This window comes from Leisingera sp. XS_AS12 (genome assembly GCF_041224635.1).
Lineage (GTDB): Bacteria > Pseudomonadota > Alphaproteobacteria > Rhodobacterales > Rhodobacteraceae > Leisingera.
On the sequence record NZ_JBGFGM010000104.1, the window covers coordinates 111,098 to 164,685 of the forward strand.

Consider the following 53,588-nt stretch of genomic DNA (forward strand, 5'->3'; position numbering starts at 1 on the left):
GAGCGCTAAGCGCACCGTCTCCGGCGGGCAGTCGTGATAGAACAGTTCGGGCGCATGCTCGGCCACGAAGCTATAGGCGCTGCCCTCCGCGTTCTTCTCGGTGGCCCCGCCGAGCGTCTGGCGCGGCCCGGCCTGGCGCATGCCGATCAGCGACAGCCCGCTGACGGGGATATAGCTGCACAGGTAGATCAGCCCGCGCATCCGCTCCGGCGCTGCCTCGGCAGCGGCAGAGATCGGAACACCGGCCCAGGAATGGCCCAGCACGATGCGGTCGGGGGCGCAGGCGGCCAGCACGGCATCGGTGGTTTCCGCCAGCGTGACCGTGGCCGGGTCGCGCCCGTCGCCGTGGCCGGGCAGGGTGATGGTATGGGCAGTATGGCCGCGGGCCTCCAGCGCCGGGATCAGGTCGCGCCAGCACCACGCGCCGTGGCAGGAGCCGTGAACAAGCAGAAAATCAGCCAATGTGTCCGGTCTCCTTCAGAAAGGCGCTCAGCCGGTCGGCGTATTCGTCCGGCTGTTCAACGCAAGGGATATGGCCCGCGCGGCGGATCAGGTGGAATTGGCTGCCGGGGATCAGATCCACGGTCTCGCGCACCAGATCGGCGGGGGTCGAGCCGTCCTCGGAGCCCGCGATGCCCAGGCAGGGCAGGCGCAAGCCGCTGGTGGGCGTGTAGAAATCGGTGCCCGCAATGGCGGCGCAGCAGCCGGCGTAGCCCTCACGCGATTGCTGCACCAGCATGTTGCGCCACAGCTGCAGGTCGGGCTTGGCGCGGAAATCGCGCGCGAACCAGCGTTCCATCACGCTGTCGGCCAGGGCCTCGATGCCCTGTTCCCGCACTGCCGCGATGCGCTGCTGCCACATTTCGGGCGTGCCGATCTTGGCGGCGGTATTGGACAGCACCAGCGCGCGCACCATGTCCAGTCGCTTGACCGCCAGCCCCTGGCCGATCATGCCGCCGACGGACAGGCCGACGAACAGCGCATCGCGCACCTCCAGCTGGTCGAGCAGGCGCTCGGCATCGCGCACCAGCGCGCCCATGGAATAGGGGCCGGACGGGCAGGAGGACAGGCCATGGCCGCGCTTGTCGTAGCGGATGATGCGCAGCCCCCGCGGCAGGCGGGCAACGACGGCGTCCCAGACGCGCAGGTCGGTGCCGAGGGAGTTTGCAAATACGATGGGCGCGCCGTCCGGGTCGCCGTCAATGCGGTAGTGAAGCTGGACATCGCCCAGGTCTGCAATCTGCATGCTGTGCCTCATGTTCGAGTTTGCCGCACTCTATCCGCGGCGGCAGGGCAAGGTAAAGCAACCGGGCCCGGTGTCTGCCATAACGACGGTTCAGCCGTGCAGCGCCATATGGGCCATGATCTGCCCGTGGTCCGAGGCCAGCTTGTTATAGGGCGCCTCGGGGTGGCTGCCATCGGTCAGGTGGTCGTTCAGCACGCTGTAATACTGCATCTCCCCGATCGCGCCGGGCCAGCTGGGGTCGAAATGGCGCGACATGTAGATCTGGTCGATGCTCTCATGCACGCCGCCAAAGGCGGTGGTGTAGACCACGTCGCGCAGGGATTTGCGCAGGAACATTTTCTCGGCCGAGCGCAGCCGCACCCGGTCGATGTCCTCGCGGATCTGGGCGTCCTCCGCTTCGCTGTAGCGGTCGCCGCCGTGGCGGGCGTCATGGCGCAGCATCCAGGCATAGTTGCGGAACGGCACCTCCCCCGAGATGATCTCGCTGCTGACCGCATGTTCGCCATCGTTGAAATCGCCCAGCACCATCACCGGGCGGCCCTGCTCCAGCTCGTCCAGCACGGCGCGGCGCAGCACCCAGGCCTCGCCCATGCGGCGCAGCGCGGCGCGCAGCGACCCCAGCGCGCGCCCGGCCGCGTCATAGGCTGTCAGCACGGTTTCGGGCGGATAGGCCGCGCCCTGCGGGGTGATGTATTCGCCCAGCTTCGATTTCAGGTGGCAGTTGAACACGCTGATGACCTGCCCGCCGACCGGCACCCGCACCTTCAGGATCGGGCGCGACAGGCGGCGCAGGGTGTAATAGCCAGCCTCTTCGTCGTCGCCGCCGAGGCTGGCCATGGGGATGTCGAGCGGCTGCTCCAGTTCCTGGATCACCTCCGGCGCGCCGTCAAAGCCGAACCGTGACAGGATCGCCAGGCCGGGGCGGCGGTGGCCCGGCTCGCCGTTGCCGTTGATGTTGGGCGCAAAGGCCAGCGCGGCGCTGCCATAGCTCTCATAGGCCAGCTTGCGGAAAATCGCCTTGCGGTGATAGCGCTTGGAGGGGGCGGGGATGCTGGCGGCATTGGCCTCGGCGCCGCGGCGGTCGGTCTCGGCGATCACCTCGCGCAGCGGCTCTTCCTCGAAGATCTCCTGAAAGCCGACGATGTCGGCATTCAGCGTCAGCAGCTGGTCCGCCAGCCAGTCGGCTTTCCACGCGTATTCCTCCGGCGTGTAGCTTTGGAAGCGGTAATACTCGCGCTCCGGCCCGATCAGGTTCTTCACGTTGAACGAGGCAATGGTGAAACGCGTCATGTCAGCCCCCCCTTGGTCCCTTGGCCGCTGTCGCCGGGTGTCGCGGCGGTCAGATGTCAACCATAGCGCGTCAGCGCCTCGCGAAACAGCTCGGGATCGACATTGCCGCCGGTGACCACCGCGACTACCGAATCGCCGTCGATCGCATCGCCATGGAACAGCGCCGCCGCAAGGGAGGCCGCGCCGCCCGGCTCCAGCACGATCTTCAACCGCAGGAAGGCCAGCGCCATGGCCTGCATCGCCTGATCCTCGCTGATGACCAGGCCCGCGCCGCAATGCGCCTGCATGATCGGAAAGGTGATCTCGCCGGGTGCGGGCGTCAGGATCGCGTCGCAGATCGACCCCGACGGCGCCGGGTTGCTGCGGATCTCTCCCGCCGCCAGAGAGCGGGCGACGTCGTCGAACCCCTCCGGCTCCACCGGCCGCACCCGAAGCCCCGGCGCACGTGCCGCCAGCGCCAGCGCCACGCCGGACGACAGCCCGCCACCCCCGCAGTTTATCAGCACGTCGCCCTCGGTCACGCCTTCGGCGGTGGCCTGTGCGGCGATTTCCAGCCCGCAGGTGCCCTGGCCGGCGATCACCTCCGGCTCGTCGTAGGGTTTGATCAGCGTCAGCCCGCGGGCCTCGGCATGGCTCGCGCCGACCGCCTCGCGGCTTTCGCCGCCCGTCCGGTCATACAAAACCACCTCAGCCCCCAGCGCGCGGGTGTTGTCGATCTTCAGCTTGGGCGCATCGGCGGGCATCACGATCACCGCGGGTGCGCCATGGGCGCGGGCCGCCGCGGCCACGCCCTGCGCATGATTGCCGCTGGAATAGGCGATCACCCCGCGCGCCAGTGCTTCGCGGGGCAGGGCCGAAACCGCCGCCCAGCCGCCGCGGAACTTGAAGGAGCCGGTGTGCTGCAGGCACTCCGCCTTGACCAGCACGCGGCGACCGGCGATCTCGTCCAGAAAGGGCGAGGACAGCAGCGGTGTCACCCGCGCATGGCCCTGCAGCCGTTCGGCGGCGGCTTCGATCATGGCGATTGAGGTCATTGGGCTTGCTCCAGCACGGAATGGATCAGGGCGAGCGCCTCTGGCTCGTCGAGGAAGGGCACATGGCCGCGGTTGGCGAGCTCCACCGCCTGCAGGTCGGGCAGGCGGCGCTGCATCTCCAAGTATGTCGCATGGCTGAGGATGTCGGAATGCGCGCCGCGGATCACGCCGCAGGGCAGGCCCTCCAGCGCCAGGAACAGCGGCCACAGATCCGGGGCGGGCCCGGCCTCGGCCTGCGCCAGAAGCGCGTCGCGCAGGCGCGGATCGTACCGCAGCTGCAGCCCGTTGGGACCTGCGTCATAGAAGGTCTCGACCTCTTCGCGCCAGCGCGCCTGCGACACATCGGGAAAGGCCGGGGCCATCACCGCTTCCAGTGCAGCGGCCGCCTGTGCGTGGGTCTTGGCCGCGGGGCGGAAACCGACGTAGTCCATGATCCGCCCGATGCCGTCCGCCGGGATCTCCGGTCCGATGTCGTTCAGCACCACCGCCAGCAGCCGCGCGTGCGCGGTGGCGGCCAGGGTCATCGCCACCAGCCCCCCGCGCGAGGTGCCAAGGACCGCAGCCTGCGCCAGGCCCAGGTGGTCCAGAAGCTCCACCGCGTCCTGGGATTCGCGCAGGACATTGTAGGTCATGAAATCCGCAGCATGGTCTGAGCGGCCGCGCCCGCGCGCATCCAGCGTGATCATCCGGTAGCGCCCGGCATCGGGGGAGAAATAGCGGAAATCGCGGCTGTCGCGGGTCAGCCCGGCTAGGCACAGCAAGGGCAGCCCGCTGCCGCCCGTGTCGGTGTAATAGAGCGTCAGCCCGTCCGAGGTCTCGAAAAACGGCATCGCGCTCAGCCCCGCGCCAGATCGGGGATCGTGGTCAGGTCGCTCAGCTCATGCGCCGGTTTCCACGGCATCCGGTCGACCGGCTCACCGGCACGGTTCACCCAGGCGGTGACAAAGCCATAACCGGAGGCTCCTGCCGCATCCCAGCCGTTGGAGGAGACGAACAGCACCTCCTCCCGCGCGCAGCCGAAGCGTTTCCCGACCAGGTCATAGACGCGGGCGTCGGGTTTGAAGATGCCGACGCTTTCGACCGACAGCACGTCATCCAGCACCTCTGCCAGCCCCGCCGACTGCACCGCCCCGTCCAGCATCGCGGGCGAGCCGTTGGACAGGATCGCGGTGTTCAGCCCGGCGTCCTTCAGCGCGCGCAGCATGGCGGGCACCTCGGGGTAGGCCTGCAACTGCCAGTAAAGATCCAGCAGCCGCAGGCGCAGGGCGGCGTCGCCGTCCAGGCCGGTGGCCTCCAGCGCCCAGTCGAGCCCGTCCTGCGTCACCTCCCAGAAATCGGTATGGGCATCGGTGATCGCCCGCAGCCAGGTGTATTGCAGCTGCTTCAGCCGCCAGTGCTGCGCCAGTTCGGCCCAGCGGTCCTGCAGCCGGGAAAACTCCGGTTCTGCCGCGGCCTGACGGGCGGCGGCGCTGACGTCGAACAGGGTTCCGTAGGCGTCAAAGATGCAGGTTGTGATCGGCATGAAATCCTCCGCTATGGTTGCCAGCCGGTGGCTCGCGGCGACAGTGGCACGAAGCGTGCAACAGGGCAAAGCGGATAATTGTACCGGATACGGGTTTACATCAGGGCCTCAGCCTTTAGGCTGCGCGGCTTTGACACCCTATACCTGGACAGGAGATCCCATGACCGAGGTCAAGAACGGCGACACAGTGCGCATCCATTACACCGGCAAGCTGACGGACGGCACCGTCTTTGACAGCTCCGAAGGGCGCGACCCGCTGGAGTTCACCGTTGGCAGCGGTCAGGTGATCGCGGGCATGGACGCCGGTCTGACCGGCATGTCCGTGGGCGAAAAGAAGACGCTGGAAATCGCCTGCGCCGACGGCTACGGGCCGGTCAACCCCGACGCGCGCCAGGAAATCCCGCGTGAAGGCATCCCGGCGGATATCCCGCTGGACCTGGGCACCCAGCTGCAGATGCAAAGCCCCGAGGGCCACGTGCTGCCGGTGACCGTGGTCGATGTGACCGAAGAGACGGTGACGCTGGACGCGAACCATTTCCTGGCCGGCAAGGACCTGGTGTTCGAAGTCGAACTGGTCTCGGTGAACTGAACCCTGACGCACGGCGGAGGGCGGGGCGCTCCCGCCCATTGCGGTGCAATCCCGGGGGATTGCCTCCTCATCGGTTGGGCCCGGCGCCGCCTGCGGCGGCGGGTCTTTTTCTGCCCCCGCATTGACCGAAACCCCAGGGGGGGGGCGGATTGCCGATATCAGGTGTGCGCGGCCGTCGCCCGGGGCTGTGCCACCAGGGCAGCGATGCCCTCAGCCGCCGTTGCGGCAAAGCGCATCAGGCTTTCCCGCTCGTTCCCGGCGCGTGCCCGGATGCCCAGCGAGTGCAGGGTTGCCGCTGCCAGAGCGGATGCGGCCTCCAGCGACGGCGGATCAGCCTGCGGTGCGCATCGGGCCAGCAGGCGGTGGAAGAAGCCGTCATTCGAAGCAATCTGTTGAAACAGGCGGGCGCGGATTTCGGGATGCGTCGGGGCCTCTGCCGTGGCGGTGGTGAAGACCAGGCAGCCGCGGCCTCCGTCCCTATCCAGATAGATGTCCAGCGCCGTCTCGAACAGCTGTGTGAGTGCCGTATGCGCAGATGATGCGCCGCCGGTCACCACCTCCAGCTGCTGCCGTATGCCCGCGGCAAAGTCCTCCATCGCGCCCAGGAACATCTGTTCCTTGCTGCCGAAGGCGGCGTAGAGGCTGGGCCGCACCAACCCGGTCGCCCGCGCCAGATCATCCAGCGAGGTCGCTGCATAGCCCTTGGTGCGGAAGCAGTCGACGATCGCCGAGCGCACCTCCGCCTCGACGAACTTGCGCGGACGACCGCGGCTCATTCCGGGAAATCCGCTTCGTGCAGCATGTCGCAGAAGTGCGGCACCGCGAAACCCGGCACGTTGCGCTGGGCAATATCAGCGCCAAAATTGTGCAGCGCGGTCATCGGCTTGCGGGTATAGACCCGGCTCAGTGCATCTTCCATGGCCCGTTTGAACCCCAGCCGCGGATAGGCGTCAAGCACCTGCTCCATCACCTCGGGCGTGACCTGGCTGTGCGGCAGCACGCCCACGTCCATGGCGGCGCCGATCTGCACCAGGGCGGCCTCGGGCGATTTTTTCTGCGGGATCGAGAAGGTGGTATGCAGGGCTATCGCGTCCCAGACACGGTCGATGCGGGACTGTTCGACGTTCTGGCGCGCAAGGAAGGCCGCCGCGGCCTCGGCACCGTCGATCTCGAAGCGGTCGTCGCCCTGGTAGGTCTCTGTCAGTCCGAGGTCATGCAGCATGGCGGCCACATAAAACAGCTCCGGGTCGTATTGCATCTGCGATTGCCGCGCTGCCAGCGCGCCAAAGGCATAGGTGCGGCAGACGTGGTTGTAGAGAAACGTCCGACTTGCCATGCGCGCCATCTCGGCGGCGGCGGTGCAAAGCGCGGTATCGGGAATGCAAATGTGGTCGCTGAGGCCCATGTCAAAATCCTGCTGAGGTGGCTTGCGGTCACTTATATGCGATTCGGTATATAAATAAAAGCAACCCTGGGCCGGGGCAGTGGCGGGCAAAAGAAAAGGCGCCCCGAAGGGCGCCTTGTCAGAATTGGCTCTGGAAAACCGTGCTTTACAGGTGGTCCTGTTGCGGCATCCCCAGCACGTGGAAACCGCCGTCCACGCGGATGATCTCACCGGTGGTGTAGGCGCCCGCATCCGAGGCCAGGTAGACCGCGGTGCCGCCCACCGCCTCCAGCGTCGCGTTGGAGCGCAGCGGTGCGTTCTGCTCGGTGTGCTTGTAGGTCTTGCGCGCGCCGCCGATGGCCGCACCCGCCAGCGTTTTCATCGGGCCGGGGGAGATCGCGTTCACCCGGATGCCGTCGGGGCCGAGGTCGTTGGCCAGATAGCGGGTGGCGCTTTCCAGCGCGGCCTTGGCAACGCCCATGACGTTGTAGTTCGGGGTGACCCGGTTGGAGCCGCCATAGGTTAGCGTCAGCAGGGTGCCGCCGTTTTCCTGCATCATCGGATAGGCGCGCCGCGCCACTTCGATGAAGGAATAGGCGGAGATATCCATCGAGTTCTTGAAGTTGGCCCGGCTGGTGTTGATGAACCGGCCGGTCAGCTCGGTCTTGTCGGAATAGGCGATGGCGTGGACCAGAAAGTCGATCGTCGGCCAGCGGGCGCTCAGCTGGTCGAACGCCACATCAAGAGAGGCATCGTCGGTCACGTCCACATCGACCATGAAATCGGACCCGACGCTGGCGGCCAGTGGCTCCAGACGCTTGCCAAAGGCCTCGCCCTGGTAGGTAAACGCCAGTTCGGCGCCGGCATCGGCCATCGCCTTGGCAATGCCCCAGGCGATGGAACGCTCGTTGGCCACACCCATGATCAGGCCGCGTTTGCCGCTCAGCTGTCCAGCCATTTTCTGTTATCCTTTGTACTTGCTCAGGACCATGGAGCCATTGGTGCCGCCAAAGCCGAAGCTGTTGGTCATCACCGAATCCAGACCGGCGTTTTCCACCAGATCGGTGGCGATCTCGCCCGGCAGGATGCCATCGGCGAGGGTGTCGACATTGATCGACGGGGTGATGAAATCCTTGTCCAGCATCAGCAGGCAGAAGATCGCCTCCAGCGCGCCGGCCGCCCCCTGCGCGTGGCCGGTCATCGACTTGGTCGAGGAGATCGGCGGCACCTTGCCTTCGCCAAAGACGCGGCGGGCGGCTTCGACCTCACCCACGTCGCCCACCGGCGTCGAGGTGCCATGCGCGTTGATGTAATCCACCTTGCGGCCTTCGGGCAGGGTTTGCAGCGCCAGGCGCATCGCGCGCTCGCCGCCTTCGCCCGAGGGGGCCACCATGTCATGCCCGTCGGAAGTCGCGGCAAAGCCGGTCACCTCGGCGTAGATCTTGGCGCCGCGCGCCAGCGCGTGGTCCAGATCTTCCAGCACCACGATGCCGCCGCCGCCGGAGATCACGAAACCGTCGCGGTCCTGGTCGAAGGCGCGGGAGGCCTTCTCCGGCGTGTCGTTGTATTTCGAGGACATCGCGCCCATGGCGTCGAACAGGCAGGACAGGGTCCAGTCCAGCTCCTCGCCGCCGCCGGCGAACATCACGTCCTGCTTGCCCATCATGATCTGCTCGGCGGCGTTGCCGATGCAGTGCAGCGAGGTCGAGCAGGCCGAAGTGATCGAGTAGTTGATGCCCTTGATCTTGAAGGCGGTCGCAAGGTTCGCCGAGATCGTGGAGGACATGCACTTGGGCACCGCGAAGGGGCCGATGCGCTTGGTGGCGCCGGATTTCAGCACTGTCTGATGTGCCGTGAACATGGCCGAGGTCGACGGCCCGCCGGAGCCTGCAACCAGGCCGGTGCGCTCGTTCACGACCTGGGATTCGTCCAGGCCGGCATCGGCAATCGCCTGTTGCATGGCGATATGGGCATAGGCGGCCCCTGCGCCCATGAAGCGCAGGGTGCGCTTGTCCACATGCTCGGCCACGTCGATCTTCAGCGTGCCCGCCACCTGGCTGCGAAAGCCATGCTCCGCCATTTCGGGGCTGGCAACGATGCCGGATTTGCCCGCTTTCAGCGAGGCGGTGACTTCTTCGGCATTGTTCCCGATGGAGGAGACGATCCCCAATCCGGTGACGACGACGCGGCGCATTAGCGTACTCCTGTTTCTGTGCGGTTGGTCTCGTGCGAAAGCGGCTCAGCTTTCGGACAGGGCCACCTTCATGTCCTTGACCTGATAGATCACTTCACCATCCGCTTCGACGATGCCATCGGCAACGCCCATGGTCAGGCGGCGGGTCTGCACGGCCTTGGTGAAGTTGATGCGATAGGTCAGCATCTTGCGGTCCGGGCGTACCATTCCGGTCAGCTTGACCTCACCCACACCCAGCGCATAGCCGCGGCCCTTCCAGCCGCGCCAGCCCAGGTTGAAACCGGTCAGCTGCCACAGCCCGTCAAGGCCCAGGCAGCCCGGCATGATCGGATTGCCGGGGAAGTGGCAGTCAAAGAACCACAGGTCCGGGGTGATGTCGAATTCGGCGACCACGTGGCCCTTGCCGTGCTCGCCGCCGTCACCGGAAATCTCGGTGATACGGTCCATCATCAGCATCGGCGGGGCCGGCAGCTGGGCGTTGCCCGGCCCGAACAGCTCTCCCCGTGCGCATTTCAGCAAATCTTCCTTGTCAAAACTGCTGGGGTAATCGGCCATTCGGATCTGTCTCCCGCCATTTGGGTCTGGTATTTATATCTGGCCCCCTGTAGCACCCGGCCTCAGGGTCCTGCAAGAGGACGCTGGGTCACTTCCTGCGCTCAATCTGCCACAGACGGGCGGGAAAACGACGCGGAACTGCAAATGAATTTCATTTGAAATACCCCCGAAGGTGCACCTATATATACGGTCAGCAACGCGATGCAGGAACTGCTCATGACGCCAAACAGCGAAGAAGTGGCCACACGCTGGCTGACCAATGCCGGTCTGCGCCCGACCCGGCAGCGGGTGGCGCTGGCCGAATTGCTGGTGGGGGACGGCAAGCACCGCCACATCACCGCCGAGAGCCTGTTTGAAAGCGCCCGCAAGAAGGGCGCGGCAGTGTCTCTGGCCACCGTCTACAATACCCTGCGCGCCTTCTGCGATGCCGGGGTGCTGCAGGAAATCCCGCTGGACGGTTCCAAAAGCTACTTTGACACCAATACCCACGACCACCCGCATTTCTTCTGGGAGGACGAAGGTCGCGTCAGCGACGCGCCCGCCCAGGACCTCGTGATCAAGAAACTGCCGGAAGCGCCCGAGGGGATGGAGATCGCCTCAGTCGACGTGGTGATCCGGCTGCGCAAGGTCTGAGCGGTCGCGGCGCAGAACGCGCAGAAGCACCGCATGCGCCCGGGCGGAGGCCGAGGTTTCGGGCTGTGACGCATGGCTGGCCAGAATCACCGGCTCCTGTGCCTGCTGATCGCGGATCGGCACCGCATGAAGCGGTTTTCCGTCATAGCTGATGTTGCCCGGCGGCAGGCTGTAGCTGATGCCGACCCCTTCGCCATTCGCGGTCAGGCTGCGCAGCAGCTCCAGTGAGCCCGCCCGATGCGCGATGCGCGGCACCAGCCCCTGCGCCCGGAACAGCCCCAGCATATGCTGCACCGACAGCCCCTCCTGTGACAGCACCAGCGGCTGATCTGCCAGCTCCGCCAGCGTCAGGCTCTGGCGCTGTGCCAGCGGATGCTGCGGCGGCACCAGCACATGCGGCGCCAGCCGGTCCAGCTCGCTGCGGCTGAAACTGGCGTCCAGCCCCAGGTCATAGGTGATCGCCAGATCCGCCTCGCCTGCACTCAGCGCCGCGATCAGCGGCTGGAAGGCGCAGCTGTGGTGGCGGATCTCCACTTCCGGCAGCGCCTGGCGCAGCGCCTTCAGCGCCGGGGCCAGCAGAAACGGCGCCAAATCCGCAAAACACAGCAGCGTCAGCCGCTGCGGGGCCGAGGTGGCGGCGCCGGGATCCTCCAGCTGCGCGGCCTGCTCCAGCAGCTGCTCGGCGCGATCGGCAAACTGCCGCCCCTGCGGCGTCAGCGCCAGCGCCGCGCCGCGGCGGCGGAGGAACAGCTGATGGCCCAGGTGCGCCTCGATCCGGGCCAGCGCCGCCGACAGCGCGGGCTGGCTCACGTGCAGCGCCTCGGCGGCCGCGGACAGGCTGCCATGCCGGGCGACCGCGCAGACATATTCGTAGTGGCGCAGGGTAAGGTATAACATGGACCGAAAGGTACCTTAGGAAGATATGATTTGAAACTATGCCAGTCCGCGCGGCAGATAAAGGCATCACGAACAGCGATACCAACAGCGGAGACAGCCATGGTCCACCCCCTCATCACCCCGGAACACGTCCAACGCTACCAGCGCGACGGTGTCGTGCTGATCCGCGGGTTGTTCGCCGAACAGGTTGAGCTTCTGCGCGCCGGCGTGGCTGCCAACATGGACGATCCCGGCCCCTATGCCTCGAACAACGAAAAGGCGGGGCAGACCGGCCGTTTCTTTGACGACTACTGCAACTGGACCCGGATCCCGCAGTTCCAGCAGGCGATCGAGCAGTCCCCGGTGGCCGAGGTCGCAGCCGACCTGATGCAATCGTCAACGGTGCAGATGTTCCACGACCACGTGCTGGTCAAGGAACCGGGCACCTCGATGGCAACCCCCTGGCATCAGGACGGGCCCTATTACTTCGTCGAGGGCCAGCAGACGGTCAGTTTCTGGTCCCCGCTGGACCCGGTCAAAGAGGCCACCCTGCGCTGCGTCGCGGGCTCCCACAAATGGGAAAAAGAGGTGCTGCCGACCCGCTGGGTGTCCGAGGCGGACTTCTTCCCGGACGAGGGCCAGTACATGGCGGTGCCGGACCCGGATGCCGAGGGCATGACGGTGCTGGAATACGAAATGCAGCCGGGCGATGCGGTGGCCTTCAACTACCGCACCCTGCACGGCTCGCGCGGCAACACCAGCACCAGCCGCCGCCGGGCGTTCTCACTGCGGCTGGTGGGCGATGATGCGCGCTACGTCGAGCGCCCGGGCCCGACCTCGCCGCCGTTTCCCGGCCACGACATGCAGCCCGGCCAGCGCCTGCGCGAGGATTGGTTCCCGGTTCTCTTGCAGCGGTAATTACCCTGACCGCGAAGGGGAGGGGGCGTCGCCGCCCCCTCTCGGCCCCTTCGGTGTGGATGGCAGCGACGCGCCGGGCCTCACCTGACAAACTGGATCGGCAGGGTAAAGCTCATCTGTGTCAGGCGCAGCTTCTTTGGGGCCGCAGGGAAGCGTCCGGCACTTCGCACGGCCGCCAGTGCCGCCTGGTCCAGCGTCGCATTGCCCGAGGAGCGGACGATGCGGCTGTTCAGCAGCTGGCCGTTGCGGGCCACGGTGAGGTCCACCAGCACCGTGCCGGCCCCCTTGCCGCGCGGCGTGCGACGCGCCACGCGGGCACGGATCTTGGCACCCCAGACATGTTGCAGCTTGGTCTGGCGTCCCGCGTCCGCCGTGGCCGCCTGCGCCCCGCCCGCCTGTCCGGCATGGGCCCCGCCGCCTGAGCCGGCAGACTTTTGCTCGGCCCGCCCGGCGGAGGTCTGCGCGGCCGGTTGGCCCTTTGGCTGCGGCCTGGGCACAGGTTTGGGGCGCGGTTGCGGCTTTGGTTCGGGTTTGGGCTCGGGCTTGGGTGGCGGCGGAGGCGGGGGCGGCGCGGTGTCCGCCTGCGGTGCCTCCGCCCGTTGCGGCTCGCTCAGGGCGATGAGCGCTGCGGCGCGCGGCGTCCGGGCCAGGTCGAATTGCGGCAGTGCGGGCGATTGCGGCTGCTGCAGCGGCTCGGCCATCTCGGTTTCGAGCGTCGCTTGGGTCTCGGGCGGGCGTTCCCAGGCGTCCACCATTTTGGCAATCGTTTCCGGCGCCGCCTGGATCGAGACCATGGCCTCGCCACCTGAGCCGCTGGAGGCGGCACCGCTGTCGGGGGCGCTGCTGAACAGCGTGATGTGAATCACCCCCGCGATGGCGGCAAAGATGATGGGTTCGACAATTCGTTTCATGGCTGACGCACCACCAGTTCCGCGTGGCTCAGGCCCGCTTCCGCCAGCTGTCGCAGGATTCGGGCAAGGGCGCTGGCTTCCAGCTGCGCATCGGCGCGCAGTTGCACCTTCGGGGCGTCGGCGCTGGCGGCGGCCAGCGCGGCCAGCGCCGCGTCGCCCTCGTGCCCGCCATAGTGCAGCCTGCCGTCGGCGCGGATGAACAGCACCGGCTCGGCCTCAGGCTCGCTTTCCAGTGCCGCATCGGGCGGGGTGACCTCGAATGGTTCCGGCTCGGCCAGTCGCGAGGTCATCAGGAAGAAGATCAGCAGCAGGAAGACCACGTTGATCATCGGCACGATGCTTTCGCCGCGCGGTCGGCGGGGTGGGTCGCTCAGGTCCATCGGCGCCTCCTCATTCCACCAGGACGAAATTGGTCAACCCTGCCTGCCGCAGCAGGGTGGTGACATCGGTGATCCGCTGCAGGTTGGCCCCGTCGCGGCCGCGCAGGATCAGCATGTCGGCAGGCGATGTCATCAGCGGTGCCAGCGCCTGGGTCAGGTTCTTGTCCGCAACCGGCACGCCGTTCACATCCAGGTTGTTCGCGCCAATGCCGATCAGCCGGGGCGGCCCGTCGTAGGAGCCGCCCTGGCCCGCCAGCGGCAACTGTAGCACCGCGTCCGAGCCGAAGCGTGAAGCCAGCATGAAGAACACGAGGAGCAGAAAGACCACGTCGATCATCGGCGTCAGGCTGGGCTTGCGCCGCCGCCGCGGGGCTTGGGTGAACTGCATGGGATCACTCGGCCGCCAGCTGCAGGTGCTGCGGTTCCCGGGCGACGAAGATGCGTGTGGCACTGTCCTCGATGTCCTGGCGGATGCGGGCGATCACCGCCTCGAACCAGGTCAGCGCAGCGGAGGCGGGAATCGCCACCGCCATGCCCGCAGCGGTGGTCAGCAGCGCTTCCCAGATGCCGCCGGCCAGCAGCGCCGGGTCCGCCTTGGAACCCGCCGCCTGCAGCGCCTGAAAGGCGGCGATCATGCCCAGAACCGTGCCGAGAAGACCCAGCAGCGGCGCGATGGTGGCGATCAGCTCCAGCGCGCCAAGGCCGGTGCTGGCGCTGGCCAGATGCAGCTTGGCAACCCGCGCGGTTTCCTCGCGGGCGCGGTCTTCGGGCAGGGTCGCGCTGGCCGTCAGCGCGGCGGCGACAACGCGCGAGCGGATGCCGATGCGGCCCTTGACGATGGCCAGCGCAGCCTCGGCGTCGCCGCGTTCAAAGGCGGCCACGGCCTTGCCCGCCTTGCCGCGCGACCAGGCACCGATCAGCGCCAGCCGCCAGATCTTCCACAGGATCAGTGCCAGCGTGATCACCGACAAAGCCGCGATCGCCCAGATCGAGGGGCCGCCGTCTCGCAGGAACTTCAGCGCTTTGGCGGTGGCATCGCTGGCCATTTCCGTCAGCTCGTCCTGCCGCGTCACCGGCGCGGGCGCCTCGGCGCTGGCTGGCGAAGCCTGCTGCGGGGGCGCTTCCCTGACCGGTGCGGCCTCTTCCGCCTCTGTGGGCGCGGCGGCCTCTGCCACGTCCTGCGCCGGTTGGGTCGGGATCAGCGGCGTCGTAGCCGCGTCTTCGCCGGGAAGCAGCGGTTCGGCCCCCGGTGCTTCGAGTGCGATGAAAGGGACCGGCGGTGCAGCCGGTGCGCCCTGAGGATCCTGTGCCTCCTGCGCCAGTACCGCCGGGACGCTCATCACAAGGGCGGCGAGGGCTGCGGAAATACGAAGGGTCATGGCTTGCTCCAATAAGCTGCGATGTAGTGGGTGGCGGGGTCGGCCTGGGCGTCTTTGACCGCCGTCCGCACCGGTTGTGTTTGGGATTTTTCGGCGGCGAACCACAGGAAGTGGTCGCGGTGTTCCGGCCATGCCGCCAGCGCCAGCTCGGTCAATGCATTGCCCTGGCGCCGGTCCAGCCAGCGCAGGGTGATGCCTGCGGGTGGGGTGAGCGGATAGCCGCAGTCCGCGCCGCCATCGGCCAGCAGCACCGCCGCGCCGCTGGCGTCCGCAGGCAGGCTGTCCAGAATGCGCGCGATGGCGGGCAGGGCGGTTTCATCCCCGTACAGCAGTATCTTGCGCGCATCAGGGATGCCGCCGCCGCCGGGTCCGGCAATGGCCAGCCGGTCACCCGGCCGGGCGCGGTTGGCCCATTCCGTCGCGCGGCCCCCCTCATGCACGAAGATGTCGAACGCCATCTCGCCGCTCTGGTGGCAGATTTTGCGGGTGGTATAGACCGGCCGGTGCAGCGCCATCTCTCCCTTGGGCCAGATGGTGGCGCCGTTCTCACCCAGCCGCGGCCACTCCGGCGTTTCGCAGTCAGAAGGCGGCAGCAGCAGGCGAAAGTGGATGGCATCGTCCCGAAATCCGGAGAGGTCGTCGCCCTTGATTGTCACCCGCAGAAAGCTGCGCCCCAGCGGCGTGACCGACTGCACGGTGGTGAAATGCACGTTCGGCGGCACCGCGCCCGCGGCCTCGCCGCCCTGCCAACGCAGGGTCTCGGCCGCCTGCGGCTGCAGCCCGCGCAGCTGTTCGACAAAACTGTCCTGCAGCATCTGCAGCCGGTCGGGCAGGGCCGCGTGCAGCCGCACCTCGCAGCCCTCCGCGCGCGCTTCGGCCTGTAGGCGGCCGAAATCGCGCACCTCGACAAGGATCCGCTGCGCGCTGTCTTCCAGTATCTCCAGCTCGTACACCTGCGCCTGCTGCCGCATCGTCCCGGCCAGGGCGGCAAAATCCAGCCCTGCCAGCGTTGTGCGGGTCTCCAGTGTGAACGTCGGGCTGATTGTCATTCCGGGCCTTCCCTGCTGCCAGCAAAGCCGCAGGAGCCAAGCGGCGCGGCGCAGCCGGGGCCGGGTCATCCTGTCAGCTGTTCGATTGTGCGTGGCTGGGCGCGGCGGCGGGACATGCGGGCCGGGGCCGTAGCTGGAAACGCGCCATGCGGCGCATCGCTGCGCCTAAAATAACCGAGTTCTTTTGTCAAGAAACTTGTCGCCAGAGGCCACCGCGCTGTTGCCCCCCTGCATGGCTGCCATGCCACCGCGGCAGCAATTCTTTCGTTCCCAAAGCCCGCGTCGCGCGCTATATGCGCGCGCATGACCAGTGACGCGCCCAGCAACCCGCCCAGCCTCCGCCCCGACCTTGCGCCGCAGCCGCAGTTCCGCGAGGCGCCCCGTGACGGCCAGCCGACCCTCGGCATGGTCTCGCTTGGCTGCCCCAAGGCACTGGTGGACAGCGAGCGCATCCTGACCCGCCTGCGCGCCGAGGGCTATGGCATCTCGCCCGATTACGCGGGCGCCGACGCGGTGATCGTCAACACCTGCGGTTTCCTGGATTCGGCCAAGGCCGAAAGCCTCGAGGCGATCGGCGAGGCGCTGAAGGAAAACGGCAAGGTGATCGTCACCGGCTGTCTCGGCGCCGAGCCGGATTATATCCGTGAACATCACCCGCGCATCCACGCCGTCACCGGCCCGCACCAGTATGAGCAGGTGCTGGACGCGGTGCATTCCGCGGTGCCGCCCAGCCCGAACCCCTATGTGGATCTGTTGCCTGCGGCGGGGGTGAAGCTGACCCCGCGCCACTTCAGCTATCTGAAGATTTCCGAGGGCTGCAATCACAAGTGCAAGTTCTGCATCATCCCCGACATGCGCGGCAAGCTGGCCTCGCGCCCGGTGCACGCCGTGCTGCGCGAAGCGGAGAAGCTGGTCGAGGCCGGCGTGCGCGAGCTCCTGGTGATTTCGCAGGATACCTCCGCCTACGGTCTGGACCGCAAGTATTCATCCCACCCGTGGAAGGGTGAGGAGGTGCGCAGCCATATCCAGGACCTCAGCCGCGAGCTGGGCAAGCTGGCCCCTGCCGAGGACCTCTGGGTGCGGCTGCACTATGTCTACCCGTATCCGCATGTGCGTGAGCTGATCCCGCTGATGGCGGATCCGGACAATGCGCTGCTGCCCTATCTGGATATCCCCTTCCAGCACGCCCACCCGGACGTTTTGCGCCGCATGGCACGGCCCGCGGCGGCGGCCAAAACGCTGGACGAGATCCGCAACTGGCGCGAGACCTGCCCGGACATCACCCTGCGCTCGACCTTCATCGTCGGCTACCCCGGCGAGACCGAGGCGGAGTTCCAGCATCTCTTGGACTGGATGGACGAGGCGCAGCTGGACCGGGTCGGCTGCTTCAAATACGAAAACGTCGACGGCGCGCGCTCCAATGACCTGCCGGACCACGTCCCGGAAGAGGTGAAGCAGGAGCGCTGGGAACGCTTCATGGAGAAGGCGCAGGCCATCTCCGAGGCCAAGCTGGCGGCCAAGGTCGGCCAGACGTGCCAGGTGATCGTCGATGATATCGACGAGGATGGCATCGCCACCTGCCGCACCAAGGCCGACGCGCCGGAGATCGATGGGAACCTGTTCATCGATGAGAACACCGAGGGGCTGCAGGTCGGCGATCTGGTCACCGTCACCGTGGACGAGGCTGGCGAATACGACCTCTGGGGTGCCCGCGCCGAGTGAGGCGCAGACCTAACCGACTGATTTTATTGAACCGGCCCGCTCAGTGCGGGCCGGTTTTTTCGTCGGACGGTGCCCTTGCAGAAACCACTGGCTTTTCGCGGCGATATAGTTGACACTGTCAATTACTATGACAGATGACCGTTTTCAGCTTCACAACTCCCTGGGCTATCAGATCACCATGCTGGCGCGGGTGATCGAACGCCGGTTCGAACAGGGCATTGCCGACTACGGGCTGACCCGCCCGATGTGGTGCGTGCTGCTGGCGGCCGGGCAGGAGGGGCTGCACAGCCCGTCCGAGATCGCCGATTTCATCGGGATCGACCGCACCGCCACCTCGCGCACCCTGCGCAAGATGGAGGAGCGCGGCTTCATCACCCGCGGCAGCGGCGATGGGGACGGGCGCTCGATCCATGTCACCCTGCGCGAGCGTGGCCAGCAGGCATTGGAGGCGGTGCTGCCGATGGCGCAGGAGAACGCCGCGCATTTCGAGGCCAAGCTGACCGAACAGGAGCTGGCGCAGCTGCGCGCCGCCGCCGCCAAGCTGCTGCGGGACGAGCCGCGCATCGTACCGAAACTCTGACCCGCTCCCCGCCAGCGAACGAACCGCAAGGAAGAACCATGGGCAAACTGTTTTCCTACCGCAACCGGCCGGTGCATCTGGGCGCCTATCCGATGGAAACTCTGGCGCGGCAGGCCGCCGCTGAGGGGCTGGACGCGATCCCGGTGCGGCCCCAGACCGCCTTCCGCCGCCCCGAGGCGCCGCTGTCGATCGTCAACGCGATGCGCGACTACCAGGCGATGCTGGATGCCACTCGCGAGGGGCTGGTCAAACGCGAGCGTGCCGAAATCCCAAGCGATCCGCAGGAGCGCAGCGATCACCTGAAGGCCTTTGGCTATTTCTGCGATGCGTCCATCGTCGGCGCCTGCGCGGTGCCGCCGTCGGCCTGGCTGGACACGCCGCTGGCCAACCCGGACGTGGACGCGCTGGCCGAGGCGCTGCGCAGTAAACAGACCAAAACCTTTGCCTCGGGCATCGACGCGGTGATGGCCACCTTGCGCGAAACCATGGATGCGCCGCCCGCCAGCTGCCGTCATCACGGCCATGCGCTGGTGTTCCTCTATGAATTTCCCCGTGACCCCGAACCGGGCGAAGACGGCACCGACTGGCTGGCGGACGCACAGGACCAGCGCGCCTGCCTGCGCGCGGCGGAAACCGTGGTGACGCTGGCCAGCTACATCCGTCTGCTCGGCTGGGAGGCCCGCGCCCATACCGGCGCGGCAACCGATGTCCACCTGGCGCAGCTCGCGGTGCAGGCGGGGCTGGCCACGTTTGAGGATGGCGAACTGGTGAACCCCTTCCTCGGTCGCCGCTTCGGCATCGCCGCCGTGACCACCACGCTGGAGCTGGCCCACGACCTGCCGCTGGTGCCGGGGCAAACGCCGGGGCTGGGCTACCGCTATGGTCTTGGCCGTCACGCCAAAAGCGCCGCCACCCGCGACCCTTATGCCAAGCGCCGCTTCAAGGATGGCCCGCGCCCGTTCGAGACCCTGAAGCGTGTTGACGATCCCACCACCTATATCGACGAGGTGAACGTCGCCCGCGTCCCAAAACGCGCCGACATGTTCGCCCGCACCCTGTTCGGCGACCTCGGCAAAGGCCCGCAAGAGGCCGCTAAGAACGGCAACTACGTGCGCAAGTCGTCCTCCGCCTTTGCCTTCCGCTTCTCGCTTGCAGCCTTCGTGCTGCTGCAGGACGGAGAGGTCGCGCCCGAGGTGCATCCCTCCGCCGCCGACGCCGCCCGCAACGCCGCCAATATCAAGGCCACCGCCTATTTCCTCGGCTGCGACGCGGTGGGCATCTCGCGCTGTCCGGACTGGGCCTATTATTCCCATGACGCGGCGGGCGAAAGGCTGGACCCCTACCACAAGAACGCCATCAGCATCATCATCGACCAGGGGCACGAGACGATGGATGGTGCGTCGGGCGACGACTGGATCGCCTGCGCGCAATCGATGCGCGCCTATCTGCGGTTCTCGCTGCTGGGTGGGGTGATCGGCCAGCAGATCCGCAACCTCGGCTATTCCGCCCGCGTGCATTCGGTGATGGACGGCGAGGTGCTGCAGCCGCCCTTGCTGCTGCTCTCTGGTCTGGGCGAGGTCTCCCGCATCGGCGAGGTGATCCTGAACCCCTTCCTCGGCCCGCGCCTGAAATCCGGGGCGATCACCACGAACCTGCCGATGGACCACGATAAGCCGGTGGATTTCGGCCTGCAAAAGTTCTGCGAGGCCTGCAATAAATGCGCCCGCGAGTGTCCGTCGGGCGCCATCACCGCCGGTCCGAAGCTGATGTTCAACGGCTACGAGATCTGGAAGTCCGACAGCCAGAAATGCACCACCTACCGGGTCACGGTCCCCGGCGGCGCCATGTGCGGGCGCTGCATGAAGACCTGCCCGTGGAACCTCGAAGGCCTGTTCGCCGAGGCCCCGTTCCGCTGGGCGGCAATGAACGTCCCGGGCAGCGCGCCGCTATTGGCGAAACTCGACGATGCGCTGGGCAACGGTGAAGTGAACCCCGTCAAGAAATGGTGGTGGGATCTGGAGATGGAGGACGACGGCGCCTACCTGCCGTCGAAACACCCGGTCAATGCGCGCAAGCTCTCCAAGGATCTGGACCTGAAGTACGAGGATCAGACCCTTGCGGTCTACCCCGCGCCGCTGGCGCCGCCGCCCTACGCCTGGCCGGCGCCGATGGACCGCGAGGCGGGGATCGCCGCCTATGAGAACATGATAACGGCGGAAGAACACAAACGCCGTCGTGCCGCGGGCCAGCCGCCCGAGCATGTCTATACCGCCGATCAGGGCGACGCGCCGGTGATGCGGGTCAGGCTGTCCAAGGTCGAGCACATGACCGATACGGTGACCAAGTATGAATTCTCCATGCCCGATGGGTCACCGCTGCCTGCCGCAACGGCCGGCGCCCACATCGACGTGGTCGTCGCGCCGGAATACTTCCGCCAGTACTCGCTGTCGGGCGACCCTGCCGACACCTCGAAATACCAGATCGCGGTGCTGCGCGAGGACGAAGGGCGTGGCGGCTCGCGCCTGCTGCACCGCATCTTCGAGGAAGGCCGCATGGTGTTTGTCTCCAAGCCCATCAACCACTTCCCGCTGCACGAGGATGCGGAGAAATCCTACCTGATGGGCGGTGGTATCGGGGTCACCCCGATGATCGCCATGGCCCACCGCCTGCACGCGCTGGGGCGCAATTTCGAATTCCGCTACTCCTGTTCCAAACGGGCCAATGCGGGCTTCCTCGCGGACCTCAGGCAAGTGCCCTGGGCCGACAAGGTGCATCTGCATTTCTCCGACGAGGGCAGCCGCGTGGATCTGGCAGAGGTGCTGCAATGGGCACCCGGCCGCCATGTCTACACCTGCGGGCCGGACGCCTACATGCAGGCGGTTCTGGACACCGCCCGCGCCAACGGTTTCCCCGAGGAAAACCGCCACATGGAGTATTTCTCGGTGCCGGAACAGCCCGAGTATGAAAACCACGACTTCACCCTGAAGCTTGCGAAAACGGGCCGCGAAATCGTGATCCCCGCCGACAAATCCGCAACCGACGTGCTGGCCGAGGCGGGCATCCATGTCGATGTGAAATGCTCGGACGGGATTTGCGGGGTGTGCAAATGCGGGCTGCTCTCGGGCGAGGCCGAGCACCGCGATTTCGTCCTCTCCAACAAGCAGCGCGAGCGTGCCATCATCCTCTGCCAGTCCCGCGCGGCGGAGCCGGGCGGCGTGCTGGAGGTGGACCTCTAGGAGCCTCCCCCGGCAGCCAGCGGCGCAGTTTCCCGCACGAGGGAAAAAATCAGAATTTGTGCCCGCGCCCGGCTCGCCTCCGGCGCGGTGCGCGCTCGGGCTTGCCCGGCGCGGGCAGGGATGCTATGCGCTCCGTCAGTTTTGTTATGATATAACATAAAGGGTCTGGCATGACGGACAACAGGCTGCCGGTGACGGTGCTTTCCGGCTTTCTTGGGGCGGGCAAGACAACGCTGCTCAACCACGTTCTGAACAACCGCGCGGGCCGCCGGGTGGCGGTGATCGTCAACGACATGAGCGAGGTGAACATTGACGCGGACCTGGTGCGCGGTGATACCGAACTGTCGCGCCAGGACGAGAAACTGGTGGAAATGACCAACGGCTGCATCTGCTGCACCCTGCGCGATGACCTGCTGCAAGAGGTCCGCCGCCTCGCCGCCGAGGGGCGCTTTGACTACCTCCTGATCGAAAGCACCGGCATCGCCGAGCCGCTGCCGGTGGCCGCGACCTTCGATTTCCGCGACGCCGAGGGCAACAGCCTGTCCGACGTGGCGCGGCTCGACACGATGGTGACTGTGGTGGACGCGGTCAACCTGCTCAGGGATTTCTCCAGCCATGACTTCCTCAGCGACCGTGGCGAAAGCCTGGGGGCAGAGGATGACCGCACCCTGGTCAACCTGCTGACCGACCAGATCGAATTTGCCAATGTCATCATCCTCAACAAGGTCACCGATGCGGGGCCGCACCAGACCCAGGCCGCGATCACGGTGATCAAGGCGCTGAACCCCGATGCCGAGATCATCCAGACCGACCATTCGCAGGTCGACGCCAGCCGCATCTTCAATACCGGGCTGTTCGATTTCGACCGCGCCCATGAACACCCGCTCTGGGCCAAGGAGCTGTATGGCTTCGAACATCACGTGCCGGAGACCGAGGAATACGGCATCTCGTCCTTTGTCTACCGGGCCCGGCGCCCCTTTGACCCGGCGCGGATCCACGCGACCCTGAATGGCGACCTGCATGGGGTGATCCGCGCCAAGGGGCATTTCTGGATCGCCAGTCAACCCGACTGGGCGGCGGAATTTTCGCTGGCGGGGGCGATGTCCTCGGTGCGGCCGATGGGGTTGTGGTGGGCCGCGGTGCCGACCGAGCGCTGGCCGAGCCATCCCGAGGCGCGCAGCGAATTCCTGCGCAACTGGGATGAAACCTGGGGTGACCGCCGTCAGGAACTGGTGTTCATCGGCGCGGGCCTGAACCCGGAGGCGTTGCGCGCGCAGCTGGATGCCTGCCTGATGCCGGAAGCCGCGCAGGGTCTGGACCCGGCCTGGGCCACACTGGAAGACCCGTTCCCGGCCTGGCGGCGCAATGGCTGACCGTCGTCCGCGCCGCAACCTCAACTCGACCCTGCGCCGCCGCCGCAGGGTCGGGGACCCGATGCAGGCCTATGATGCCCTGCCAGCGCCCTTGCGCCGCTGGCTGGCCTCGGCCTGCCTGCCCTGGAGCCCGGCCTCGGCGCTGCGGCTGTGGCGCAAGGCCGGCGGCGCGCGCGACCCGGCGGCGGCGCTGGCCCGACTGGACGCCGCGGAACAGGCCATGCTGCGCCGCGACGCGCAGGTGTGGCAGGGCAGGGGATAACCCTCTGCCCCCTTGCGCTGGACCGGGAATCCGCCTATACGCGCGCTGTCGAGACAGGACGGCCAACGTCCGGGTGACATGTCTGAGCAGGGCTGGGGACTACCTCGGCCCTTTGTGTTTGTTTGATCGGACATGTTCCGGGCCACGTTCTTGACTGGCTAACCAAGACCGGCGGAGACAACCGCCCGGCCAGAAAACCGTTAGTAAAGGAAACCTGAGACCTCATGGCTCAAAACGCATCGATGGAGGAATTCGAAGCCCTCCTGAACGAAAGCTTCGAAATGGACACTCCGGACGAAGGTTCGGTTGTCAAAGGCAAAGTGCTGGCGATCGAAGCCGGCCAGGCCATCATCGACGTCGGCTACAAGATGGAAGGCCGCGTTGATCTGAAAGAATTCGCAAACCCCGGCGAAGCGCCCGAAATCTCTGTCGGCGACGAAGTCGAGGTGTACCTGCGCGCGGCTGAGAACGCCCGTGGCGAAGCCGTCATCTCCCGCGAGATGGCCCGCCGCGAGGAAGCCTGGGACCGCCTGGAAAAAGCCTACGCAGACGATCAGCGCGTCGAAGGCGCGATCTTCGGCCGCGTCAAGGGCGGCTTCACCGTCGACCTGGGCGGCGCTGTTGCCTTCCTGCCCGGCTCGCAGGTTGACGTCCGCCCCGTGCGCGACGCAGGCCCGCTGATGGGTCTGAAGCAGCCGTTCCAGATCCTGAAGATGGACCGTCGTCGTGGCAACATCGTTGTCTCCCGCCGCGCGATCCTCGAAGAGTCCCGCGCCGAACAGCGCGCCGAAGTCATCGGCAACCTGTCCGAAGGCCAGGCAGTGGACGGTGTCGTCAAGAACATCACCGAATACGGTGCGTTTGTTGACCTCGGCGGCGTTGACGGCCTGCTGCACGTCACCGACATGGCATGGCGCCGTGTGAACCACCCCTCCGAGATCCTGTCGATCGGCGAAACCGTCAAGGTTCAGGTCATCAAGATCAACAAGGAAACCCACCGTATCTCCCTGGGCATGAAGCAGCTGCAGGAAGACCCGTGGGATCTGGTTGGCGCCAAGTATCCGCTGAACTCGGTGCACAAGGGCCGCGTCACCAACATCACCGACTACGGTGCATTTGTTGAGCTGGAGCCCGGTGTCGAAGGTCTGGTCCACGTCTCCGAGATGTCCTGGACCAAGAAGAACGTGCACCCCGGCAAGATCGTCTCCACTTCGCAGGAAGTCGACGTCATGGTTCTGGAAATCGACGGTGCCAAGCGCCGCGTGTCCCTGGGCCTGAAGCAGACCATGCGCAACCCGTGGGAAGTCTTTGCTGAGACCCACCCGGAAGGCACCCAGGTCGAAGGCGAAGTCAAGAACATCACCGAATTCGGTCTGTTCATCGGCCTCGAAGGCGACATCGACGGCATGGTTCACCTGTCCGACCTGTCCTGGGACGAGCGTGGCGAAGACGCCATCCAGAACTACCGCAAAGGCGACGTGGTTCAGGCCGTTGTCTCCGAAGTGGACGTCGAGAAAGAGCGTATCTCGCTGTCGATCAAAGCCTTGGGCGGTGACAAGTTCGCCGAAGCCGTGGGCGGCGTGAAGCGTGGCTCCATCGTGACCGTTGAAGTGACCGCGATCGAAGACGGTGGCATCGAAGTGGAATACGAAGGCATGAAGTCCTTCATCCGCCGCTCCGACCTGGCCCGCGACCGTGCCGACCAGCGCCCCGAGCGTTTCTCGGTTGGCGACAAGGTCGACGTCCGCGTCACCAACGTCGACTCCAAGACCCGCCGCCTGGGCCTGTCCATCAAGGCGCGCGAGATCGCGGAAGAAAAAGAAGCAGTCGAGCAGTATGGCTCCTCGGATTCCGGCGCATCGCTGGGCGACATCTTGGGCGCCGCTCTGAAGTCGGGCGACTAATCGCCCGGCCTCACGGCTGACAAAACTGAGCCCCGCAGGAAACTGCGGGGCTTTTTCATTGGCGCGCAGCGCTGGCTGATCGCGCGGCTCGGGCCGCCGTGTCAGGCGTCCTGCAGCTCGGCCAGCATCGGGCAGGATACATTGCCGCTGGCGCAGTTCCGGGTCAGCTCCTGCAGCGCTGCCTCCAGGCGTTCCAGCTCGGCGATCTTGCGGTGGACTTCCGCAATATGCTCCTCGGCCAGAACCTTGACCGCCGGGCAGTCGTCGCTGCCTTGCTCGGCCAGATCCAGCATCGTCTTGACATCCGCCAGGGAGAACCCCAGCGCCCGGCACCGTTTCAGCAGCCGGAGCCGCCCCACGTCCCGGGCGGAGTAGAGCCGCCGGTTGTTCGCCGCCCGTGCGGGCTTGGGCACGATGCCTTCGCGCTCATAATAGCGGATCGTCTCGATGCCGACGCCGCTTTGGCGGGAGGCTTCTCCAATGGCGATCATCTCTCTTTCCCGCTTGCTCCTGTAGTGACTACAGGAAGTATACCTGCCGTCACGGCTTGCAGCAAATCCACGCGGAAAGGGCGGCAGATGCAGACATTCCTGAAGCTCAGCTACCTTGGTTCGTCCTCGGCGCTGCTGGCGGCGACCTGCTGCGTTCTGCCGATGCTGTTGATGTTGCTGGGGATCGGCGGCAGCGGGCTGGCTGTCTTTGGCCTGCTGGCCGCGGCCAGCTATCCCGTGCTGGTCCTGTCGACCGCGCTGCTGCTGGTCGCCGGATGGCTGGCGCATCGCCGCGCAACTGCGGCGCGGCTGCGCTGGTGGCTCGGCGGCAGCGCCGCGCTGACCGCCATCGCCTGGCTGATCGCGCTGAACGAAAGCCGGATAAACGACTACCTGATTATGCAGATGTGAGCCGATGACCGAGCAACCGATCGAATTGCAAAGCACCCTGACCTGCCCCGAGTGCGGCCATGCGCAGACGGAAACCATGCCGACCGAGTCGTGCCAGTGGTTCTATGAATGCACGGCCTGCCAGGCCATCCTGAAGCCGCGGCCGGGCGATTGCTGCGTGTTCTGCTCCTATGCCACCGTCCCGTGCCCGCCGGTGCAACGGGGCGGCGGCTGCTGTGGCTGACCACGGGAACCGGCCCGGATCAGCCCTGCGGCGTCAGTGCGCCAGCATCTCGTGCAGGATCTCCTCGCCGCTCATCGAGGCGGGGTAGTAGGTCGGCCAATTGGTCAGCTCCTTCAGCACCTCGGCACGGTCATCGCCCCAGTAGAGGTGGTAGTGATCCACCTTCTCCGGCGCGATGCGGTGGTCGCTGAACTGGATGTAGCCGGGGGCCGCCGCATCACCGCTTTCCTTCCGGAAGACATAGCGCACCCCACGGTTGCCCTTCTTGTAGGTCAGCACTTCGTAGCCGTCCGAGACATAGGTGCCGCTGACACTGCCCGCGTCGCTGGTGAACGTGACGGTCTGCCCGTCGATGCGGATGGCATGCGTGTCGGTGCCATAGCCGGTGGTGTAGTAGGCGCGGTACTCCTCGACAGTTTTGTCGCCATGGGCGGCGCGGTCTTCCAGCACCGGGTCAAGCGTGCCGTCCTGCAGGTAGGGGAACACCGACTGCCAGTCGCCCTCCCAGTCGGACAGCGGACGCGGCTGGATCTGGCTGTCCTCGAAATAGCCCTCGTAGATGCGCTTTTCGGCCTCGGTTTGTTCATGGCTGTGGCCGTGGTCGTGGGCATGGGTCTTGGCGGCCATGGCGGGCAGGGCGGTGGTCAGGAACAGGGCCGCGGCGGCCAGCGCGGGCAGAGAGGTCAGTCTGGTCTTGGTCATTGGATCACCCTATCGATTCGGAATGTAATAACATAACAATCGCTGGTTAGGCCCATTCCCGCAGCTCTGCAAGGGGGGCAGAGCGGGCAGATTGGCCCGAATCATGCAGCGCGGCGTTGTATCCAGCTTTGTCCAATGCCGCATTGCGGCGGCGAAATGCCGCCCGAAAATTGGCGGTGCGGCGTTGAAAACCTGCGCATTGGTGGTGGAATACCCGGCCTCCGGTGCGGCATTTTGTTCCCCCGCCACTGGATTTTTCCTATACTCTCAGAATAATAGCCGAAACAACACGGTGATCTGGGAGGAAACAGACCATGATCCGCTCTGAACTCATTCAGAAGATTGCAGACGAAAACCCGCACCTGTATCAGCGGGACGTAGAGAGGATCGTGAACACGGTGTTCGAAGAGGTGACCAACGCCATGGCCCGCGGTGACCGGGTCGAATTGCGCGGCTTTGGGGCCTTTTCGGTCAAGAAGCGGGATGCCCGCGTCGGTCGCAACCCGCGCACCGGTGAAACGGTCAATGTTGAAGAAAAACATGTGCCGTTCTTCAAGACGGGTAAACTCTTGAGGGACCGCCTGAACGGGAAAGCCTGATGCGTTACATTCGCTACGCGGTTCTTGCGGCCCTGGCCATCGTGCTGGTGTCGGTGTCTCTGGCCAACAGCGCGGTGGTGCAGCTTCGGCTGATGCCGGACGCGCTGGCCGATCTCTTCGGATTCAACCACGGCATCGCGCTGCCGCTGTTCGTGGTGGTTCTGGGCGGCGTCGGGGTCGGCCTGATCATCGGCTTCCTCTGGGAATGGATCCGCGAGCACAAGCACCGCAGCGAAGCGGCGCAAAAAGCGCGGGAGGCCCGCAGGCTCGACCGCGAGGTGAAGCGGCTGAAAAAGCAGAAACACGAAGGCAAGGACGAGGTTCTCGCGATGCTCGACGACGCGGGCTGACCGGTCATGTCTGATATCCGGGTCAAGATCTGCGGTCTGAAGACGCCGCAGGATGTGGCGGCTGTCGCCGCTGCGGGGGCAGCCTATGCGGGCTTTGTGTTCTTTGCGAAATCGCCGCGCCACGTCACGATTGCCGAGGCGGCGGCGCTGGCGATCGATGCGCCGGTCGGCCTGTGCAAGGTGGCCCTGACGGTCAATGCCACCGACGCCGAGCTGGATGCCATCACGGATGCGGTGCCCCTGGACATGCTGCAGCTTCACGGCAAGGAGCCTCCGCAGCGTGTCGCGGAGGTGCGCGCGCGTTATGGTCTGCCGGTTATGAAGGCGGTGGGCATCGCCGATGCCTCCGACCTGCCGCAGATTGCGGAATACGAACAGGTCGCTGACCAGCTGCTGATCGATGCCAAGCCCCCCAGGGACGCGGTGCTGCCGGGCGGCAACGGTCTTGCCTTTGACTGGCGGCTGTTGGCGGGGCGCAAGTACTGGCAGAAACCCTGGATGCTGGCGGGTGGCCTGACCCCCGACAACGTGGCCGAGGCCATTCGCATGACCGGCACGCGCCAGGTCGATGTCTCCTCCGGTGTCGAAAGCGCACCGGGGCAGAAGGACGCCGCCCTGATCGACGCCTTCACCAAGACGGCCATCGCCGCCCGCGGCTGACCGGGCGGGCAGTCTGTCGGCGGCAGCGCGCGGGCACGCCGTGGATTTGAGTATTTGGGGAAAGATGAAAACACAGGCCCCGCGTCTTCATCTTTCTGAAAATACTCATTGCTCACCCTGGCGCCAATCCGGCTCCTCGGGTGTTGCGCACAGGGCGTGCGCCCCTCTCATGCGATCTTAAGCCCGGTCCGCCACACTGCCTCCCGATCGCGATCATCGCCGGGTCTGACACCCCCGGCACCCAGGAACAGGGCCCCCGCGGCAGGGGGCACGCAGAGACAACGTTTAGCGTGCGGGCGGATACGCCCGTCCCGCCTCCGCCCCCGTGGCGGCGCCGCCATCCTTGACTGCTCCCCATAGAACGGACGGCAACCGGCAGGATCAAAAACCTCGGCGACACTGGCAGGGCAGCGCCCCGTGCCAGGTGGTCGCGCTTGCGCAATCCCCTTTACCAAGCCCCCGCCGCGCTATAGTCAAGGCTGGCACGGCGAAAGCGAGAGGGAACACCCATGGCCGACGATCTTTTCAACAGCTTCATGAACGGGCCGGACGAACAGGGCCGTTTCGGCATCTTTGGCGGGCGCTTCGTGTCCGAAACCCTGATGCCGCTGATCCTGAGCCTGGAAGAAGAATACAACCGCGCCAAGGATGACCCCTCCTTCTGGGCCGAAATGCGCGACCTGTGGACGCATTACGTCGGCCGTCCCAGCCCGCTCTATCACGCCGAACGGCTGTCGGCGGAACTCGGCGGTGCCAAGATCTACATGAAGCGCGACGAGCTGAACCACACCGGCGCGCACAAGGTGAACAACGTGCTGGGCCAGATTCTGCTGGCACGGCGCATGGGCAAGACCCGCATCATCGCCGAGACCGGTGCGGGCCAGCACGGCGTGGCCACCGCCACCGTCTGCGCCAAGTTCGGCCTGAAATGCGTGGTCTACATGGGCGCGCATGACGTCAAGCGCCAGGCACCCAACGTCTTCCGCATGCGCCTGCTGGGCGCCGAGGTGATCCCGGTGACCTCCGGCCGCGGCACCCTGAAGGACGCCATGAACGACGCGCTGCGCGACTGGGTGACCAATGTGCGCGACACCTTCTACTGCATCGGCACCGCCGCCGGCCCGCACCCCTATCCGGCGATGGTGCGTGATTTCCAGTCCGTGATCGGCAAGGAAGTCCGCTGGCAGCTGGCCGAGCAGGAGGGCGAAGGCCGCCTGCCGGACACCGTGATTGCCGCCATCGGCGGCGGTTCCAATGCCATCGGCCTGTTCCATCCGTTCCTGGATGATCCGTCGGTGAAGATCATCGGCGTGGAGGCCGGCGGCAAGGGCGTTGACGACCGCATCCAGCATTGTGCCTCGCTCACCGGCGGTCGGCCCGGCGTCTTGCATGGCAACCGGACCTATCTGCTGCAGGACGAGGATGGCCAGATCCAGGAAGGCTATTCGATCTCGGCTGGGCTGGATTATCCGGGCATCGGCCCGGAGCATTCCTGGCTGCATGACACCGGGCGCGCCGAATATGTCTCGATCACCGACAAGGAAGCGCTGGAAGCCTTCCAGGTCAGCTGCCGCACCGAGGGGATCATCCCGGCGCTGGAGCCCTCCCACGCGCTGGCGCATGTGATGAAGATCGCGCCGGACCTGCCGTCGGACCACATCATCGTGATGAACATGTGCGGCCGCGGCGACAAGGACGTCTACACGGTCGCCAAACATCTCGGCTTTGACATGTCCGACACCGAGGAAGGCCGCACCTTCGAGGAGTGAGCCCGCGAGGTTAGACACAGGAACAGGCGCCCCGCGGGGCGCCTTTTTCGTCTCTGATCAGCGGTTTGACAGATCCCGGCCGGGGATTACGCCTGGTGCAGTACGGTTTCGAACCCTTCGAACTGCGGGTGCCCCATGATCGGGCTTTCGCCCTCGCGCTTGCCCGCGTTGCGGTGCGCCGCGCGGAATTGTTCGGATTTGGTCCAGGCTTCGAAGTCTTCGCGGCTGTCCCAGATCACGTGGCTGGAATAGAGCCGGTGATCCGCGGCTTCGGGGCCTTTCAGCAGCCGGAATTCGCGAAAGCCGGGCACTTCCTTCAGGCGGCTTTCCCGCGATGCCCAGATGGATTCGAAATCAGCCTCGCGGCCAAGGCGGATCTTGAAGCGGTTCATGGCAATATAGCCCATGCAGGGTGCCTCCTCGGGGTGGTCAGTCTCGGAACGAAGGCTGGCAAGGCAGGCGAGGGATCCGGCGGGCTGGCTTGCCTGTGCACTTACGGCAGTGCCGCCCACAGGTCAATGCAGCGGCTCAGGCGGGGTCGGCGGCATAGGATTGCAGGATGCGCATCGGCACGATGTCGAGCGCCCGCAAGTGGGTCGCCTCCAGGTTCACCTGCGGCGCGCAGCCCTCATCCGCCGCCTGCAGGAACCGCGCAGCACAGAGGCACCAGCGGTCGCCGGGTTTCAGCCCGGCGAAATTGAACTCGGGCCGCGGGGTCGACAGGTCGTTGCCGACATATTTGGAAAACGCCAGGAATTCGGCCGTCATCACCACGCAGACGGTGTGGCTGCCCTGGTCCTCGGCGCAGGTGTTGCAGTGGCCGTCGCGGAAAAAGCCGGTCAGCGGCGCGGTGGAGCAGGGGGCCAGCGGGCCACCCAGAACGTTGATGCTGGTCTCTTTTTGCATGATGCGGCCCCGTGATCTGCGGATGAGGATGACTCTAGCGCGATTGCTGGCGGACGCCCGGATTTTCCGCGCGCCGCCGCCATCATGGCAAAGCCGGGGCCGGGGTCAATCCCCGCTGAGGGTCGGTTGCGGGGCGCAAAAGAAAACCGCCTGCCAAGGGGTTGGCAGGCGGTGAGCTGTCATGTTTCGGGGCGCTTCAGGTGTTGAACAGGAAGTGCAGCACGTCGCCGTCCTTGACGATGTAGCTCTTGCCTTCGGCGCGCATCTTGCCCGCTTCCTTGGCGCCCTGTTCACCGTTGCAGGCGATGAAGTCCTCATAGGCGATGGTCTCGGCGCGGATGAAACCCTTTTCGAAATCGCCGTGGATCACGCCCGCCGCCTGCGGTGCCGCGGTGCCCTGGCGAATGGTCCAGGCGCGGGCTTCCTTGGGGCCGACGGTGAAGTAGGTCTCAAGGTGCAACAGGTCGTAACCCGCGCGGATCAACCGGTCGAGGCCCGCCTCTTCCAGCCCCATTTCCTCCAGGAACATCTGCGCCTCTTCCGGGTCGAGCTGGCTGATCTCTTCCTCGATCTGGGCGGAGATGATCACGTGGCTGTTGCCCTGCGCCGCCGCCATTTCGGCGACCTTGGCGGAATGCGCGTTGCCCTCCACCGATTCCGACTCGCCGACGTTGCAGACATAGAGCACCGGCTTGGTGGTCAGCAGCTGCAGCATCTTCCAGGCCTTGGCGTCTTCGGCGTCGACCTCGACCAGGCGGGCGGGTTTGCCGTTTTCCAGCATCTCCTGCGCGGCGGCCAGCAGGCGGTCCTGCTGCTGGGCTTCCTTGTCGTTGCCCTTCAGCTTGCGCACCAGGTTGGCACGGCGTTTCTCGATGCTTTCGAGGTCGGCCAGCATCAGCTCGGTCTCGATCACCTCGGCATCAGCCACCGGGTCGACGCGGCCGTCCACATGGGTGACGTCGCCGTCTTCAAAGCAGCGCAGCACATGGGCGATCGCATCCGTTTCGCGGATGTTGGCGAGGAACTGGTTGCCGAGGCCCTCACCCTTGGAGGCGCCTTTGACCAGACCCGCAATATCAACGAAGGTCATCCGGGTCGGGATGATCTGCTTGGACTTGGCGATTGCCGCCAGCTTGTCCAGCCTTGCGTCCGGCACTGCCACTTCGCCCACGTTGGGCTCGATGGTGCAGAACGGAAAGTTGGCCGCCTGCGCCGAGGCGGTTTTGGTCAGCGCGTTGAACAGCGTCGATTTACCCACGTTGGGCAGGCCGACGATTCCCATTTTAAAGCCCATACCGGCCTCCTGATACCACTTGGGAGCTGCTTCTAGGCAGCAATCGACGTGCGTGCAAGGCACCTGTGCCGGGCATGTGTGCCACTTTTGCCATCTGTGCACCTGTTCACAGACAGCCTGCAACGCAAAGCAGCATAGGGGGGTTCAGATATCGCAAGCAAAGCCGTATCTCTGGGCGGCGTAAAGCTGCCGACAAGCGGCATGTAATGATCGAAGGGCTTGAAAATGAAAAAAGCGGCTGTGTTGGCGGCGGTCTTGTCGACCGCAGCTCTGCCCGTGGCGGCACAGGAAGTGACATTGGGCGTGGGGTACTCCGACTATCACCGCGAGATCGCCGAGGATGGCGCGATCGTCTCGCTGGAATATCTGCACGCGCCGTTTCACCAGCGTGGCCGACTGTCGGCGCGCTTTGGCGCGACGCTGGACGTGCAGGAGACCGGCGATGTCTTTGCCGGCGTGGGGATCAGCGGTGTGTATGATATGAAGAACGACTGGTTCATCGAGACCAGCGTGATGCCCGGTGCCTATCACGACAGCTCGCCGGAGAATGATCTGGGGTCGGCCTTCGAGATCCGCAGCCTGCTGGCGGTGGGCAAGCGGTTCCAGAACGGCAAGGCCGTGTCGCTGGCGATCAGCCACAAATCCAACGCCTCGACCGCTGACGAGAATCCCGGCGTGAACTCCTTGACGCTGCGCTGGCATATCCCGCTCGGCCGCTGAGAGCGCTAGCCAGGCTGCGCGGGATTGATTTCCCGCGCAACATTCGGCACACCGGGGCGGACAGATTTCAAAAGGCCCGCCCATGACCCGTATTGATGCCAAATTCGCCGAACTGAACGCCGCCGGCAAGAAAGCCTTTGTCACCTATGTGATGGCGGGCGATCCGGATTATGACACCTCGCTGGAGGTGGTGAAGGGGCTGCCGGGCGCCGGGGTCGACATCATCGAACTGGGCTTGCCCTTTACCGACCCGATGGCCGACGGCCCGACCATCCAGCTGGCCGGCCAGCGGGCCCTTGACGGCGGCATGACGCTGGAGCGCACGCTGCAGCTGGCGGCCGACTTCCGCAAGACCGACGACACCACCCCGATCGTGCTGATGGGCTATTACAACCCGATCTATAACCGCGGCGTGGACACATTTCTGGCGGATGCCAAGGCGGCCGGCATCGATGGTCTGATCGTGGTGGACCTGCCGCCCGAGGAAGACGAAGAGCTGTGCATTCCGGCGCAGAAGGCGGGGCTGAACTTCATCCGCCTGGCCACCCCGACAACCGACGACGCACGCCTGCCCAAGGTGCTGCAGAACACCTCGGGCTTTGTCTACTACGTCTCGATCACCGGCATCACCGGTGCCGCCGAGGCCGAGGCCGGTGACGTTGGGCCCGAGGTTGCCCGCATCAAGGCGGCCACCGATCTGCCGATCATCGTGGGCTTTGGCATCAACACGCCGGAGAAGGCGGAGAAGATCGCCTCGGTCGCCGATGGCGCGGTGGTGGGCAGCGCCATCGTGAGCCAGATCGCCGCCGGCAAGTCGACGGAAGAGGTGCTGGCCTTCGTGAAGTCGCTGGCTGACGGCGCGCACAGGGGCTAAGCCTTTCGACAGCAGAGCTGAGGGCAGCGCCCGACCCTGGGCGGGTGCGAAGCGCCCTCCCCTGGGGAGGGTCGGGCGCTGCCCGGCGTGCCGCCGGACACAGCATGCAAAGACCGGCATGTCAGATCGAATAGCCGCACCAATGGGTGCGGCTTTTTGCGTTTTCAGCCTGCGGCAAAGGCGCCGTTGATTTTGATCGTCGGGATTGGTAAAGAAATTTTACCAGATTAAGGCGGGAGAATGGCCGGTGCCGGTAATCACGAATATCAACGACCTCAAGCGCATCTATGAACGCCGCGTGCCGCGGATGTTCTACGACTATGCCGAAAGCGGCAGCTGGACCGAGCAGACCTTCCGCGAGAACACCTCGGATTTCGAGAAGATCCGCCTGCGCCAGCGGGTTGCGGTGGACATGTCCGGGCGCTCGACCGCGAGCCGGATGATCGGTCAGGACGTGGCGATGCCGGTGGCCTTGGCACCGGTGGGGCTGACGGGCATGCAGCACGCCGACGGCGAGATCAAGGCGGCGAAGGCGGCGGAAGCGTTCGGCGTGCCCTTCACCCTGTCGACCATGTCGATCAACTCGATCGAGGAGGTGGCCGAGGCGACCTCCAAGCCTTTCTGGTTCCAGCTTTATACCATGAAGGACGAGGATTATATCCGCCGCCTGATCCAGCGCGCCAAGGATGCGCAGTGCTCGGCGCTGGTGATCACGCTGGACCTGCAGATCCTCGGCCAGCGCCACAAGGACCTGAAGAACGGCCTGTCGGCGCCGCCGAAGCTGACGCCGAAAACCATTGCCAACCTGATGACCAAATGGGCCTGGGGCATCGAGATGCTGGGCGCCAAGCGGCGCAACTTCGGCAATATCGTCGGCCATGTGAAGGGCGTCTCCGACACCTCGCAGCTGGGCGCCTGGACGGCCGAGCAGTTCGACCCCTCGCTGGACTGGGGCAAGGTCGAAAAGCTGATGGAGATGTGGGGCGGCAAGGTGATCCTGAAGGGGATTCTGGATACCGAGGACGCGCGCATGGCCGCCAAGCTGGGCGCGGATGCCATCGTGGTGTCGAACCACGGCGGGCGGCAGCTGGACGGCGCGCTGAGTTCGATCCGCATGCTGCCGGAGATCGTCGATGCGGTCGGCGGCGACGTCGAGGTGCATCTGGACAGCGGCATCCGCTCTGGTCAGGACGTGCTGAAGGCGCTGGCGCTGGGGGCGACCGGCACCATGATCGGCCGGGCCTTTGTCTATGGCCTCGGCGCGATGGGGCAAAAGGGCGTCAGCACCGCGCTGGAGGTGATTCGCAAGGAGCTGGACACCACCATGGCGCTGTGCGGTGAACGCCGCGTGCAGGATCTCGGCCGCCATAACCTCCTGGTGCCGGAGGATTTCGGCGGGCGCTGGCAGCAATAATGCTGCTGCGGGGCAGGGCCGGAGGGCTTTGCCCCTTCCCAAAGCCTGCGTTCCGGTCTATAGGCACGGCTTCACGCGGGGTGACAGCCTTGGAGGCACCCCGCCCTAGACATATTGGAGAATAGACATGGCAAAAGAGATTCCTGATCTCGTAGCCGAAGTACGTGCGGGGACGGGCAAGGGCGCCGCTCGCGCAGCTCGCCGCGCAGGCATGGTTCCCGGCGTTGTTTACGGTGGTGACGTGGATCCGGTTGCGATCCAGATCCCGTTCAACGAGCTGCTGAAAAAGCTGAAAGCCGGCCAGTTCAAGTCCACCCTGTGGAACCTGAAAGTGGAAGGCCAGGACGACGTGCGCGTGATCTGCCGCGACGTTCAGCGTGACGTGGTCAAGGACCTGCCGACCCACTTCGACCTGATGCGCCTGCGCCGCACCTCGAAAATCAACCTGTTCATCCCGGTTGAATTCGTGGGCGAAGAAGCCGCTCCCGGCATCAAGAAGGGCGGCGTTCTGACCGTCGTTCGCCCCGAGGTGGAACTGGTTGTGACCGCCGGTGACATTCCGGAGAAGATCACCGTCGACCTGACCGGCCTGAACATCGGCGATGTTATCACCATCTCCTCGATCGAGCTGCCGAACGGCACCAAGCCGACCATCGACCGCGACTTCGTGATTGCCAACATCTCCGCACCTGCGGGCCTGGCCGCTTCCGATGACGAGGAAGCCGAAGGCGAAGAAGGCGAAGCCGCCGAAGCATAAGCATCGCACCCTGGTATCAGGGTCTGCTGCACGGGCTCCCGTTTCGGGAGCCCGTTTTTTTATGCGCAATCGGTGGCCCGGCGTCGCGGCAATTGACATTTTCCCGCGGCGCTGTCCCTCTGGCGCCGGGAGTCAGCAGTATTTCTTCGGGGGCAGGGATGGCGGATTACGACATGGTGATTGCCGGTGCCGGGATCATCGGCGTTTCCTGTGCGCTCTGGGCGCGCATGCGGGGCTTGCGGGTGCTCCTGGCGGATCCGAACCCGCCGGGCAGTGGCACCAGCTCCGGCAATGCCTGCACCTTGGCGACCTATGCCTGCCTGCCGGTGAATGATCCCTCGGTGCTGCGCAGCCTGCCCAGCCTGATGCTGTCCGGCAACAGCCCGCTGGGGGTCTCCTACGCCCACGCGCTGAAGAACCCGCGCTGGATGCTGGCGTTTCTGGCCAATTGCCGCGCTGCGCCGTCGGCGCGGATCGCCGGGCACCTGGCGGCGCTGATGGCGCAGGCCGACGACGGCCTCGACCCGCTGATCGAGGCGGCGGGCGCGCAGGATCTGGTGGACACTCGCGGCCAGCTGAACATCTGGTCCACCGCCGCCGGGGCCGCCGCCGCCGAAGCCGGACTGCAACGTCGACGCGCGTTGGGGGTTGCTTGGCGAGAGGTCTCGCCGCGCGAGGCCCAGGCGATGGAGCCGGGTCTGAAAATGCCGATCCAGCGCGCCGTGCATTTCCACCAGGCCCGCCATCTGCGCAACCCGCAGGCGCTGATTGCGCGGATGCACCAGAGGTTCAGCGACCTCGGCGGCAGCAGCATGACGGCGCCGGTCGAGGCTGTTCAGGCCGGGCAGGACCAGGTGACGGTGACGGTGGACGGCCAGCGCCTGAGCGCCGATCACGCGGTGATCGCGGCCGGTGCCTATTCCGGCCGGATCCCCGGCGCGGGCACAGCCGATCTGCCGCTGGGCACCGAGCGGGGCTACCACCTGATGTTTCAGGGTGAAGCGCACAGGGTGACCCGCCCGGTCGGCTGGGCCGAGGGCGGATTTTACGCGGTGCCGCACGCCGACGGGCTGCGGCTGGCGGGCACGGTGGAGATTGCGGGCCTTGATGCGCCGGTCAACCGGCAGAGGCTCGACTACCTCGCGCGTCGCGGGGCGGAGATGCTGGGACCGCTGCCCGCGCCCTCCAGCGAGTGGCTGGGCCGCCGGCCGACGATGCCGGATTCGCTGCCGGTGCTGGGCCGCAGCGCGCGGTCGCCGCGGCTGCTCTATGCCTTTGGCCACCAGCACGTGGGGCTGACGCTGGGCGGGCTGACCGGGCGGCTGATAACGGACCTTGCGCAGGGGCGCGATCCGGGGCTGGATCTGGCACCCTTGGCCGCCAGCCGCCGCTACGCCTGATCCGCCGTCAGCTCTGGATTTCGCGGGCCAGATAGGGCATCACCTTGGGTCACGGAAAACACAAGCGGGCAGACCCCATGAAACTCTTTGTCGGCCTTGGCAATCCCGGCCCGAAATACGAACGCAACCGCCACAACATCGGCTTCATGGCGCTGGACCGGATCGCCTCCGATCACGGCTTCAGCCCGTGGAAGGCCAAGTTCCAGGCGCTGGTCTGCGAGGGCAGCCTCGGCGGCGAGAAGGTGCTGCTGCTGAAGCCGCAGACCTTCATGAACCTCTCCGGCCAGTCGGTGGGCGAGGCGATGCGGTTCTACAAGCTGACGCCGGCCGATGTGACGGTGCTGCATGACGAGCTGGATCTGGCGCCGGGCAAGGCGCGGATCAAGCAGGGCGGCGGCCATGCCGGCCACAACGGGCTGCGCTCGATCCATTCACACATCGGGGCGGATTATGGCCGGGTGCGGCTGGGCATCGGTCATCCGGGCCACAAGGACGCGGTGGCGGGCTACGTGCTGCGCGATTTCCCCAAGGCGGACGAAGGCTGGCTGGACGACCTGATGCGCGGCATCTCCGACGGCGCGGCAGAGCTGGCCCGCGGCGACGTCGGCAAGTTCATGAACGCGGTGGCACTGCGGGTGGCCCCGCCGCGCAGCTCCACCACCAGGCCCAAGGGCGAGGCCAAGGCTGGCGGCACTGGCAGCGCCAAACCCGCCAAGGAAGAGCCCGCCGCCGACACCCGCTCCGCGATGGAGCGGCTGCTGGACAAATTCAAGTGATACGCCAGGAGGCACCACAGATGGTAAAGCTGATTATCGACACCGATCCGGGCATCGACGATGCCATGGCGATCTTCTATGCCGTCGCGGCGCCGGATATCGAGCTTTTGGGGCTGACCACGATCTTCGGCAATGTGACCACGCCGATGGCCACCCGCAACGCGCTGCGCCTGCTGGAGGCCGCGGGGCTGGATGCGCCGGTGGCGCAAGGCGCGGAGGCACCGCTGGTGCTGCCGCCCTTTACCCCCTCGGCGCATGTGCACGGGGCCGAAGGTTTCGGCGACATTCCGGCGGCCGACCCCAAGGCCAAGCCGCTGGAGGAGGACGCCGCCGATTTCCTGTGCCGCATGGCGCGCGAGCACAAGGGCGAGCTGGTGGTCTGCCCGGTCGGCCCGCTGACCAACATCGCCCTGGCGATGCAGCGCGATCCTGATTTCATCGAGAACGTCAAAAGCATCGTCATCATGGGCGGCTCGCTGGAGGAAGGCGGCAACATCACCCCCCACGCCGAGGCCAATATCTACCACGATCCCCATGCGGCCGATGTGGTCTGCACCGGCGGCGACAAGGTGGTCTTTGTCGGGCTGGACGTCACCCACCGCATTCTCTGCGTGCCCGAGGATTTCGCCGCCATCGCCGCCAGGTCGCCGCGTCTGGGTGGCATGCTGCAGGAGATGTCGCATTTCTACATCAAGTTCTACCTTGAGGTCGCAGGTCTGAACGGCTGCTCGCTGCACGATCCGGCAGCGGTGATCGCCTGCACCCACCCGGAGCTGTTCGGCAAGCGCCAGCTGCCGCTGCGCGTCTCCTGCGAGGGGGAGACCTCGGGCGCGACCCTGGCCGCCGAAGACAGCGGCCGCGCGCCGGTCAACGTCTGCATGACGGTTGAGGCCGATGCGGTGAAAAACCTGTTCCTGGAACGGCTTGCACTGCTGCCCTGAGCGGCGTCCCAATGGCAGGACATCCGTGTGGTCTGGACCTGCGCGGATGCTCCGGGCTAAACAGAAAATGCCCTGCCGGTCCGCGTTGGCACGGGCTGGCAGGGCGAGGGTCTGCGGGCCGCCTGATCGGGGCCGCCCGCGACAGGGAGATCAGTCGAGGTAGCCGGTCAGCGCCAGCGAGACCTCGGGCACATAGGTGACCAGCAAAAGGATCACCGCCAGCACGCCGATGAACGGCAGGTTGGTGCGCGAGGTTTCCCAGATCCCCGCCTTGGCAATCGAGCAGGAGGTGATCAGCACCGAGGCAACCGGCGGCGTCTGCTGGCCGATGGCGAGGTTCAGCGTCACCATGATGCCGAAGTGGATCGGGTCGATCCCCACCGCGTTGACCAGCGGCATCACCACCGGCACCACCAGGATGATCGCCGCCGCACCGTGCAGGAACATGCCCAGCACCAGCAGCAGCAGGTTCAGCAGTGCCAGCACGATCAGCGGGTTGGTGGTGACCTCGGTGATTTCCGCCGCCAGCGTCTGCGGCACCTGCGCCTGGGTCAGGAACAGCCCCAGTGCGGCAGAGGTCGATACTAGCAGCATAACGATGCCGGTCTGGCTGACACCCTCCAGCATGGTCTTGCGCAGGCGCGAGACGTCAAGGTCGCGGTAGACGAACAGGCCGATCACCAGCGCTGCCAGTACCGCGAGCCCCGCGCCCTCGGTCGCGGTGACAAGGCCCGAAAAGATGCCGCCCAGGATGATGACCGGCATGGTCAGCGCCCAGAAGGCTTCCTTGAAGGTCTTCCAGACGTAGCCGAGGTCGAAGCCTTCAGCGCGCGGCAGGTCATAGCGCACCGCCAGCACCCAGGTGACCAGCATCAGCAGGAAGGCGCCCAACAGGCCCGGCACGACGCCGGCCACGAACAGCTTGATCACCGAGGTCTCGGCGATGGCGCCATAGAGGATCATCGGGATCGACGGCGGGATGATGATGGCCAGCGAGGCGGAGGAGGAGGTGATCGCGGCTGCGAGCGTGCGCGAATAACCGCGCCGCTTCATCTCGGGGATCAGCACGGTGCCGGTGGCGGCCACGTCTGCCACCGCCGAGCCGGAGATCTCGGCAAAGACCATCGACACGCCGATGTTGACCATGCCGAGGCCGCCGCGGATGAAGCCGATCAGCGCGGTGACGAAGTTGATGAGCCGCAGCGAGATGCCGGAGGTGTTCATCAGGTTGCCCGCGAGGATGAACAGCGGGATCGCGATCAGCGGAAAGGAGGTGGAGCCGGAGTAGAGCTTGATCACCATGTCGTTGAGCGCATCCGGCCCGGAGGTGAGCAGGAAGCCCCCCATCGACACCACGCCGATGGCCACCGCGATCGGCACGTTGATGAGGATCAGCGTGATCAGGGCAACCGTGGTCAAAAGCAGGATCATTTCAGGCCTTCCTTCTGGGCAAGTGCGGCGGTTTCGGCCTCGGCCTCGGCGATGGCCTGCTCGATCTCGGCGTGCTCGGGGTCGATGCCGTCAGCTGCGGCGCGCAGGGCGCGGGGCAGGGTCAGCAGGGTGCCGAGGATCATGATGACGGAGGCAATCGGGATCACCGATTGCACGATGTCCAGCGTCATCCAGCGCAAGGACAGCAGTGAGTCCCATTTCGCCACCGCCAGCACCGCGTTGCCGTACCAGGCGACGACGGCGAAATAGGTGATGACCAGCAGTTCGGAAAACAGCGCCAGCGCCACCGCCAGATGCCGCGGCAGCGCGGTGACGATGCCGGAGAACCCCATGTGCTGGCGCAGAAACACCGCATAGGCGGCGCCGAAATAGGTCAGCCAGGCCAGCAGCACGCTGGCAATTTCATCATACCATGCGGGGGATGCCCCGAGATAGCGCATGGTGGTCGCGTAAACGACGGACACTGCCAGGATCACCAGCAGCAACAGGCAAATCGTCTCGATGGCTCGTAAAAGTATGCGCTCGATCAGTGCGATCATGCCCACCTCCAGTCTTGTAGTTGCCCCGGCCGGGCATGCCGGGCCGGGGCGTTGGATTGGTTACTTGGCCAGGTCCTGGGCGCGCTGCACCAGCGCATCGCCGCCGGGAACCTGGGTGGCGAAGGCCTCGTAGATCGGCGCGGAGGCGGCGATGAAGGCGGATTTGTCGGCCTCGTTCACCTCGACCCCGGCGGCGCGGACTTTCTCGACCAGCTCGTTGTCGGCGGTTTCCCCCTGGGCCAGCGCCCAGTCCTGCACCGAGGCGGCGACGTCGGTTACGGCGGTCTGGACCTCGGCGGGCAGCTTGGCCCAGGTCTCGGCGCCAGTTGTCAGATAGGTGGGCGAGTAGACGTGGCCGGTCAGGCTCAGGTAGCCCTGCACCTCCTGGAAGTTGGCGCCGACAATGTTGGTCAGCGGGTTTTCCTGGCCGTCCATGGTGCCGGTCTGCAGCGCGACGAAGACCTCGGAGAAGGACATCGGGGTGGGGTTGGCGCCCCATTCCTTGAACATCGACACCCGCCATTCCGACGAGGGCGTGCGGATTTTCAGCCCTTCGAGGTCGGCCGGGGTGTTGATGGGGCGGGCGCTGTTGGTGATCTGGCGAAAGCCGTTCTCCCAGGTCGACAGCACTTTCAGGCCTGCCTTCTCGGCCAGCGGCGCAAGATCGGTCTGAACGATCTCGGCGTCGATGGCTTTCAGATGGGCGCGGTCCTGCACCAGGAACGGCATGTCGAACAGGGCAAATTCCGGTGCCACGTTGGTCATGATCGAGGAGATCAGGGTGAAGTCGACGGTGCCCAGACGCAGCCGTTGCATCAGCTCCTTTTCGTTGCCGAGCTGGGCATCGGCGTAGAATTCCACCTTGTGCGCGTCCCCCAGGCGGTTTTGCAGCTCCTCGGCAAAGCGGGCGGCGCTTTTGCCCTGCAGGCTGTTCGAGGCGGCGCCGACGGCCACGATGTAAGTGTCCGCCGCGGCGGGCACGGCGATGGTCAGCGTCGCGGCGGCGAGGCTCGCGCTCAGGGTCTTCTTCAAGGTTTTCATGATGTCTCCTCCGGTGTGTTTGGAACGTCCTGCCGCATCCGCGACGCCGTCTTGGGGTGTTTGTACAGGGCGGACGCATCTGGCGGAAAGCCGCGTTTCTGCGCTGCGCCGCCTCCTCCTCGTTTTTTGGCGCTTTAGCATTTTGGCATTCCAAAATACCATTACCATGTTACAACAGATGTCAACATGATTCGTGTCCCGGCCGGTGAGACCCGGCCCCGGACACGCCACCAAGTGAGAGAAAGAGGAGCCCTGAATGACCAAGATCAAATCTGTCCGAACCCGTGTCTGGAGCTGGAAGGGGCCGACGGTTCCGCCTGCCGGGAACTTCTGCACCAACGCCTCGGACGCGCTGTGGATCAAGGGCGACGCGATGGAGTCCTTTCGCTTTCACCAGTGGCTGACCTGCGAGGTGGAGACCGAGGATGGCACCATCGGCATCGGCAATGCGGCGCTGGCGCCGCGGGTGGTGAAACAGGCGATCGACGAATGGTATGCGCCGCTGGTGATCGGCGAGGATCCCTTTGACTACGCCTACCTGTGGGAAAAGATGTACCGCCGCAGCCATGCCTGGGGCCGCAAGGGCATCGGCATGACCGCGATCTCGGCGATCGACATCGCGATCTGGGACCTGATGGGCAAGCTGACCGGCAAGCCGGTGTTCAAGCTGTTGGGCGGGCGCACCAAGGAAAAGATCCCGGTCTACTACTCCAAGCTCTACTCAGGCTCGGTTGAAACGATGCAGGCCGAGGCCGAGGAGGCGATGAAGAACGGCTATACCGGTTACAAGACCCGGTTCGGCTTTGGCCCCAAGGACGGCATGGCGGGCATGCGCGAGAACCTGAAGCGGGTCGAGGCGCTGCGCGAGGTCATCGGCTATGACAAGGACCTGATGCTGGAATGCTACATGGGCTGGAACCTGGACTACGCCAAGCGGATGCTGCCCAAGCTGGCCAAGTATGAGCCGCGCTGGCTGGAAGAGCCGGTGATCGCCGATGACGTGGCGGGCTATGCCGAGCTGAACGCGATGAACATCGTGCCGATCTCGGGCGGCGAGCATGAATTCTCGGTCATCGGCTGCGCCGAGCTGATCAACCGCCGCGCCGTCAGCGTGCTGCAGTATGACACCAACCGCGTCGGCGGCATCACCGCGGCGCAGAAGATCAACGCCATTGCCGAGGCGGCGCAGATCCCGGTGATCCCGCACGCCGGGCAGATGCACAACTACCACCTGACCATGGCCAACGTGAATTGTCCGATCGCCGAATACTTCCCGGTGTTCGACGTCGAGGTCGGCAATGAGCTGTTCTACTACATCTTCGAGGGCGACCCGGAGGCCGTGGACGGCTTCTTGCAACTGGACGACGACAAGCCGGGCCTTGGAATCGAGATCACCGACAAACACCTGCACAACTTCGAGATCACAGAATGACCACATATTCCGGTATCTGGCCCGTCGCACCGACCCCGTTCCACCCGGACGGCACGGTGGATTACGAGGGCATGAAACGCGTCATCGACTGCATGGTCGACCAGGGCAGCGATGGCATCTGTATCCTGGCCAATTTCTCCGAGCAGTTCCTGATCACCGACGAGGAGCGCCGCAAGCTGACCGAGGTGTCGCTGGCGCATATGGCAGGCCGGCTGCCGGTGATCGTCACCATCAGCCACTATGCGACCCAGATCGCGGTGGCGCGGGCGCAGCATGCCAAGGATCACGGCGCGGCCATGGTGATGATGATGCCGCCCTACCACGGCGCGCTGCTGAAGGGCTCGGCCGAGCAGACGTACGAGCAGTTTGCCCGCGTGGGCGAGGTGGGCCTGCCGATCATGGTGCAGGATGCGCCCCTCTCCGGGGTTGATCTGCCGGTGCCGCTGCTGGTGCGGATGGCGCGCGAGATCGAGATGGTGAAGCTGTTCAAGATCGAATGCCCCCAGGCCGCGGCCAAGCTGCGCGATCTGGTGGCGGCGGGCGGCGATGCCATCGAAGGCCCGTTTGACGGCGAGGAGGCGATCACCCTGCTGGCGGATCTGGAGGCCGGTGCGACCGGTGCCATGACCAGCGCGATGATCCCCGATCAGATCAAGCCGGTGCTGGATCATTTCGCCGCGGGCGATCTGGATGCGGCCACCGCGGCCTATGCAAGGGTGCTGCCCGCGGTGAACCATGAAAACCGCCAATGCGGCTTCCGCTCTGCCAAGGCGGCAATGGTCGAGGGCGGCGTGATTGCCTCGGATTTCTGCCGCCACCCCATCGCGCCATTGCATTCGCAGACAAAGGAGGCTCTTTTCCGACTGATCCGGCCGCTGGATCCGGTGGTGCTGAAATGGGGCAAATGACATGAGCAAGAAGGCTGAAATCTCCGACCTGGACACCAGTGAACTGGCCCTGGCGCGCCCGCGTGCCACGTTGGTCGAGATTGCGGCCGACAAGCTGCGCGAGCTGATCCTGCTGGAGAAGCTGCCCGCCGGGGCGCATATCTCGGAGCGCGATCTGGCGGCGGCGCTGGGCATCAGCCGCACGCCGCTGACCAAGGCGCTGACCATCCTGGAGCAGGACGGGCTGATCGAATACTCGGTCACCCGCCGCCCGCAGGTGGCCAATCCGCCGATCCGCGAGATCGAGGAAAACCTGGTCGTCATGGGTGCGCTGGAGGCGCTGGCGGGCGAGCTGGCCTGCGCCAGCATCACCGAGGAGGAGATCGCCAAGGTGATCGATTGCCAGCAGCGCATGGAGGCCGAGGACGGCAGCCTGACGCCGCTTGAATCCTTCCGGCTGGACATGGAACTGCATGAGACCATCGTGCAGGCCAGCCGCAATGCGCCGCTGATCGACACCCATCAGAAATACAACGCGCGCCTGTGGCGGGCGCGTTTCCAGTCTTCGCAGCGCCAGTCCGGCCGCGAGCAGACCTTTGCCGAACACCGGGCAATCGTCGACGCGCTGAGCCGGCGTGATGCCAAGACCACCTCAACCGCCCTGCGCCGCCATCTGGCCTCGGCTGTGACCAACATCAGAAACGCCCTGCGCGACGAGCGCCAGGGCTGACGAAACGGAGTAGACATGTCCCCAAGGATTGGACTCATCCCCGGTGACCCCAGCGGCATCGGGCCGGAACTGGTTGCCCGGCTGCTGGCCGAGGACTGCATCGCCGAGGCCGAGGTGCTGCTGATCGGCGACCGCCATGTGTTTGAACTGGGCCAGGCGCAGGCCGGGCTGTCCCACGAGATGACGGCGGTGGATGCCGCCGCCGCCGACTGGACCAGGGTGGACGGGCTGGCGCTGCACGAAATGCAGACCCTGACGCCGGACGAGGTGGTGCTTGCCGAAAGCACCGAGGCCTCGGGCCGCTCGACCCTGCGGGTGCTGGATCAGGCGCTGGACTTCGTGCAGCAGGGGGTGATCGACGCGATCGTCTTTGCGCCGTTCAACAAGGCGTCGATGCATATGGCCGGGATCGGCCATTCGGACGAGCTGCATTACATGGCCGAAAAGCTGGGCGTCAGCGGCTATATCTCGGAGCTGAACACGCTGGACGGCATGTGGACCAGCCGGGTGACCAGCCATATCGCGCTGAAGGACGTGGCGGATGCCATTGATGCGCACCGCATCGAGGAGGCAACCCACCTGATTGATCGCACCCTGCGCCGGGCGGGCTATGCACGGCCGCGCATCGCGGTGGCGGCGCTGAACCCGCATGCGGGCGACGGCGGCAACTTCGGCCGCGAGGAGATCGACGTGATCGAACCGGCCGTGCGCAAACTGGCAGGCGGCCAGATGGCGGTGACCGGGCCGCTGCCCTCGGACACGGTGTTCCTGAAGGTCACCCGCGGCGAGATCGACGCGGTGGTGACCATGTATCACGACCAGGGCCAGATCGCGCTGAAGCTGTTGGGGTTTGACCGCGGGGTGACGGTGCAGGGCGGGCTGCCGGTGCCGGTGACCACCCCGGCGCATGGCACTGCCTTTGACATCGCGGGTCGCGGCGAGGCGGACGTGGGCGCCACCCGCGCCGCCTTCGAGATCGCCTGCAAGATGGTCAGCAACTGGGAACAGGAGAGCGCGGTATGAGCTTTGAACCGCATGGCAAACATCTGATCGCGGGCGAATGGATCGCCCACAGCGAGACCTTCCGCTCGGAGCCCGCAAGCGGCCCGGCACATGCCTTCAGCCGCGGCACCCCGGCGCTGGTGGAGCAGGCCTGCGAGGCCGCCGAGGCGGCGTTCTGGAGCTACGGGTACAGCAGCCGCGCCGAGCGCGCCGCCTTCCTCAACGCCATCGCTGACGAGATCGAGGCCCGCGGCGACGCGATCACCGAGATCGGCTGCCAGGAGACCGGCCTGCCGCAGGCGCGGCTGGAGGGCGAGCGCGGCCGCACCACCGGCCAGCTGCGGCTGTTTGCCCAGCACATTCTGGAGGGTGCCTATCTCGACCGCCGTCACGACGCAGCTCTGCCGGATCGCGCCCCCTTGCCGCGTCCGGATCTGCGCATGGTGCAGCGCCCGATCGGCCCGGTTGCGGTGTTCGGCGCGTCGAACTTCCCGCTGGCCTTCTCTACCGCGGGCGGGGACACGGCGGCGGCGCTGGCGGCGGGCTGCCCGGTGGTGGTCAAGGGCCACTCCGCCCATCCCGGCACCGGCGAGATCGTCGCCGAGGCGGTGCATGCGGCGGTGCGGAAATGCGGCATGCCGGCCGGGGTCTTCTCGCTGATCCAGGGCGGCAAGCGCGATGTCGGCCAGGCGCTGGTGCAGCATCCCTTCATCAAGGCGGTGGGCTTTACCGGCTCGCTGGCCGGGGGGCGGGCGCTGTTTGACCTCTGCGCGCAGCGGCCCGAGCCGATCCCCTTCTTCGGCGAGCTGGGCAGCGTCAACCCGATGTTCGTACTGCCCGAGGCCGCGGCCGCCCGCGGTGCCGAGATCGGCGCGGGCTGGGCGGCCTCGCTGACCATGGGGGCAGGGCAGTTCTGCACCAACCCCGGCGTTGCCGTGGTGCCCGCGGGGGCGGCAGGCGATGCGCTGGTGCAGGCTGCCGCCGCAGCGCTGGAGCAGGCGCCGGAGCAGGTCATGCTGACCGACGGCATCGCGCAGGCCTACCGCGACGGCAAAGCGCGCCTTGACGCTGCGGAGATGGTGCGCCCGGTGCTGGTCACGGACAGCGCGGGGCGCTGCGCGCGGCCCAACCTCTATGAAACCACGGCCGAGGCCTACCTGCAGGACCACAGCCTGGGTGAGGAAGTCTTTGGCCCGCTGGGGCTGGTGGTCCGGGTGGCGGACGCGGGCCAGATGGAGACCCTGGCACGCGGGTTGGAGGGTCAGTTGACCGTGACCCTGCACATGGACGAGGGCGACACCGATGCCGCCCGCGCGCTGTTGCCCATCGCTGAGCGCAAGGCCGGACGGGTGCTGGTCAACGGCTTCCCCACCGGGGTCGAGGTGGCTGACAGCATGGTGCATGGCGGGCCTTACCCGGCCTCGACCAATTTCGGCGCCACCTCGGTCGGCACGCTGTCGATCCGGCGTTTCCTGCGCCCGGTGTGCTATCAGAACCTGCCGGAGGCGCTGCTGCCTGCGGAACTGTGATCTGCGGTCAGTCGGCCACGAAAGGGGAAGGCCCGCGCAGCCCGCGCGGGCCTTCTTCATGTTCATCGGGGCGGCACTGCACAGAGTCCCCCGCAGGGGGAGCGAGCCTGCGGGAAACACCGGGAAATCCACGCGTTTGCAGGCGGCAAAGAAAATTGAAAAAACGCCTTGTCTCTCCGGGCGGTGGGTCATATACGGGTCAGCGGAGACGTGGCCGAGTGGTCGAAGGCGCTCCCCTGCTAAGGGAGTAGGCGGGAAACCGTCTCGAGGGTTCGAATCCCTTCGTCTCCGCCATAAATCATTGATTTTCATGTGTACTATGGCGTCGCTCGGATGAGCCGCGGTCGATTTGGCGTGTCACGTCGTTCCTGGGTGGAAGCCGGGAATGTCAGCATCCGCAGGTTGGGCACGCCACAAGGGCGAGCAGTGCCGGGGCGTCTCACGCGGGGGCGACGGGCAGGGCGAACCCTGCCTTCACGCGATCCATCACGGCACTGGTTCTGAACTTCAGGACGTTCTCGTCGGCAAAGAAATGGCGGCGGGTGAAGGCTTCGTAGTCGGCCATGCTCTCGGCCGAAAGGATCAGGACGAAATCAGCGTCGCCGGTGACGTAGTAGCACTGCATCACTTCCGGTGCGGCGACCATGCGGGCCTTGAAATCGTCGATGTCGCCCAGCCGCTCGTTCTGCAGGGAGACCTCGACGATCAGCAGGAGTTCCCTGCCGACGGATTTCGGCTCGAGGATGGCGATCTCGGCTTCGATGATCCCCGAGGCGCGGAGCTTGGCGAGCCGTTTCCGGCAGGCGTCCGGGGACAGGCCGACGGTGGTCGACAGGGCCTCGGCCGTCAATCGGGCGTTGCCCTGAATGGCATTGAGAATGAGCGCGTCGAATCTGTCCATCTTGCGAGAGTGTCCGAAATTCGGCCTCGGGGGAAGTTGTGACTGGCCTTCGATCCGAACTTCGGCCCGGTGGGCGTATCCCGGTCCTGATAACGGCGCAGATTGGGTGGAATGATCCGATTAAGATCCGGCCCGCGCTGATATGCTGACCGTCAGGAAATCAGGGGGCGTATCCATGGCAAACATCCTGCAGAACCCGTGGCGCGGCAGAGGGCTTGATCTGAAGGCCCCGATGCCAAGCGTTGAGGCGCATTCGGTGCTGGAGCTTCTCGGCCGTTGCCCGGCCTATGCGGCCACACCGCTGCTCTCCGTGCCCGAACTGGCCAGACGGGCGCAGGTTTCGGAGGTCTGGGTGAAGGACGAACGCGACCGCATGGGGCTAGGCAGTTTCAAGGCGCTGGGTGCGGCCCATGTCATCGCGCGCGCGGCGGCGGCCCGTGGCGGCGACATCAAGCACGCGCTCGCCGACCGCTGTTTCGTGACTGCCAGTGCCGGCAATCATGGGCTGTCGGTTGCGGCGGGCGCGGCGCAGTTCGGCGCGCGGGCGATTGTCTATCTTGCGACAACCGTGCCCGACAGTTTTGCCGATCGGCTGCGGGCCAAGGGGGCGGAGGTCGTCGTCGAAGGCGCGGATTACGCTGCCAGCATGGCGGCGGCCGAGGCCGCTGCCGAGGCGCACGGCTGGACGCTGCTGTCCGACAGTTCCTGGCCCGGCTATGTCGACCTCCCCGGCCAGGTGATGCAGGGCTATCTCGCGCTCGCCGCCGAAGTGACCGCGCAACTGGCGGAGCCGCCGACGCATATTCTGCTTCAGGCCGGAGTGGGCGGCTTGGCGGCGGCCGCTGCTGCCTGGTTCCGCCACACTTGGGGGCGCGGGCCGCAGATCATCGTTGTGGAACCCGACGCCGCACCGGCGCTGATTGAAAGTATCCGCGCAGGCAGGGTCGTTGAAACGCAGGGACCGGTGTCCGCGATGGGGCGGCTTGATTGCAAGACCCCTTCGTTGATCGCGCTGAATGGGCTGGCGCGGGATGCGGATGTTTTCGTCACCCTGTCAGAGGACGAAGCGGCGGAAGGCATTGCCGCGCTTGCGGACTGCGGAGTGGCCTCCTCGCCCTCGGGCGGGGCCGGGTTGGCGGCAATGCTGGCCGGGCTGGAGGTCGGTGCCGAGGCACGGGTGCTGGCCATCCTCAGCGAAGGGGCGACGGATGACTGAGCGATCGCTGATCTTTCCGGCGGCAGAGTACCGCTCCCGCCTGCGGCGCTTGCAGGCGCAGATGGCGCAGGAGGACCTGGATGCGCTGCTGCTCAGCTCGGCGGCGGATGTGTTCTATACCACCGGCTTCCTGACCCGGTTCTGGGAAAGCCCGGCCCGTCCGTGGTTCATGGTGATCCCGCGTGAGGGAGACCCTGTTGCGGTCATTCCCGCGATCGGCGCGGAGCTGATGGGGCGGACCTGGGTGTCCGAGATCCGGACCTGGAACGCGCCGGATCCGGAGGATGACGGGGTTACCCTGCTCACGCAGACGCTGCTGGACCTGACACCTTGCAAGGGGCGTGTCGGGCTGCCGATGGGGTTGGAGACCCATCTGAGGATGCCGCTTGCGGATTATCACCGCCTTGTCGGCCTCTTGGGTGACAGGCAGGTGGTGGATGCGACCCGGGCTGTCCAGCGCGTGCGCGAGATCAAGTCCCCGGCAGAGGTGGACCGGATACGCGCGACCTGCGCGATTGCCGCCCGGGCCTTTGCCCGGGTGCCGGAGTTCGCGCAGGCCGGGCAGGGGCTGGACGCGGTTTTCCGCGCCTTTCAGGTCGCGCTGCTGCAGGAGGGAGCGGATTGGGTCAGCTATGTCGCCGGAGGCGCCGGTGCCGGTGGCTATGGCGATGTGATCTCGCCCGCAACAGCCCATCCCCTGACCCGCGGTGACATACTGATGCTGGATGCGGGGGCCGTGCGCGACGGCTACTTCTGCGACTTTGACCGCAACTATTCGGTGGGTCCCGCCAGCGCCTCGGCCCGGCGCATGCACGAGGCGCTGTGGGAGGCAACCGAGGTTGCGCTCGACGCCCTGCGGCCGGGCATGCGGGCTGCGGACGTGCACCGGCTGATGGCGGAGGCGCTGCGCAAAAAGGGGTTTGAGCCCGCCAGCGGTCGCCTCGGCCATGGGCTGGGGGTTACGCTTACGGAATGGCCCTCCTTTACGCCGCAGGATGGGACGGAGCTGCGCGAGGGCATGGTGCTGACGCTTGAGCCGGGGGTGTTCGGCCCGGACGGGGTCGGGCTGGTGCATGAGGAAAACATCGTTCTGGGCGCGCAAGGGGCCGAGCTTCTCTCGCCCCGTGCGCCCTATCATCTGCCGGAGATCTGACGTGTCCCATTTCCACTGTGACCTCTCCGATAGCCCGCTGCCGCGACTTGGGGTGCTGGTGCTGGAGAATGATGAAACGCTTGAAGAGGACCTGCGCCGGATCTTCCCGCCGGAGGTCGCGCGCCTCCACGTGAGCCGGGTGCCCTCACGCGCCGAGCTTAATCCCGAGACCCTGCAGGCGATGGAGGCCACCATTCCGGCGGCGGCCGATCTGTTGCCGAAAGCGCCGCGTTATGCTGCGGTTGGATACGGCTGCACCTCGGGCGCGATGATGATTGGGGCGGACCGGGTGCGCGAATTGGTGTCGGAGGCCGCGCCGACGGATAGCGTCACGGAGCCGTTCACCGCAACGCTGAAAGCCCTCGAGGTGACAGGTGTGCGGCGGCTGGGCCTGATCTCTCCCTATATCGAAACCGTGGCGGCGCCGCTGCAGCGGGCCCTGGAGGCGCAGGGGATCGTGGTGCCGCACAGCCTGTCATTCGGCGAGGAGCAGGAGCCGAAGGTCGCCCGCATCTCGCCGCAATCGCTGATGGATGCTGCCGGGGCGATCGCTCGGGAGGGCGATATCGACGGCATCTTCCTGTCCTGCACCAATCTGCGCACGCTGGATATCATTCCCACGTTGGAGGATACCCTGGGCCTTCCGGTGCTCAGCTCAAATCAGACCCTTGCCTGGCATATGGCCACCCTTTCCGGCGTGGTCGGTCAGGCCGTCGGGCCGGGAAGGCTGTGGCGCTTGCGCCCCTAGAGCCTGCCGGGCTGAAAATAACGCCGGTCGCGGCGGGGGCACGCTGGTGCGCGCGGCCCTCTGCGCAAGGGGGCGTGGCGTCCGGCTGATCCCAGCCGGACCCGGGTCGTTTTCGCGCTTCAGAAGCGCAGCGACAGGCAGGACATGCCGCCGTCGAGCAGGGCGCAGTCGGTGTTGTCGATCTCCACGATCTCATACCCTGCCTTGTCCAGCATCTCGGCCGTGCGCGGGAAGCCCGCGGCCATCAGCACCAGATTGTTGAAGCGGATCGCGTTGGCGGCGGCCTCCTCGCCCTCGGCGACGTGGAGAACCCGGTAGCCCTCGAAACAGCCCGAGGCATCGAGGCGCTTGGTGGCCAGAATGGTTTCGGCGTCCATCAGCGAACAGTCGGTCTTGAAATGCAGAACACCGGGGGGCGTGAAGACCTCACGCAAGCTGTGGCCCCATTCGGCGACGATCTCGGCCAGCTCTGCCACGCCGGCGGCATCGGTGCGGTCGGAGCGGCCGACGAGGATTTCGCGGCCGGTGACCAGGATGTCGCCGCCCTCGATATGGCCCGGGCCGGTGATCTCGCGCACATCGTCGTAGCAGGCCCGCAAGGTCGGAGCCATTTCCGCCACTTCGCCCAGCCGCGAGGGTGCTCCGGGGCGCATCAGGATGGCACCCTGCGGCAGGCACAGGGCGGTGTCCTCGACGAACTGCGCGTCGGGAAAGGCCTCCAGCGGCGGCAGTTCGACCACCTCGGCGCCGGTGCTGCGCAGCGCGGTCACATAGGCGGTGTGGGCGGCCAGCATACCTTCGAGGTCCGGATTGCCCATGTCCTCGGCCCGCAGGCCATCGGCGATGCTGGACGCGGGGCGGCGGGTGATGGCGCGGGCGAATTCATAGGAAGGGTTCTGCATGGCTTACTCCTGTCCCGGCGCGGTGGCGGGGATGTCGATTTCCAGAAAGGACGGCGCGTTGAGCGCGCGCGCCCGTGTCAGGGCGGTGGCGATGGCTTCCGGCTCCTGCGGCACGCGCACATGGGCGATGCCGAAGGAGCGCGCGGTGGCGGCAAAATCCGGTGGCGTGGGGTCGCAGCCCACCACCGGCACCTCGACCTCCTCCATGGCGGAGGCGATCTCGCCATAGCCGCGGTTGTTCCAGATCACGAAGGTGACGGGCAGGTTTTCATCCACCGCCGCCATCACTTCCGGCAGGGAGAACTGCGCGCCGCCGTCGCCGGTGATGCAGATCACCGGGCTGTCGGGCGCGGCGATGGCGGCGCCGATGGCAGCCGGAATGCCATAGCCGAGCGCGCCATAGCCGGTGGCGGCATTGAACCAGCCGCCGGGGCGGTCGTGGTCATAGTAGAGGTTGCCGGCATAGATCGGCTGGGTGGAATCGCCCACCATCAGCGCATCCGGCACCGCGTCGCGCATGGCGTTCAGCACCTCGACCTGGCGGCGATAGGCGGGGCCGATTTCCTCGAACGCGGCGGCGCGGGTGGTCTCGGCACGGGTTGCCCCGCCGGTTTCGCGCGGCTGGGCGGGCAAGGCCGAGCGCAGCGCCGCGGCGGCCGCCTGGGCCTGGCCGGGGATGGTCAGCGCCGCGGGATGGCGGGCCAGCTGATGCGGGCAGATGTCGATGCGGAT

58 protein-coding genes and 1 tRNA gene (2 of these 59 running past the window's edge) are annotated in these 53,588 nt (G+C 66.2%); 31 read left to right on the forward strand and 28 right to left on the reverse strand.

The window, feature by feature from the left end:
• The 6 genes from AB9K35_RS13340 to AB9K35_RS13365 all read right to left on the reverse strand — a co-directional run.
• Positions 1-462, reverse strand: the 5' portion of a protein-coding gene (locus AB9K35_RS13340; RefSeq protein ID WP_369926759.1) for an alpha/beta fold hydrolase. Its footprint begins 249 nt before the window's first position; only the first 462 of its 711 coding nucleotides appear in the window; the start codon lies at positions 460-462; its stop codon lies off the left edge, out of view.
• Positions 455-1,246, reverse strand: coding sequence for a 3-oxoadipate enol-lactonase (gene pcaD, locus AB9K35_RS13345; protein WP_369926761.1), 792 nt, complete (start codon positions 1,244-1,246; stop codon positions 455-457). The genes AB9K35_RS13340 and pcaD overlap by 8 nt, the downstream gene beginning before the upstream one ends.
• Positions 1,247-1,336: 90 nt before the next feature.
• Positions 1,337-2,536 (reverse strand): endonuclease/exonuclease/phosphatase family protein, encoded by a 1,200-nt coding sequence (locus AB9K35_RS13350; RefSeq protein ID WP_369926763.1) that lies wholly within the window; start codon positions 2,534-2,536, stop codon positions 1,337-1,339.
• 56 nt (positions 2,537-2,592) lie between these two features.
• Positions 2,593-3,570 carry a threonine/serine dehydratase gene (locus tag AB9K35_RS13355; RefSeq protein WP_369926765.1) on the reverse strand — a complete coding sequence of 326 codons (978 nt, stop codon included), beginning with the start codon at positions 3,568-3,570 and terminating at the stop codon, positions 2,593-2,595.
• Positions 3,567-4,400 (reverse strand): alpha/beta fold hydrolase, encoded by an 834-nt coding sequence (locus tag AB9K35_RS13360; RefSeq protein ID WP_369926767.1) that lies wholly within the window; start codon positions 4,398-4,400, stop codon positions 3,567-3,569. The genes AB9K35_RS13355 and AB9K35_RS13360 overlap by 4 nt, the downstream gene beginning before the upstream one ends.
• Positions 4,401-4,405: 5 nt before the next feature.
• Entirely contained in the window at positions 4,406-5,092 is a 687-nt protein-coding gene (locus tag AB9K35_RS13365) for a haloacid dehalogenase type II (RefSeq protein WP_369926769.1), read from the reverse strand.
• A 160-nt stretch (positions 5,093-5,252) separates the two neighbouring features.
• On the opposite strand from AB9K35_RS13365, the gene AB9K35_RS13370 reads away from it, so the two are divergent.
• Positions 5,253-5,681 carry a peptidylprolyl isomerase gene (locus AB9K35_RS13370; protein WP_222454940.1) on the forward strand — a complete coding sequence of 143 codons (429 nt, stop codon included), beginning with the start codon at positions 5,253-5,255 and terminating at the stop codon, positions 5,679-5,681.
• Positions 5,682-5,839: 158 nt separating this feature from the next.
• On the opposite strand, the gene AB9K35_RS13375 is transcribed toward AB9K35_RS13370, so the two are convergent.
• From AB9K35_RS13375 to fabA, 5 genes are all read right to left on the reverse strand, one after another.
• The gene (locus AB9K35_RS13375) at positions 5,840-6,457 is read right to left on the reverse strand and encodes a TetR/AcrR family transcriptional regulator (RefSeq protein ID WP_369926771.1); all 618 of its coding nucleotides are present in this window, start codon (positions 6,455-6,457) and stop codon (positions 5,840-5,842) included.
• Entirely contained in the window at positions 6,454-7,086 is a 633-nt protein-coding gene (locus AB9K35_RS13380) for an HD domain-containing protein (RefSeq protein WP_369926773.1), read from the reverse strand. The genes AB9K35_RS13375 and AB9K35_RS13380 overlap by 4 nt, the downstream gene beginning before the upstream one ends.
• Before the next feature lie 145 nt (positions 7,087-7,231).
• Complete coding sequence (locus AB9K35_RS13385; protein ID WP_222454943.1) at positions 7,232-8,023, reverse strand: enoyl-ACP reductase; 792 nt, start codon at positions 8,021-8,023, stop codon at positions 7,232-7,234.
• A 6-nt stretch (positions 8,024-8,029) separates the two neighbouring features.
• Positions 8,030-9,259, reverse strand: coding sequence for a beta-ketoacyl-ACP synthase I (gene fabB, locus AB9K35_RS13390; protein WP_369926776.1), 1,230 nt, complete (start codon positions 9,257-9,259; stop codon positions 8,030-8,032).
• Positions 9,260-9,304: 45 nt separating this feature from the next.
• Positions 9,305-9,814, reverse strand: coding sequence for a bifunctional 3-hydroxydecanoyl-ACP dehydratase/trans-2-decenoyl-ACP isomerase (gene fabA, locus AB9K35_RS13395; RefSeq protein WP_222454945.1), 510 nt, complete (start codon positions 9,812-9,814; stop codon positions 9,305-9,307).
• A 216-nt stretch (positions 9,815-10,030) separates the two neighbouring features.
• Here fabA and irrA point away from each other — a divergent pair, with 216 nt between their 5' ends.
• Entirely contained in the window at positions 10,031-10,447 is a 417-nt protein-coding gene (gene irrA / locus AB9K35_RS13400) for an iron response transcriptional regulator IrrA (RefSeq protein ID WP_222454946.1), read from the forward strand.
• Here irrA and AB9K35_RS13405 read toward each other — a convergent pair.
• Positions 10,412-11,344 carry a LysR family transcriptional regulator gene (locus tag AB9K35_RS13405; RefSeq protein WP_369926779.1) on the reverse strand — a complete coding sequence of 311 codons (933 nt, stop codon included), beginning with the start codon at positions 11,342-11,344 and terminating at the stop codon, positions 10,412-10,414. The two genes, irrA and AB9K35_RS13405, sit on opposite strands and share 36 nt — an antisense overlap.
• A gap of 99 nt (positions 11,345-11,443) precedes the next feature.
• On the opposite strand from AB9K35_RS13405, the gene AB9K35_RS13410 reads away from it, so the two are divergent.
• Positions 11,444-12,241, forward strand: coding sequence for a phytanoyl-CoA dioxygenase family protein (locus tag AB9K35_RS13410; protein ID WP_369926781.1), 798 nt, complete (start codon positions 11,444-11,446; stop codon positions 12,239-12,241).
• An 80-nt stretch (positions 12,242-12,321) separates the two neighbouring features.
• Here the strand turns inward: AB9K35_RS13410 and AB9K35_RS13415 are convergent, their stop codons facing one another.
• From AB9K35_RS13415 to AB9K35_RS13435, 5 genes are read right to left on the reverse strand one after another with little or no spacing between them, the layout of a single operon-like run.
• Positions 12,322-13,152, reverse strand: coding sequence for an energy transducer TonB (locus AB9K35_RS13415; RefSeq protein WP_369926783.1), 831 nt, complete (start codon positions 13,150-13,152; stop codon positions 12,322-12,324).
• A complete protein-coding gene (locus AB9K35_RS13420; protein ID WP_369926785.1) occupies positions 13,149-13,532 on the reverse strand; it encodes an ExbD/TolR family protein in 384 nt (127 codons plus the stop codon). The genes AB9K35_RS13415 and AB9K35_RS13420 overlap by 4 nt, the downstream gene beginning before the upstream one ends.
• A gap of 10 nt (positions 13,533-13,542) precedes the next feature.
• A complete protein-coding gene (locus AB9K35_RS13425) occupies positions 13,543-13,920 on the reverse strand; it encodes a biopolymer transporter ExbD (RefSeq protein WP_222454951.1) in 378 nt (125 codons plus the stop codon).
• Between the two features lie 4 nt (positions 13,921-13,924).
• Positions 13,925-14,911: a MotA/TolQ/ExbB proton channel family protein gene (locus AB9K35_RS13430; RefSeq protein WP_369926787.1), complete on the reverse strand. Its 987-nt coding sequence runs from the start codon at positions 14,909-14,911 to the stop codon at positions 13,925-13,927.
• Complete coding sequence (locus AB9K35_RS13435; RefSeq protein WP_369926789.1) at positions 14,908-15,960, reverse strand: siderophore-interacting protein; 1,053 nt, start codon at positions 15,958-15,960, stop codon at positions 14,908-14,910. Before AB9K35_RS13435 ends, AB9K35_RS13430 begins: the two co-directional genes overlap by 4 nt.
• A 303-nt stretch (positions 15,961-16,263) precedes the next feature.
• On the opposite strand from AB9K35_RS13435, the gene rimO reads away from it, so the two are divergent.
• The 6 genes from rimO (at position 16,264) to rpsA (ending at position 25,037) form a co-directional block, all read left to right on the forward strand.
• Positions 16,264-17,682, forward strand: coding sequence for a 30S ribosomal protein S12 methylthiotransferase RimO (gene rimO, locus AB9K35_RS13440; RefSeq protein ID WP_222454954.1), 1,419 nt, complete (start codon positions 16,264-16,266; stop codon positions 17,680-17,682).
• 127 nt (positions 17,683-17,809) lie between these two features.
• Entirely contained in the window at positions 17,810-18,262 is a 453-nt protein-coding gene (locus AB9K35_RS13445) for a MarR family winged helix-turn-helix transcriptional regulator (RefSeq protein ID WP_369926792.1), read from the forward strand.
• A gap of 38 nt (positions 18,263-18,300) precedes the next feature.
• Positions 18,301-21,498, forward strand: coding sequence for a 2Fe-2S iron-sulfur cluster-binding protein (locus tag AB9K35_RS13450; protein ID WP_369926794.1), 3,198 nt, complete (start codon positions 18,301-18,303; stop codon positions 21,496-21,498).
• A gap of 170 nt (positions 21,499-21,668) precedes the next feature.
• Positions 21,669-22,871 (forward strand): GTP-binding protein, encoded by a 1,203-nt coding sequence (locus AB9K35_RS13455; protein WP_369926796.1) that lies wholly within the window; start codon positions 21,669-21,671, stop codon positions 22,869-22,871.
• Positions 22,864-23,133: a DUF6525 family protein gene (locus AB9K35_RS13460; RefSeq protein WP_222454958.1), complete on the forward strand. Its 270-nt coding sequence runs from the start codon at positions 22,864-22,866 to the stop codon at positions 23,131-23,133. Before AB9K35_RS13455 ends, AB9K35_RS13460 begins: the two co-directional genes overlap by 8 nt.
• A 224-nt stretch (positions 23,134-23,357) precedes the next feature.
• Positions 23,358-25,037, forward strand: a complete 1,680-nt coding sequence (gene rpsA, locus AB9K35_RS13465; RefSeq protein WP_369926798.1) for a 30S ribosomal protein S1 — start codon at positions 23,358-23,360, stop codon at positions 25,035-25,037.
• A gap of 101 nt (positions 25,038-25,138) precedes the next feature.
• On the opposite strand, the gene AB9K35_RS13470 is transcribed toward rpsA, so the two are convergent.
• Positions 25,139-25,528, reverse strand: a complete 390-nt coding sequence (locus AB9K35_RS13470; protein ID WP_369926800.1) for a MerR family DNA-binding protein — start codon at positions 25,526-25,528, stop codon at positions 25,139-25,141.
• Positions 25,529-25,615: 87 nt separating this feature from the next.
• Between AB9K35_RS13470 and AB9K35_RS13475 the strand changes: the two genes are divergently transcribed.
• Positions 25,616-25,939 (forward strand): hypothetical protein, encoded by a 324-nt coding sequence (locus AB9K35_RS13475; RefSeq protein ID WP_369926802.1) that lies wholly within the window; start codon positions 25,616-25,618, stop codon positions 25,937-25,939.
• A gap of 4 nt (positions 25,940-25,943) precedes the next feature.
• Positions 25,944-26,162, forward strand: a complete 219-nt coding sequence (locus tag AB9K35_RS13480; RefSeq protein ID WP_369926804.1) for a GDCCVxC domain-containing (seleno)protein — start codon at positions 25,944-25,946, stop codon at positions 26,160-26,162.
• Between the two features lie 33 nt (positions 26,163-26,195).
• On the opposite strand, the gene AB9K35_RS13485 is transcribed toward AB9K35_RS13480, so the two are convergent.
• Entirely contained in the window at positions 26,196-26,864 is a 669-nt protein-coding gene (locus tag AB9K35_RS13485; protein ID WP_369926806.1) for a ZinT family metal-binding protein, read from the reverse strand.
• A 314-nt stretch (positions 26,865-27,178) separates the two neighbouring features.
• Here AB9K35_RS13485 and ihfB point away from each other — a divergent pair, with 314 nt between their 5' ends.
• The 4 genes from ihfB to trpB all read left to right on the forward strand — a co-directional run bounded on the left by ihfB (position 27,179) and on the right by trpB (position 30,242).
• A complete protein-coding gene (gene ihfB, locus AB9K35_RS13490; RefSeq protein WP_222454965.1) occupies positions 27,179-27,463 on the forward strand; it encodes an integration host factor subunit beta in 285 nt (94 codons plus the stop codon).
• Positions 27,463-27,813, forward strand: a complete 351-nt coding sequence (locus AB9K35_RS13495) for a lipopolysaccharide assembly protein LapA domain-containing protein (protein ID WP_369926808.1) — start codon at positions 27,463-27,465, stop codon at positions 27,811-27,813. Before ihfB ends, AB9K35_RS13495 begins: the two co-directional genes overlap by 1 nt.
• A 6-nt stretch (positions 27,814-27,819) precedes the next feature.
• Entirely contained in the window at positions 27,820-28,473 is a 654-nt protein-coding gene (locus AB9K35_RS13500) for a phosphoribosylanthranilate isomerase (RefSeq protein WP_369926810.1), read from the forward strand.
• Positions 28,474-28,982: 509 nt separating this feature from the next.
• The gene (gene trpB / locus AB9K35_RS13505) at positions 28,983-30,242 is read left to right on the forward strand and encodes a tryptophan synthase subunit beta (protein WP_369926812.1); all 1,260 of its coding nucleotides are present in this window, start codon (positions 28,983-28,985) and stop codon (positions 30,240-30,242) included.
• Positions 30,243-30,328: 86 nt separating this feature from the next.
• On the opposite strand, the gene AB9K35_RS13510 is transcribed toward trpB, so the two are convergent.
• The 3 genes from AB9K35_RS13510 to ychF form a co-directional block, all read right to left on the reverse strand.
• Positions 30,329-30,649 carry an antibiotic biosynthesis monooxygenase gene (locus tag AB9K35_RS13510; protein WP_369926814.1) on the reverse strand — a complete coding sequence of 107 codons (321 nt, stop codon included), beginning with the start codon at positions 30,647-30,649 and terminating at the stop codon, positions 30,329-30,331.
• A 121-nt stretch (positions 30,650-30,770) separates the two neighbouring features.
• Positions 30,771-31,148: a DUF2237 domain-containing protein gene (locus tag AB9K35_RS13515; protein WP_222454969.1), complete on the reverse strand. Its 378-nt coding sequence runs from the start codon at positions 31,146-31,148 to the stop codon at positions 30,771-30,773.
• Positions 31,149-31,344: 196 nt separating this feature from the next.
• Positions 31,345-32,442, reverse strand: coding sequence for a redox-regulated ATPase YchF (gene ychF / locus AB9K35_RS13520; RefSeq protein ID WP_369926816.1), 1,098 nt, complete (start codon positions 32,440-32,442; stop codon positions 31,345-31,347).
• Between the two features lie 225 nt (positions 32,443-32,667).
• On the opposite strand from ychF, the gene AB9K35_RS13525 reads away from it, so the two are divergent.
• From AB9K35_RS13525 to AB9K35_RS13555, 7 genes are all read left to right on the forward strand, one after another.
• Complete coding sequence (locus AB9K35_RS13525; protein ID WP_369926818.1) at positions 32,668-33,162, forward strand: acyloxyacyl hydrolase; 495 nt, start codon at positions 32,668-32,670, stop codon at positions 33,160-33,162.
• Positions 33,163-33,244: 82 nt separating this feature from the next.
• The gene (gene trpA / locus AB9K35_RS13530; RefSeq protein WP_369926820.1) at positions 33,245-34,036 is read left to right on the forward strand and encodes a tryptophan synthase subunit alpha; all 792 of its coding nucleotides are present in this window, start codon (positions 33,245-33,247) and stop codon (positions 34,034-34,036) included.
• Positions 34,037-34,283: 247 nt separating this feature from the next.
• The gene (locus tag AB9K35_RS13535; RefSeq protein WP_369926822.1) at positions 34,284-35,450 is read left to right on the forward strand and encodes an L-lactate dehydrogenase; all 1,167 of its coding nucleotides are present in this window, start codon (positions 34,284-34,286) and stop codon (positions 35,448-35,450) included.
• 127 nt (positions 35,451-35,577) lie between these two features.
• Complete coding sequence (locus AB9K35_RS13540) at positions 35,578-36,207, forward strand: 50S ribosomal protein L25/general stress protein Ctc (RefSeq protein ID WP_222454974.1); 630 nt, start codon at positions 35,578-35,580, stop codon at positions 36,205-36,207.
• A gap of 158 nt (positions 36,208-36,365) precedes the next feature.
• The gene (locus tag AB9K35_RS13545; RefSeq protein ID WP_369926824.1) at positions 36,366-37,607 is read left to right on the forward strand and encodes an NAD(P)/FAD-dependent oxidoreductase; all 1,242 of its coding nucleotides are present in this window, start codon (positions 36,366-36,368) and stop codon (positions 37,605-37,607) included.
• Between the two features lie 77 nt (positions 37,608-37,684).
• Positions 37,685-38,383 carry an aminoacyl-tRNA hydrolase gene (gene pth / locus AB9K35_RS13550; protein ID WP_369926826.1) on the forward strand — a complete coding sequence of 233 codons (699 nt, stop codon included), beginning with the start codon at positions 37,685-37,687 and terminating at the stop codon, positions 38,381-38,383.
• Between the two features lie 20 nt (positions 38,384-38,403).
• Positions 38,404-39,324: a nucleoside hydrolase gene (locus AB9K35_RS13555; RefSeq protein ID WP_369926828.1), complete on the forward strand. Its 921-nt coding sequence runs from the start codon at positions 38,404-38,406 to the stop codon at positions 39,322-39,324.
• A 150-nt stretch (positions 39,325-39,474) separates the two neighbouring features.
• On the opposite strand, the gene AB9K35_RS13560 is transcribed toward AB9K35_RS13555, so the two are convergent.
• Genes AB9K35_RS13560 through AB9K35_RS13570 form a run of 3 tightly spaced genes read right to left on the reverse strand, consistent with a single transcriptional unit; the run spans position 39,475 to position 42,356 of the window.
• Positions 39,475-40,755: a TRAP transporter large permease gene (locus AB9K35_RS13560; RefSeq protein ID WP_369926830.1), complete on the reverse strand. Its 1,281-nt coding sequence runs from the start codon at positions 40,753-40,755 to the stop codon at positions 39,475-39,477.
• On the reverse strand, positions 40,752-41,315 hold the full coding sequence (locus AB9K35_RS13565; RefSeq protein ID WP_222454979.1) for a TRAP transporter small permease subunit: 564 nt from the start codon (positions 41,313-41,315) through the stop codon (positions 40,752-40,754). Before AB9K35_RS13565 ends, AB9K35_RS13560 begins: the two co-directional genes overlap by 4 nt.
• Before the next feature lie 60 nt (positions 41,316-41,375).
• Positions 41,376-42,356, reverse strand: a complete 981-nt coding sequence (locus tag AB9K35_RS13570; RefSeq protein ID WP_369926833.1) for a TRAP transporter substrate-binding protein — start codon at positions 42,354-42,356, stop codon at positions 41,376-41,378.
• 256 nt (positions 42,357-42,612) lie between these two features.
• Between AB9K35_RS13570 and AB9K35_RS13575 the strand changes: the two genes are divergently transcribed.
• The 6 genes from AB9K35_RS13575 to AB9K35_RS13600 all read left to right on the forward strand — a co-directional run bounded on the left by AB9K35_RS13575 (position 42,613) and on the right by AB9K35_RS13600 (position 48,230).
• Entirely contained in the window at positions 42,613-43,788 is a 1,176-nt protein-coding gene (locus AB9K35_RS13575; protein WP_369926835.1) for an L-rhamnonate dehydratase, read from the forward strand.
• Positions 43,785-44,696, forward strand: a complete 912-nt coding sequence (locus AB9K35_RS13580; protein WP_222454982.1) for a dihydrodipicolinate synthase family protein — start codon at positions 43,785-43,787, stop codon at positions 44,694-44,696. The genes AB9K35_RS13575 and AB9K35_RS13580 overlap by 4 nt, the downstream gene beginning before the upstream one ends.
• 1 nt (position 44,697) lies before the next feature.
• On the forward strand, positions 44,698-45,405 hold the full coding sequence (locus AB9K35_RS13585) for a GntR family transcriptional regulator (RefSeq protein WP_222454983.1): 708 nt from the start codon (positions 44,698-44,700) through the stop codon (positions 45,403-45,405).
• 15 nt (positions 45,406-45,420) lie between these two features.
• Entirely contained in the window at positions 45,421-46,428 is a 1,008-nt protein-coding gene (locus tag AB9K35_RS13590) for a 4-hydroxythreonine-4-phosphate dehydrogenase PdxA (RefSeq protein ID WP_369926838.1), read from the forward strand.
• Positions 46,425-47,936: an aldehyde dehydrogenase (NADP(+)) gene (locus tag AB9K35_RS13595; RefSeq protein ID WP_369926840.1), complete on the forward strand. Its 1,512-nt coding sequence runs from the start codon at positions 46,425-46,427 to the stop codon at positions 47,934-47,936. The genes AB9K35_RS13590 and AB9K35_RS13595 overlap by 4 nt, the downstream gene beginning before the upstream one ends.
• A gap of 204 nt (positions 47,937-48,140) precedes the next feature.
• A tRNA-Ser gene (locus AB9K35_RS13600) sits at positions 48,141-48,230 on the forward strand.
• A gap of 145 nt (positions 48,231-48,375) precedes the next feature.
• Here the strand turns inward: AB9K35_RS13600 and AB9K35_RS13605 are convergent.
• Positions 48,376-48,837, reverse strand: coding sequence for an Lrp/AsnC family transcriptional regulator (locus tag AB9K35_RS13605; protein WP_369926842.1), 462 nt, complete (start codon positions 48,835-48,837; stop codon positions 48,376-48,378).
• A 175-nt stretch (positions 48,838-49,012) separates the two neighbouring features.
• Between AB9K35_RS13605 and AB9K35_RS13610 the strand changes: the two genes are divergently transcribed.
• Genes AB9K35_RS13610 through AB9K35_RS13620 form a run of 3 tightly spaced genes read left to right on the forward strand, consistent with a single transcriptional unit; the run spans position 49,013 to position 51,954 of the window.
• On the forward strand, positions 49,013-50,053 hold the full coding sequence (locus AB9K35_RS13610) for a pyridoxal-phosphate dependent enzyme (protein ID WP_369926844.1): 1,041 nt from the start codon (positions 49,013-49,015) through the stop codon (positions 50,051-50,053).
• Complete coding sequence (locus AB9K35_RS13615; RefSeq protein WP_369926846.1) at positions 50,046-51,206, forward strand: M24 family metallopeptidase; 1,161 nt, start codon at positions 50,046-50,048, stop codon at positions 51,204-51,206. The genes AB9K35_RS13610 and AB9K35_RS13615 overlap by 8 nt, the downstream gene beginning before the upstream one ends.
• 1 nt (position 51,207) lies before the next feature.
• A complete protein-coding gene (locus AB9K35_RS13620) occupies positions 51,208-51,954 on the forward strand; it encodes an aspartate/glutamate racemase family protein (protein WP_369926848.1) in 747 nt (248 codons plus the stop codon).
• Between the two features lie 119 nt (positions 51,955-52,073).
• Here the strand turns inward: AB9K35_RS13620 and AB9K35_RS13625 are convergent, their stop codons facing one another.
• Positions 52,074-52,856, reverse strand: a complete 783-nt coding sequence (locus AB9K35_RS13625; protein WP_369926850.1) for an arginine deiminase family protein — start codon at positions 52,854-52,856, stop codon at positions 52,074-52,076.
• Positions 52,857-52,859: 3 nt separating this feature from the next.
• Positions 52,860-53,588: the end of a 5-guanidino-2-oxopentanoate decarboxylase gene (locus AB9K35_RS13630; protein WP_369926852.1), read on the reverse strand. Its footprint extends 879 nt past the window's final position; the window shows 729 of its 1,608 coding nt (coding positions 880-1,608); its start codon lies off the right edge, out of view; its stop codon occupies positions 52,860-52,862.

What these genes read in the sequence shown, in the direction of transcription:
- pcaD (WP_369926761.1), bottom strand. Translation starts at nt 1,246, where the DNA reads ATGCAGATTGCAGACCTGGGCGATGTCCAGCTTCACTACCGCATTGAC.
- AB9K35_RS13350 (WP_369926763.1), bottom strand. Translation starts at nt 2,536, where the DNA reads ATGACGCGTTTCACCATTGCCTCGTTCAACGTGAAGAACCTGATCGGG.
- AB9K35_RS13355 (WP_369926765.1), bottom strand. Translation starts at nt 3,570, where the DNA reads ATGACCTCAATCGCCATGATCGAAGCCGCCGCCGAACGGCTGCAGGGC.
- AB9K35_RS13360 (WP_369926767.1), bottom strand. Translation starts at nt 4,400, where the DNA reads ATGCCGTTTTTCGAGACCTCGGACGGGCTGACGCTCTATTACACCGAC.
- AB9K35_RS13365 (WP_369926769.1), bottom strand. Translation starts at nt 5,092, where the DNA reads ATGCCGATCACAACCTGCATCTTTGACGCCTACGGAACCCTGTTCGAC.
- AB9K35_RS13370 (WP_222454940.1), top strand. Translation starts at nt 5,253, where the DNA reads ATGACCGAGGTCAAGAACGGCGACACAGTGCGCATCCATTACACCGGC.
- AB9K35_RS13375 (WP_369926771.1), bottom strand. Translation starts at nt 6,457, where the DNA reads ATGAGCCGCGGTCGTCCGCGCAAGTTCGTCGAGGCGGAGGTGCGCTCG.
- AB9K35_RS13380 (WP_369926773.1), bottom strand. Translation starts at nt 7,086, where the DNA reads ATGGGCCTCAGCGACCACATTTGCATTCCCGATACCGCGCTTTGCACC.
- AB9K35_RS13385 (WP_222454943.1), bottom strand. Translation starts at nt 8,023, where the DNA reads ATGGCTGGACAGCTGAGCGGCAAACGCGGCCTGATCATGGGTGTGGCC.
- fabB (WP_369926776.1), bottom strand. Translation starts at nt 9,259, where the DNA reads ATGCGCCGCGTCGTCGTCACCGGATTGGGGATCGTCTCCTCCATCGGG.
- fabA (WP_222454945.1), bottom strand. Translation starts at nt 9,814, where the DNA reads ATGGCCGATTACCCCAGCAGTTTTGACAAGGAAGATTTGCTGAAATGC.
- irrA (WP_222454946.1), top strand. Translation starts at nt 10,031, where the DNA reads ATGACGCCAAACAGCGAAGAAGTGGCCACACGCTGGCTGACCAATGCC.
- AB9K35_RS13405 (WP_369926779.1), bottom strand. Translation starts at nt 11,344, where the DNA reads ATGTTATACCTTACCCTGCGCCACTACGAATATGTCTGCGCGGTCGCC.
- AB9K35_RS13410 (WP_369926781.1), top strand. Translation starts at nt 11,444, where the DNA reads ATGGTCCACCCCCTCATCACCCCGGAACACGTCCAACGCTACCAGCGC.
- AB9K35_RS13415 (WP_369926783.1), bottom strand. Translation starts at nt 13,152, where the DNA reads ATGAAACGAATTGTCGAACCCATCATCTTTGCCGCCATCGCGGGGGTG.
- AB9K35_RS13420 (WP_369926785.1), bottom strand. Translation starts at nt 13,532, where the DNA reads ATGGACCTGAGCGACCCACCCCGCCGACCGCGCGGCGAAAGCATCGTG.
- AB9K35_RS13425 (WP_222454951.1), bottom strand. Translation starts at nt 13,920, where the DNA reads ATGCAGTTCACCCAAGCCCCGCGGCGGCGGCGCAAGCCCAGCCTGACG.
- AB9K35_RS13430 (WP_369926787.1), bottom strand. Translation starts at nt 14,911, where the DNA reads ATGACCCTTCGTATTTCCGCAGCCCTCGCCGCCCTTGTGATGAGCGTC.
- AB9K35_RS13435 (WP_369926789.1), bottom strand. Translation starts at nt 15,960, where the DNA reads ATGACAATCAGCCCGACGTTCACACTGGAGACCCGCACAACGCTGGCA.
- rimO (WP_222454954.1), top strand. Translation starts at nt 16,264, where the DNA reads ATGACCAGTGACGCGCCCAGCAACCCGCCCAGCCTCCGCCCCGACCTT.
- AB9K35_RS13445 (WP_369926792.1), top strand. Translation starts at nt 17,810, where the DNA reads ATGACAGATGACCGTTTTCAGCTTCACAACTCCCTGGGCTATCAGATC.
- AB9K35_RS13450 (WP_369926794.1), top strand. Translation starts at nt 18,301, where the DNA reads ATGGGCAAACTGTTTTCCTACCGCAACCGGCCGGTGCATCTGGGCGCC.
- AB9K35_RS13455 (WP_369926796.1), top strand. Translation starts at nt 21,669, where the DNA reads ATGACGGACAACAGGCTGCCGGTGACGGTGCTTTCCGGCTTTCTTGGG.
- AB9K35_RS13460 (WP_222454958.1), top strand. Translation starts at nt 22,864, where the DNA reads ATGGCTGACCGTCGTCCGCGCCGCAACCTCAACTCGACCCTGCGCCGC.
- rpsA (WP_369926798.1), top strand. Translation starts at nt 23,358, where the DNA reads ATGGCTCAAAACGCATCGATGGAGGAATTCGAAGCCCTCCTGAACGAA.
- AB9K35_RS13470 (WP_369926800.1), bottom strand. Translation starts at nt 25,528, where the DNA reads ATGATCGCCATTGGAGAAGCCTCCCGCCAAAGCGGCGTCGGCATCGAG.
- AB9K35_RS13475 (WP_369926802.1), top strand. Translation starts at nt 25,616, where the DNA reads ATGCAGACATTCCTGAAGCTCAGCTACCTTGGTTCGTCCTCGGCGCTG.
- AB9K35_RS13480 (WP_369926804.1), top strand. Translation starts at nt 25,944, where the DNA reads ATGACCGAGCAACCGATCGAATTGCAAAGCACCCTGACCTGCCCCGAG.
- AB9K35_RS13485 (WP_369926806.1), bottom strand. Translation starts at nt 26,864, where the DNA reads ATGACCAAGACCAGACTGACCTCTCTGCCCGCGCTGGCCGCCGCGGCC.
- ihfB (WP_222454965.1), top strand. Translation starts at nt 27,179, where the DNA reads ATGATCCGCTCTGAACTCATTCAGAAGATTGCAGACGAAAACCCGCAC.
- AB9K35_RS13495 (WP_369926808.1), top strand. Translation starts at nt 27,463, where the DNA reads ATGCGTTACATTCGCTACGCGGTTCTTGCGGCCCTGGCCATCGTGCTG.
- AB9K35_RS13500 (WP_369926810.1), top strand. Translation starts at nt 27,820, where the DNA reads ATGTCTGATATCCGGGTCAAGATCTGCGGTCTGAAGACGCCGCAGGAT.
- trpB (WP_369926812.1), top strand. Translation starts at nt 28,983, where the DNA reads ATGGCCGACGATCTTTTCAACAGCTTCATGAACGGGCCGGACGAACAG.
- AB9K35_RS13510 (WP_369926814.1), bottom strand. Translation starts at nt 30,649, where the DNA reads ATGGGCTATATTGCCATGAACCGCTTCAAGATCCGCCTTGGCCGCGAG.
- AB9K35_RS13515 (WP_222454969.1), bottom strand. Translation starts at nt 31,148, where the DNA reads ATGCAAAAAGAGACCAGCATCAACGTTCTGGGTGGCCCGCTGGCCCCC.
- ychF (WP_369926816.1), bottom strand. Translation starts at nt 32,442, where the DNA reads ATGGGCTTTAAAATGGGAATCGTCGGCCTGCCCAACGTGGGTAAATCG.
- AB9K35_RS13525 (WP_369926818.1), top strand. Translation starts at nt 32,668, where the DNA reads ATGAAAAAAGCGGCTGTGTTGGCGGCGGTCTTGTCGACCGCAGCTCTG.
- trpA (WP_369926820.1), top strand. Translation starts at nt 33,245, where the DNA reads ATGACCCGTATTGATGCCAAATTCGCCGAACTGAACGCCGCCGGCAAG.
- AB9K35_RS13540 (WP_222454974.1), top strand. Translation starts at nt 35,578, where the DNA reads ATGGCAAAAGAGATTCCTGATCTCGTAGCCGAAGTACGTGCGGGGACG.
- AB9K35_RS13545 (WP_369926824.1), top strand. Translation starts at nt 36,366, where the DNA reads ATGGCGGATTACGACATGGTGATTGCCGGTGCCGGGATCATCGGCGTT.
- pth (WP_369926826.1), top strand. Translation starts at nt 37,685, where the DNA reads ATGAAACTCTTTGTCGGCCTTGGCAATCCCGGCCCGAAATACGAACGC.
- AB9K35_RS13555 (WP_369926828.1), top strand. Translation starts at nt 38,404, where the DNA reads ATGGTAAAGCTGATTATCGACACCGATCCGGGCATCGACGATGCCATG.
- AB9K35_RS13560 (WP_369926830.1), bottom strand. Translation starts at nt 40,755, where the DNA reads ATGATCCTGCTTTTGACCACGGTTGCCCTGATCACGCTGATCCTCATC.
- AB9K35_RS13565 (WP_222454979.1), bottom strand. Translation starts at nt 41,315, where the DNA reads ATGATCGCACTGATCGAGCGCATACTTTTACGAGCCATCGAGACGATT.
- AB9K35_RS13570 (WP_369926833.1), bottom strand. Translation starts at nt 42,356, where the DNA reads ATGAAAACCTTGAAGAAGACCCTGAGCGCGAGCCTCGCCGCCGCGACG.
- AB9K35_RS13575 (WP_369926835.1), top strand. Translation starts at nt 42,613, where the DNA reads ATGACCAAGATCAAATCTGTCCGAACCCGTGTCTGGAGCTGGAAGGGG.
- AB9K35_RS13580 (WP_222454982.1), top strand. Translation starts at nt 43,785, where the DNA reads ATGACCACATATTCCGGTATCTGGCCCGTCGCACCGACCCCGTTCCAC.
- AB9K35_RS13585 (WP_222454983.1), top strand. Translation starts at nt 44,698, where the DNA reads ATGAGCAAGAAGGCTGAAATCTCCGACCTGGACACCAGTGAACTGGCC.
- AB9K35_RS13590 (WP_369926838.1), top strand. Translation starts at nt 45,421, where the DNA reads ATGTCCCCAAGGATTGGACTCATCCCCGGTGACCCCAGCGGCATCGGG.
- AB9K35_RS13595 (WP_369926840.1), top strand. Translation starts at nt 46,425, where the DNA reads ATGAGCTTTGAACCGCATGGCAAACATCTGATCGCGGGCGAATGGATC.
- AB9K35_RS13605 (WP_369926842.1), bottom strand. Translation starts at nt 48,837, where the DNA reads ATGGACAGATTCGACGCGCTCATTCTCAATGCCATTCAGGGCAACGCC.
- AB9K35_RS13610 (WP_369926844.1), top strand. Translation starts at nt 49,013, where the DNA reads ATGGCAAACATCCTGCAGAACCCGTGGCGCGGCAGAGGGCTTGATCTG.
- AB9K35_RS13615 (WP_369926846.1), top strand. Translation starts at nt 50,046, where the DNA reads ATGACTGAGCGATCGCTGATCTTTCCGGCGGCAGAGTACCGCTCCCGC.
- AB9K35_RS13625 (WP_369926850.1), bottom strand. Translation starts at nt 52,856, where the DNA reads ATGCAGAACCCTTCCTATGAATTCGCCCGCGCCATCACCCGCCGCCCC.